The 57,506-nt window shown below is 72.5% G+C and carries 45 protein-coding genes and 2 pseudogenes; 12 read left to right on the top strand and 35 right to left on the bottom strand.

The window, feature by feature from the left end; genetic code table 11:
- Positions 1-22: 22 nt before the first annotated feature.
- The 5 genes from IF28_RS0128355 to IF28_RS36585 all read right to left on the bottom strand — a co-directional run bounded on the left by IF28_RS0128355 (position 23) and on the right by IF28_RS36585 (position 6,662).
- Positions 23-397: an MmcQ/YjbR family DNA-binding protein gene (locus IF28_RS0128355; RefSeq protein WP_030225887.1), complete on the bottom strand. Its 375-nt coding sequence runs from the start codon at positions 395-397 to the stop codon at positions 23-25.
- Between the two features lie 54 nt (positions 398-451).
- Positions 452-601, bottom strand: a complete 150-nt coding sequence (locus IF28_RS39530; protein ID WP_199809048.1) for a hypothetical protein — start codon at positions 599-601, stop codon at positions 452-454.
- 354 nt (positions 602-955) lie between these two features.
- Entirely contained in the window at positions 956-3,079 is a 2,124-nt protein-coding gene (locus tag IF28_RS0128345; RefSeq protein WP_030225886.1) for a cellulose binding domain-containing protein, read from the bottom strand.
- 331 nt (positions 3,080-3,410) lie between these two features.
- Positions 3,411-4,892 (bottom strand): DHA2 family efflux MFS transporter permease subunit, encoded by a 1,482-nt coding sequence (locus IF28_RS0128340; RefSeq protein ID WP_030225884.1) that lies wholly within the window; start codon positions 4,890-4,892, stop codon positions 3,411-3,413.
- 672 nt (positions 4,893-5,564) lie between these two features.
- Positions 5,565-6,662 carry a hypothetical protein gene (locus IF28_RS36585; protein WP_030225882.1) on the bottom strand — a complete coding sequence of 366 codons (1,098 nt, stop codon included), beginning with the start codon at positions 6,660-6,662 and terminating at the stop codon, positions 5,565-5,567.
- A 146-nt stretch (positions 6,663-6,808) separates the two neighbouring features.
- Here IF28_RS36585 and IF28_RS0128330 point away from each other — a divergent pair, with 146 nt between their 5' ends.
- Positions 6,809-8,644, top strand: a complete 1,836-nt coding sequence (locus IF28_RS0128330) for a caspase family protein (RefSeq protein ID WP_030225879.1) — start codon at positions 6,809-6,811, stop codon at positions 8,642-8,644.
- An 18-nt stretch (positions 8,645-8,662) separates the two neighbouring features.
- Here the strand turns inward: IF28_RS0128330 and IF28_RS0128325 are convergent, their stop codons facing one another.
- The 13 genes and pseudogenes from IF28_RS0128325 to IF28_RS39285 all read right to left on the bottom strand — a co-directional run bounded on the left by IF28_RS0128325 (position 8,663) and on the right by IF28_RS39285 (position 24,778).
- Positions 8,663-11,533, bottom strand: coding sequence for a CHAT domain-containing protein (locus IF28_RS0128325; protein ID WP_234325360.1), 2,871 nt, complete (start codon positions 11,531-11,533; stop codon positions 8,663-8,665).
- A gap of 1 nt (position 11,534) precedes the next feature.
- Positions 11,535-12,209, bottom strand: coding sequence for an RES family NAD+ phosphorylase (locus IF28_RS0128320; protein ID WP_030225872.1), 675 nt, complete (start codon positions 12,207-12,209; stop codon positions 11,535-11,537).
- Positions 12,210-12,212: 3 nt separating this feature from the next.
- The gene (locus IF28_RS0128315) at positions 12,213-12,872 is read right to left on the bottom strand and encodes a hypothetical protein (RefSeq protein ID WP_234325359.1); all 660 of its coding nucleotides are present in this window, start codon (positions 12,870-12,872) and stop codon (positions 12,213-12,215) included.
- Complete coding sequence (locus IF28_RS0128310; RefSeq protein WP_234325358.1) at positions 12,854-13,987, bottom strand: hypothetical protein; 1,134 nt, start codon at positions 13,985-13,987, stop codon at positions 12,854-12,856. The genes IF28_RS0128315 and IF28_RS0128310 overlap by 19 nt, the downstream gene beginning before the upstream one ends.
- 323 nt (positions 13,988-14,310) lie before the next feature.
- Positions 14,311-14,952 carry a peptidoglycan-binding protein gene (locus tag IF28_RS40405; RefSeq protein ID WP_030225862.1) on the bottom strand — a complete coding sequence of 214 codons (642 nt, stop codon included), beginning with the start codon at positions 14,950-14,952 and terminating at the stop codon, positions 14,311-14,313.
- Between the two features lie 567 nt (positions 14,953-15,519).
- Entirely contained in the window at positions 15,520-16,389 is an 870-nt protein-coding gene (locus IF28_RS39525) for a peptidoglycan-binding protein (protein ID WP_030225859.1), read from the bottom strand.
- Positions 16,390-16,810: 421 nt separating this feature from the next.
- Complete coding sequence (locus tag IF28_RS0128290; RefSeq protein ID WP_030225856.1) at positions 16,811-19,351, bottom strand: sensor histidine kinase; 2,541 nt, start codon at positions 19,349-19,351, stop codon at positions 16,811-16,813.
- A 12-nt stretch (positions 19,352-19,363) separates the two neighbouring features.
- A pseudogene (locus tag IF28_RS36580) lies at positions 19,364-19,971 on the bottom strand (winged helix-turn-helix domain-containing protein); the annotation flags it as partial.
- A 57-nt stretch (positions 19,972-20,028) separates the two neighbouring features.
- Positions 20,029-20,697 carry a potassium-transporting ATPase subunit C gene (locus tag IF28_RS0128280; RefSeq protein ID WP_030225853.1) on the bottom strand — a complete coding sequence of 223 codons (669 nt, stop codon included), beginning with the start codon at positions 20,695-20,697 and terminating at the stop codon, positions 20,029-20,031.
- A gap of 5 nt (positions 20,698-20,702) precedes the next feature.
- Entirely contained in the window at positions 20,703-22,817 is a 2,115-nt protein-coding gene (kdpB, locus tag IF28_RS0128275; RefSeq protein WP_030225850.1) for a potassium-transporting ATPase subunit KdpB, read from the bottom strand.
- Positions 22,814-24,478, bottom strand: coding sequence for a potassium-transporting ATPase subunit KdpA (gene kdpA, locus IF28_RS0128270; protein WP_030225846.1), 1,665 nt, complete (start codon positions 24,476-24,478; stop codon positions 22,814-22,816). Before kdpA ends, kdpB begins: the two co-directional genes overlap by 4 nt.
- Positions 24,479-24,485: 7 nt before the next feature.
- Complete coding sequence (gene kdpF / locus IF28_RS37300) at positions 24,486-24,575, bottom strand: K(+)-transporting ATPase subunit F (protein WP_009326374.1); 90 nt, start codon at positions 24,573-24,575, stop codon at positions 24,486-24,488.
- Positions 24,572-24,778, bottom strand: a complete 207-nt coding sequence (locus tag IF28_RS39285; protein WP_158713721.1) for a hypothetical protein — start codon at positions 24,776-24,778, stop codon at positions 24,572-24,574. The genes kdpF and IF28_RS39285 overlap by 4 nt, the downstream gene beginning before the upstream one ends.
- A gap of 256 nt (positions 24,779-25,034) precedes the next feature.
- On the opposite strand from IF28_RS39285, the gene IF28_RS0128255 reads away from it, so the two are divergent.
- Positions 25,035-26,414 (top strand): MFS transporter, encoded by a 1,380-nt coding sequence (locus IF28_RS0128255; RefSeq protein WP_030225845.1) that lies wholly within the window; start codon positions 25,035-25,037, stop codon positions 26,412-26,414.
- A 45-nt stretch (positions 26,415-26,459) separates the two neighbouring features.
- Here the strand turns inward: IF28_RS0128255 and IF28_RS0128250 are convergent, their stop codons facing one another.
- From IF28_RS0128250 to IF28_RS0128225, 6 genes are all read right to left on the bottom strand, one after another.
- A complete protein-coding gene (locus tag IF28_RS0128250; protein WP_030225844.1) occupies positions 26,460-28,430 on the bottom strand; it encodes a helix-turn-helix domain-containing protein in 1,971 nt (656 codons plus the stop codon).
- Between the two features lie 88 nt (positions 28,431-28,518).
- Positions 28,519-29,319, bottom strand: coding sequence for a 3-hydroxybutyrate dehydrogenase (locus tag IF28_RS0128245; RefSeq protein WP_030225843.1), 801 nt, complete (start codon positions 29,317-29,319; stop codon positions 28,519-28,521).
- Between the two features lie 54 nt (positions 29,320-29,373).
- Entirely contained in the window at positions 29,374-29,853 is a 480-nt protein-coding gene (locus IF28_RS0128240) for an NUDIX hydrolase (RefSeq protein ID WP_030225842.1), read from the bottom strand.
- 64 nt (positions 29,854-29,917) lie between these two features.
- Positions 29,918-31,531: an apolipoprotein N-acyltransferase gene (gene lnt, locus IF28_RS0128235; RefSeq protein ID WP_030225841.1), complete on the bottom strand. Its 1,614-nt coding sequence runs from the start codon at positions 31,529-31,531 to the stop codon at positions 29,918-29,920.
- 141 nt (positions 31,532-31,672) lie between these two features.
- Positions 31,673-32,215, bottom strand: a complete 543-nt coding sequence (locus IF28_RS0128230) for a hypothetical protein (RefSeq protein ID WP_030225840.1) — start codon at positions 32,213-32,215, stop codon at positions 31,673-31,675.
- 50 nt (positions 32,216-32,265) lie between these two features.
- Positions 32,266-33,060, bottom strand: a complete 795-nt coding sequence (locus IF28_RS0128225; RefSeq protein ID WP_030225839.1) for a glutamate racemase — start codon at positions 33,058-33,060, stop codon at positions 32,266-32,268.
- Positions 33,061-33,076: 16 nt separating this feature from the next.
- On the opposite strand from IF28_RS0128225, the gene IF28_RS0128220 reads away from it, so the two are divergent.
- On the top strand, positions 33,077-34,294 hold the full coding sequence (locus tag IF28_RS0128220) for a glycosyltransferase (RefSeq protein WP_051713913.1): 1,218 nt from the start codon (positions 33,077-33,079) through the stop codon (positions 34,292-34,294).
- A gap of 15 nt (positions 34,295-34,309) precedes the next feature.
- Here the strand turns inward: IF28_RS0128220 and IF28_RS0128215 are convergent, their stop codons facing one another.
- Positions 34,310-35,569: a TerD family protein gene (locus IF28_RS0128215; protein ID WP_030225835.1), complete on the bottom strand. Its 1,260-nt coding sequence runs from the start codon at positions 35,567-35,569 to the stop codon at positions 34,310-34,312.
- 297 nt (positions 35,570-35,866) lie between these two features.
- On the opposite strand from IF28_RS0128215, the gene IF28_RS0128210 reads away from it, so the two are divergent.
- From IF28_RS0128210 to IF28_RS0128200, 3 genes are all read left to right on the top strand, one after another.
- Positions 35,867-36,295, top strand: a complete 429-nt coding sequence (locus tag IF28_RS0128210) for a DUF6643 family protein (RefSeq protein ID WP_030225834.1) — start codon at positions 35,867-35,869, stop codon at positions 36,293-36,295.
- A gap of 322 nt (positions 36,296-36,617) precedes the next feature.
- Positions 36,618-37,226, top strand: a complete 609-nt coding sequence (locus tag IF28_RS0128205; protein WP_030225833.1) for a hypothetical protein — start codon at positions 36,618-36,620, stop codon at positions 37,224-37,226.
- 153 nt (positions 37,227-37,379) lie between these two features.
- Positions 37,380-39,815, top strand: a complete 2,436-nt coding sequence (locus tag IF28_RS0128200; RefSeq protein ID WP_030225828.1) for a right-handed parallel beta-helix repeat-containing protein — start codon at positions 37,380-37,382, stop codon at positions 39,813-39,815.
- Here IF28_RS0128200 and IF28_RS0128195 read toward each other — a convergent pair.
- Positions 39,785-42,043 carry a hypothetical protein gene (locus tag IF28_RS0128195; protein ID WP_234325373.1) on the bottom strand — a complete coding sequence of 753 codons (2,259 nt, stop codon included), beginning with the start codon at positions 42,041-42,043 and terminating at the stop codon, positions 39,785-39,787. The genes IF28_RS0128200 and IF28_RS0128195 overlap by 31 nt on opposite strands.
- A 409-nt stretch (positions 42,044-42,452) precedes the next feature.
- Between IF28_RS0128195 and IF28_RS0128190 the strand changes: the two genes are divergently transcribed.
- The gene (locus IF28_RS0128190; RefSeq protein ID WP_030225824.1) at positions 42,453-43,274 is read left to right on the top strand and encodes a DeoR/GlpR family DNA-binding transcription regulator; all 822 of its coding nucleotides are present in this window, start codon (positions 42,453-42,455) and stop codon (positions 43,272-43,274) included.
- A 143-nt stretch (positions 43,275-43,417) separates the two neighbouring features.
- On the opposite strand, the gene IF28_RS0128185 is transcribed toward IF28_RS0128190, so the two are convergent.
- Positions 43,418-44,542 (bottom strand): PLP-dependent cysteine synthase family protein, encoded by a 1,125-nt coding sequence (locus IF28_RS0128185; protein ID WP_030225821.1) that lies wholly within the window; start codon positions 44,540-44,542, stop codon positions 43,418-43,420.
- A gap of 316 nt (positions 44,543-44,858) precedes the next feature.
- Here IF28_RS0128185 and IF28_RS0128180 point away from each other — a divergent pair, with 316 nt between their 5' ends.
- Together IF28_RS0128180 and IF28_RS0128175 are read left to right on the top strand one after the other, a co-directional pair.
- Complete coding sequence (locus IF28_RS0128180; RefSeq protein WP_030225819.1) at positions 44,859-45,182, top strand: hypothetical protein; 324 nt, start codon at positions 44,859-44,861, stop codon at positions 45,180-45,182.
- 183 nt (positions 45,183-45,365) lie between these two features.
- Positions 45,366-45,911: an ATP-binding protein gene (locus IF28_RS0128175; RefSeq protein ID WP_199809047.1), complete on the top strand. Its 546-nt coding sequence runs from the start codon at positions 45,366-45,368 to the stop codon at positions 45,909-45,911.
- 279 nt (positions 45,912-46,190) lie between these two features.
- Here the strand turns inward: IF28_RS0128175 and IF28_RS0128170 are convergent, their stop codons facing one another.
- From IF28_RS0128170 to IF28_RS0128150, 5 genes are all read right to left on the bottom strand, one after another.
- Positions 46,191-46,475, bottom strand: coding sequence for an SHOCT domain-containing protein (locus IF28_RS0128170; protein ID WP_030225816.1), 285 nt, complete (start codon positions 46,473-46,475; stop codon positions 46,191-46,193).
- 246 nt (positions 46,476-46,721) lie between these two features.
- Complete coding sequence (locus IF28_RS0128165; RefSeq protein ID WP_030225814.1) at positions 46,722-47,141, bottom strand: PPOX class F420-dependent oxidoreductase; 420 nt, start codon at positions 47,139-47,141, stop codon at positions 46,722-46,724.
- Positions 47,142-47,173: 32 nt separating this feature from the next.
- Positions 47,174-48,136, bottom strand: a complete 963-nt coding sequence (locus IF28_RS0128160) for an NAD(P)-dependent oxidoreductase (protein ID WP_324616059.1) — start codon at positions 48,134-48,136, stop codon at positions 47,174-47,176.
- Positions 48,120-49,358 (bottom strand): ROK family protein, encoded by a 1,239-nt coding sequence (locus tag IF28_RS0128155; protein WP_030225808.1) that lies wholly within the window; start codon positions 49,356-49,358, stop codon positions 48,120-48,122. The genes IF28_RS0128160 and IF28_RS0128155 overlap by 17 nt, the downstream gene beginning before the upstream one ends.
- A 37-nt stretch (positions 49,359-49,395) precedes the next feature.
- Positions 49,396-50,046 (bottom strand): alpha-ketoglutarate-dependent dioxygenase AlkB family protein, encoded by a 651-nt coding sequence (locus tag IF28_RS0128150; RefSeq protein WP_030225806.1) that lies wholly within the window; start codon positions 50,044-50,046, stop codon positions 49,396-49,398.
- Positions 50,047-50,114: 68 nt separating this feature from the next.
- Here IF28_RS0128150 and IF28_RS0128145 point away from each other — a divergent pair, with 68 nt between their 5' ends.
- Positions 50,115-51,248, top strand: a complete 1,134-nt coding sequence (locus IF28_RS0128145) for a methyltransferase (protein WP_030225805.1) — start codon at positions 50,115-50,117, stop codon at positions 51,246-51,248.
- Between the two features lie 210 nt (positions 51,249-51,458).
- Positions 51,459-53,294: a glycoside hydrolase family 15 protein gene (locus tag IF28_RS0128140; protein ID WP_030225804.1), complete on the top strand. Its 1,836-nt coding sequence runs from the start codon at positions 51,459-51,461 to the stop codon at positions 53,292-53,294.
- 3 nt (positions 53,295-53,297) lie between these two features.
- Here the strand turns inward: IF28_RS0128140 and IF28_RS0128135 are convergent, their stop codons facing one another.
- Positions 53,298-54,281, bottom strand: a complete 984-nt coding sequence (locus IF28_RS0128135; protein ID WP_030225802.1) for a hypothetical protein — start codon at positions 54,279-54,281, stop codon at positions 53,298-53,300.
- A 273-nt stretch (positions 54,282-54,554) separates the two neighbouring features.
- Between IF28_RS0128135 and IF28_RS0128130 the strand changes: the two genes are divergently transcribed.
- Complete coding sequence (locus IF28_RS0128130; protein WP_037894177.1) at positions 54,555-55,208, top strand: phosphatase PAP2 family protein; 654 nt, start codon at positions 54,555-54,557, stop codon at positions 55,206-55,208.
- A 377-nt stretch (positions 55,209-55,585) separates the two neighbouring features.
- Here the strand turns inward: IF28_RS0128130 and IF28_RS0128125 are convergent.
- Positions 55,586-55,870, bottom strand: a pseudogene (locus IF28_RS0128125) (cupin); the annotation flags it as partial.
- Positions 55,871-57,499, bottom strand: a complete 1,629-nt coding sequence (locus IF28_RS0128120) for an IS200/IS605 family element transposase accessory protein TnpB (protein WP_030225796.1) — start codon at positions 57,497-57,499, stop codon at positions 55,871-55,873.
- Positions 57,500-57,506: the final 7 nt, after the last annotated feature.

Genomic DNA, 57,506 nt, shown 5'->3' with positions numbered 1-57,506 from the left:
GGGGGCTCGTCCCGGGCCGCCGTCAGGCCGGTGCCGTCCGGCCGGCGGGCGGCAGCCCCAGCCGGGGGTGCGCCTCGATGAGCCGGGCCGGGGCCGCCTGGCGCCAGGAGTCGGCGAGGATGTCGCGCAGTTCGCCCTCGTCCTCCAGGGCGGCGAGCCGGACCCTGACCCAGGCGAACTGTGCCTCGTGGCCGGCGATCCAGAACTTCTCCGGTTCGGCGAGGGCCAGTTCGTCGCGCTCCTCCTTGGGGCAGCGCACGGCGATGGAGGTCTCGTCCTCGGGCAGGGTGGCGAACATCTTCCCCGCGACCCGGAACGTGGGCATGCTCCAGGCGACCTTCTCCGTGCTGTCCGGCAGGGACAGGGCGATCCGTCGTACGTCTTCTGCATCCGGCATGACAGGCACGCTAGCGGCCGCCACTGACACTCGTCCGCCGGCGGCCGCTTCCGGTCATCTGCCCACTCTGGCGAGGTTGTACAGCCGTCTCAGGTGCTTGGCGACGGGGCAGTGCGCGCCGTCCGCGACGCATTGGCGGCAGGTACGCAGATGGTGCTCGTAGTCCTGGCGTGCCTGCTCGAGACGGTCGGGTGACGGCTGCATTCGGGTTCCTGACGGTCGGCCGGGGCACGCCGGATCACGGGCGCCCGCGGGGGATGGATCACCCCAGGTGGTTGCCTGAGGCGCACACGTCAATCGTGATCTTGTTACTCGCAGTACGGCAAACCGAGACAACGGGTTGGCACGTGGGTGTTTTCACAGCCGGGCGCCGCGGCGTTCCCCGCGCGGCAGCCACGCCGGGCAGCCGTCGACGACACCGAGCGGGAAGTGCCCGCGACCGCCCTGATCGCGTCTGCGGTCCCTCGGGGCGGGTCCCGGCGCGGTGTGGCGCTGCTCGCCATGCAGAGGGGGGGCGGCCGGTCGTACCGGCCGCCCCCCTTCCTCGACTGCGCGGTGTCAGCCGCCCGAGCAGACCGCGCCGTTGAGGCGGAAGACCGTCGGGTCCGGGTTGGGTCCGTCGTTGGCGCCGACGAAGCCGAACGAGGCCGTGGAGCCGCCGTCCGGGGCCAGCGGGCCGGCACCGTCGGGCGCGGTCACGCGGACATGCTTGCCGGTCTGGTGGAATCCGGCGTTCCAGCCGGAGGACACCGACTGACCCCCGGTCGGCCAGTCCCAGTCCATGGTCCAGCCGGTGACGGGGGTGTCCGAGAGGTTCCGGACGGTGACCGTGGCCACGAAGCCGTTGCCCCAGCTCGTGTCGCGGTGGTACGTCACCGCGCAGCGGGCGTCCGGCGGGGTGCCGGTGGTGAAGGTCAGCGGGGTGGACGGCGCGGAGAGCCGGCCCGCGGAGTCGGCCGCCAGCACGTTGACGGTGTGGGTGCTGCCCGGGGGCAGGTTGCGCAGGGTCACGGAGGTGCCGGTGCTCTCGCCCACAACGTAGGTGTGGGCACCGTCGCGCTCGTGGACCAGATAGCGGGCGGCGCCCGCCGCGCCCGGCCAGGAGAGGCGGGCGGTGGTGTCGGTCACCGCTTCCAGCACCGGAGTGCCCGGGGCCTCGGCGCCGGATGCGCCGGGGCCGGTGCCGGGCTCGGGGGTGAGGGTGACGGTGAGCATCCCGTACGGCGGCACGGTGACCCGGGAGGCCGACACCGTACCGTCGGTGACATCGGTGATGTCGCTGTCGCCGCGCGCGTACCGGCCGGCCTCGGGTGCCGCGGCGGACGGGGTGAAGCCGTCGTAGGCGAGGTCGACGGTGCGGGCGGCGTCCGGGTCCTTGTTGATGAGCAGGACGCTCAGCCGGCCGTCGCGACGGTGCACGGCGTGTGCGGAGACGTCCTGCGCGGAGGACTCGGCGGCGACCAGCGTGTCCCCCGCGGTGCCCAGTTCACCGGTCATCTTCATGCCGTAGTACGGGTGGAACGGAGTGTTGGGCGCCGGCTCGCAGACGTCGCCGGTACAGACGCCGCTGGAGAGCATCCCCATGTCGCCGTAGTCGGTCTCGCCGTCGACGGTGGTGATCTGTCCCGCGCCGTTGTGGGTGTTCCACCAGTCGACGGTGAAGGCTCCGTTCTCCAGGGCGGTCATGAAGGCGTCGGCGGCGAACAGCCCGTTGGGGCGGGCGGTCAGCATGGCGCCGCCGGTGTTGGTGTTGATCTCGGTGAGCGCGATGCCGATGCGCGGCGAGTCGGCACCGGCGTACCGGTCCAACTGGTCGCGTACCTCCCGCAGTTCGCCGGGGAGGCGGGTCAGCCTGGCCATGGCGTCCTCGGCGGTGGTGTAGGCGCCGCCCGCGTACCAGTGGACGCTCACGAAGTCGATGACGTCGGTGACTTCGGAGAGCACGGTGTGGTTCCAGTCGCCCGGATCGCCTTCGCCCACGATGCCGTCCGGCCACTCGCCCGGCGTGGTGAGGACCGCTCCGATCTTCACGGCCGGGTCGACGGCCTTCATCGCCTCGGCGTAGGCGCGGACCTGACGGGCGTACTCCCGGGGGCTCTTGTCCGCGTGCTCGTCGTGCTCCCAGCCGCTGCCGTAGTGGCCGTTGCCGTAGATCTCGTTGCCGATCTCCCAGTACTCGGCGTCGTAGTCCTTGGTGACGTTGGCGTACCGGACCCAGCCGGCCGCCTCCTCGGGCGTGCCGGAACCGTAGTTGGCGATCAGGATCGGCTGGGCGCCGGTGGCGCGGACGGTGCCCATGAAGGCGTCGAAGCCGGTACCGGGGGCGACGTAGCCGCCGGGCGCGGTGTGGGTCTCCCAGTGGTAGATGTCCGCGTAGGAACCGCCCGGGTAGCGCATCGCCCCGACGTCGGCCGCCTTCATCAGGTCGGCGACCACGGGATCGTTCATGTGGGAGTCCCAGACGGCCGTGTTGACGCCGCGTGCCGTGTCGGACATACGGCCCAGCGACGCCCGCGTGTTGACCCGGACCTCGGCGTCGGCCGCGGGGACGTCGGGCTCGGCGGCCGACGCGGCACCGGCGGCGTTCAGCGGGAACAGCAGGGTGAGCGCCGCGGCCAGGGCGGCGGCGGTGCGGACGGTGGCACCGCCTGCCTGGCGGCCGGATCTCTGCGGTAAGGACATGGGGGGTCCTCCCTCGGGGTCCGGCGGCACGGGCGGGGCGGCGGATGCCGGGGCCGTGCGGCCGGACAGGCGGAGTGCCGGCGCGACGGCGGGACGTTCCGCGCCTGTGGCACAGGGACGGTGCGTGGTTGCGGTGCGATCGTGCACGGCGGCGCGGCCGGTGTCGCCGATGGGAGCGCTCCCATGATGGGAGTGATGTGACGTGCTGTCAACAGAGGGGACCGGCGTCCGTGGCCGGTTCGCCCGGTACACGGATCGGCCGGTGCCGCGTGCCGCCGAGGTCATCGCCTCGACGGCACGCGGCACCGGCCGGCGTCCGCGCTTCCCGGACTCAGTGTCCGGCCAGCACGGTGGGGTCCGTGGCCTTGACCTTCTTGCGGGGCAGCAGCGCCGCCGGGACGAGACACACGGCGACCAGGATGGTCGCGACCAGGAACACCGAGGCGAACGCGTCACCCATCTCGGAGCGCACCTCGACGGGCGAGGTCGCGGTGATGTCCTTGAGGCCGTTGGTGAGGAGCACCGAGAACAGGGCGGTGCCGATCGAGGCCGCCACCTGCTGGACGATGTTCATCAGGGTCGATCCGCGGGCGACCGTGTGGTCCTTCAGGGTGGCCAGCGCCGACGCCATGATCGGCATCATCGTGGCACCCATGCCGAGGCCCATCACGAAGAGCGCGGCGACGATGTAGGTGTAGGACGTGTCCGCGCTGAGCTGCGTGAACATCCCCATGCCGACGGTGATCACCACGATGCCGGTCAGCACGATCTTGCCGGGACCGATGCGGTCGGCGAGTATTCCGGCGATCGGCATGGTGATCATCGCGCCGATGCCCTGCGGGGCGAGAAGCACTCCGGAGTCGAGCGCCGACTCCCCGCGCACCTGCTGGAAGTAGAGCGGGAACAGCAGGCTGGCGCCGAAGAACGCCATCGCGAACAGCGACATCGCGATCACCGCGATGCTCAGGTCCCGGTTGAGGAACAGCCGCAGGTCGATCAGCGGATGGATGTTGTGCCGCCGCAGCGCCCACGGGACGAACGCGGCGAGGAGGACCAGGCCGATCGCCGCGGGTATCAGGACCTTGCCCGCCCAGACGGTTCCGGCCTCCGGGATGGAGGAGACGCCGTACAGGAAGGTCGCCAGGCCCGGCGACAGCATCAGCATGCCCGGCCAGTCGAAGGTCTCGGACGGCTCCACGCGGTCCTTGGGCAGCACGATCGCTGCGTAGACCAGGGCGATCAGACCGATCGGCAGGTTGATCAGGAAGATCCAGTGCCAGGAGGCGACGTCGATCAGCCAGCCGCCCAGGATGGGGCCGAAGATCGGGCCGAGCAGCATGGGGATACCGAGTACGGCCATGACCCTGCCGACCCGCTCGGGGCCGGCCGCGCGCGTCAGGATCGTCATGCCGAGCGGCATCAGCATGCCGCCGCCCAGGCCCTGGAGCACTCGGAACGCGACCAGCATCTCGAGGGAGTCGGCGGCCGCGCACAGCGCGGAACCGAGCGCGAACAGAACGATCGCCAGCAGATAGAGCCGTTTGGTCCCGAACCTGTCGGCGGCCCAGCCGGTGAGCGGGATGACGCTCGCCAACGCCAGCGTGTAGCCGGTCATCGTCCAGGCCACCTGGGCCGAGGTCGCGTCGAATTCCTTCTGGAACGTCTGCAGCCCGACCGAGACGACCGTGATGTCGAGGATCGACATGATCCCGCCGAGCACGATCACCCCGGCGACGAGGAGGACCTTGCTGTCCAGCTTGTCCCGAGGTTTGTCCTCGGGAGGGCTGTGCTCAATCCGTTGCGACGCGGTCATTACTCAACCTTTCGAAAAAAGATGAAAATTCTGCCCTGGGCGAGAGCGTCAGTATGGCGGACGCCGTGGCGTCCCCCGGCGTGGGCCTCGCCGCTGCGCACGGTCGCAGCTCAGTGCGCCCAACAGCCGCCCCTCCTCGCGCTGTTCGCCCCCGGGCCGGCGACGGCTTCAGCGCAGCACGATGCCTGCGCGGGTCCCCAGTCGCCGCACCATGGTGCCTCACCACATGGGTGCGTCACCTACATATTTTTCGCGGCGGGGGCTGCGGGCGGTCCGGTCGTCGCCGGGTGACCGGGTGGCAGTGGGGTTCATGCGGCCGCAGCCGCGGGCCGGGGCCGCGTTCGGCGACCCGGCGCGGGCGGGTGGCCTGCGGGCCGGGGCCCGGCCGGCGCATCGGCCCCGTGGCACCCGGGGTACCGGAGGAGACGTTCTCCGGCATGCACGTACGGCCCGGCCCGGCGCGGGCGGGCCGTCGCCGCGGGATGTACCGTCACGCGGCGAGCGGGTGGGCGGGCCCCGCCACAGACGCCCTGACGCCCGCCCCACCGGTGAATACGCCCCGACACACGCGACGGCCACCCGCCACAGGCACCCATCACGCGCCGAGCGGGTGGGCGGCCCCCGCCACAGACGCCCTGACGCGCACCGAACCGGTGGGCGGGCCGCCGCCGGTCAGGGGCGCAGGACCACGCCGTACCGGGTGCGCAGCCGGTGGATCTCCCACCAGGCCACCGCCGTTACCGTGGCCGGGCCGCCGAGCACGGCGCACAGCTGGATCACCGGCGGTCCGGGCGGAGGCCCGCCCGCGATCAGGCCGATGACCGCGAACTCCCAGACGAGCACGCCGGTGAGCAGCGCGGGCAGGGCGGCGTGCACCTCCGCGGTGTTGAAGGCGCTGCGGACGGCGGGTCCGGTGGCGAACAGCACGAACAGCAGCACCCAGACCATCGGGACGAACGCCGCGAAGGAGAGCAGGGGCACCAGGAAGATCCGCGTCGCGCCGACGGACGTCCCGTCCGTGAGCGCGAAGGCCGCCCAGCCGCCCAGCCCGGCGAGCACCGGTACCAGGCCGAACGCCCCGAAGTACCACAGCGCCGACCGCCCGGCGGCGCGCAGCCGCTGCCGCATGACCGTGCGCGCGTGCGGCGGCGCCCAGCGCAGCAGCACCGCCACCACCACGGGCGCGCTGAGCAGCAGCAGCCACGGCGTGATCACCAGCCGCAGCCAGTACTGCTCCTGGGCCTGGGTCATGTCCTCCGGCTTGCCGTAGGCGATCAGGATGAGGAGGGACATGACGGCGGCGGTCCAGGCGCGCGCCCTCTGCACCCGCGCCACCTCCGGGTCCTCGAGACGGCGGTGGCCGCGCGCGGGGAAGAGCCGCCGCGCCCGGCTGCGGGCCGAACGGGCCAGCGCGTACCACCCGAGCAGGGGCAGGGTCAGCCCCCACAGACACGGCAACAGCAGCAGGGCCCACACACAGCCGTGGACGCGCTGCCGCCCGCCGCGCAGCACCTCGCCGAGGGACGGCCACTCGTCGTCGCGCATCCGCCGCCACAGGGAGGTGTGCGGCGGACGCGGGCCGTACGGGCCGTACGGATCGGGCTGCGGCGGGACGTACGGAACCCTGGGCGGTGTCCCCGGCGGTGCGACGTACGGGTTCCCGCTCGGCGCAGGCGGTGTCGTGTACGGGTTGCCGCTCGACGGCGGCTGGTAGGGGTTGCCGTACGGTGCCCCCGGCGGCTGGTACGGGTTGTGTCCCCCGAAACTCACGCTGCTGTCCTTTCCCGAGTTGTCGATGTTGCTCCGGCCAAGTCAACTGCTCGGCGGCCGCATGGACATGGGAATAAGCCAAGAAGCCCCGCATCCGCCCCGGATCCGCCCGGCGCGTGCCCGGCGGCCCCTGAAAGGATCACCGTATGCGGACCTTGAACGCCCTGTTCGTGGGCATCGACGACTACCCCGGGGCACCGCTGCGGGGGTGCGTGAACGACGTGCGGGAGGCGGAGGCATGGCTGCGGCGGCAGGGCCATGTCGCCTCCGACATCCGGCGGTTGCACGACGGCGACGCCACCCTGGCCGCCGTGCGGGCCGGCATCGAGCAGCATCTCGGCCGCAGCGGGCCGGGCGACACCGCGCTCCTGTGGTTCAGCGGTCACGGCACCGAGGAGCCCACCGACGCGCCGTGGGAGGGCACCGGCCGGTCGCAGGCGCTGGTGTGCCACGACAGTCTCGGCGACGGCGGCCCGCCGCTGTGGGACACCGAACTCGGCGCTCTGCTGGACGGTGTCGCCGCGCGCGGGGCACATGTGGTGGCCGTGCTCGACTGCTGCCACTCGGGCGGCGCCACCCGGACCGGCGCGACCGTGCGTGCCGTGCCCTGGCGCCCCTGGTGGCCGCGTACGGCGTCCGGGGGACGGGACGGCGGGAGCCAGGGGCCGCCGCCGCGCCAACACACCCTGCTCGCCGCCTGCCGGCCGCAGGAGCGCGCCCACGAGAACGTCCTCGACGGGCGGACGCGCGGCTACTTCAGTCATGCGCTGCTGGAGGCGCTCGGCAAGCTGGGCCCCTCGGCCACGTACGGCGGACTGCACGCGCTCGCCGGGGAACGCGTGCGCCGGCTCACCTCCCTGCAGCACCCCGAGCTGCGCGGCGGCGAGGACCGGCTCTTCCTGTCCGGCGACCGGGTGCCGGGTTCCCCCTTCCTGCTGCGGCACACGGCGGCGGGCTGGGAGGTCGACTGCGGTGCGGCGCACGGCCTGCGCGCGGCGGGTGCGGAGTTCACGCTGCTCGACGGCGACGGCACCCCGAGGACGGTGGTGGTGCGGGAGGTCCGGACGGAGTCGGCTCTGGTGGACCCGGTGGACTGGCGTCCACAACCCGGCGACCGGGACGCGGTGTTCGGGGTGACGCCTTCGGCGCTGGCCTTCCCGCCGGCGGCCGTGACGCTCACGGGCGACCCCGGCGTCGTACGCCTGATCGAGGCGGCCGTCGCCGGCGCGCCCATGCTGTCGACGGCCGCGACCGCCACCGAAGGCGTGCCGCTGCGGGTGGACGCGGGCCCGGGCCTGGCGCGGGTGTCGGGAGGGGCCGGCCGGGAGCTGCCGCCGCTGCCGGTGCGCTCTCCCGCCGACGCGGACCGCGTCATCGACTGCCTGACGCATCTCGCGCGCTGGCAGCAGCTGCGCGACCTCGTCAATCCCGACCCCTGGCTGTCGTCCCTCGTGCGGATCACGGTGGAGTCCACGGGGGTCGGCACCGTGCGGCACACCGCCGACGGGGAGATCATCTGCTCCTACACCGCCGATCACCGGCCGCCGCAGGTGATGGTGGGCGTCCACAACGACTCCGACCGGCCCCTGTGGTGCGTCCTGCTAGATCTGACCGACAGCCACGCCTCCTCCGTGGGCCTGTACGACGGCGACTTCGTCGGCGCGGGACACACGGGCCGGGCCCGGCGCGGACAGCCGGTGTGGCTGTATCTCCCGCCGGGGCGTGCGGTGGTGCCGGGGGCGTTCACCCGGGACTGGCTGAAGGTGATCGTGGCGGAGACCGAGCTCAACACCGCGCCGTTCGTCCTGGGTCCGTGGTCCCCCGGCGTCTCCCCGGCCGCGCGGACCGGCGGCGCCCCGGGGGCCACCGCCGGTCTGCTGCGGCTGACCGCGCCGCCGGGCGGCCGGGACGCGGGCGGCCCTCCGCAGGGCCCGGGTCGCTGGGGCACGGCCCAGGTCCGCCTACGGACCGAGGTGCCCTGAGCCGGCCCCGGGCTCGGCTCACCGACCGAGGTGGGTGAACCCCGCCCAGGCCGTCAGATCGTCGCCCCGGACCCGTCCGACGCGCGCCGCGAGGTGGGCGGGCATGCCGGGCGGGGGCGTGCGCGTGTCGTCGAGCATCCACAGCTGGGCGCTGCGCAGCGCCTGCCCGGGCGGCAGCCCGTCCCGCCGCATGAAGTGGTGGGTCATGTACATCAGCAGCGAGGTGGCCTCGTCGGGCACCGGCCACAACGAGCCGATGACCGAACGCGCGCCGGCGACCAGGAACGCCGTGGACAGGCTGTACGCCTCGTCGTAGCCGTGCCCGGACACATTGGTCCGGCAGGCGGCGAGGACCACCAGGTTCAGGTGGCGGTAGCGCGCGGTCCCCTCGGTGAGCACCTCGGCGGCCAGATCGCCGCCGGACAGGGCGAGATGGGCGCTGTGCCGTTCGCCGTGTCGTACCACGCCGTGGCAGGCGAGGTGGAGCAGACCGCCGTGCTGCCGGCCCAGCCAGTCGGTGACGGCGGCGGGGGTGGCGGTTCCGGGCCCGAGCAGTTCGCCGTCGGGGTGGAAGGTGCGGTGGATCGCCTCGGCCTCCTCTCCCGCGTGGTGGAGGTCGCGGGTGGGGTTGCCGACGACGAGTACCTGCCCGGCCGGAACGGCGGGCCGCGCGGCCACCTCGCACAGCAGCCGGGCGGAGGGCACATAGGAGATGTCGGCGAGCTCACAGGCCCTGCGTCCTCGGGGCAGTCGTGCCGCGTGCCACGGCACGGCCCCCAGTTCGCCCATGGGGACCAGGACGACGGACGGGGCACGGCCGTAGCCGCGGGGGAGAACACGGAGCAGTTCCTCCATCACCGTCTCGCCCGCCCAGTCGCACAGGCGCTGCAGCGCGGCGCGGCTGTCGTCCGTACGGGCCGCGGGGCCGGACGGGGTGTCCGGCAGGGGCGGTCCGCCGGCGTCGCGGCCGGGGGTGCCGGCGGCCCGGTAGGCGGCCAACGGGCCCGCGGACACGGAGAGCCGGGGCAGGTCGACGACGCGGGTGGCGCCGTCGGCGGTGATGACGAGGGCTCTGCCGGGCTCGGGCCGCCGTCCGAAGAAGAGCCGGTCCTTCAGGCCGGGCTGCTCCTCGGCGGCGGGCAGCAGGTAGACGAGTGCCGTGGAGCCCAGGGCGCGCAGGGCGCCGGCGATCTCCTCGGTCGACGGGGCGTCCAGCAGCCGCCGGCGCAGCGGGGAGGCGGCGAGCGCCCGCAGTACCCGGCGGCGCAGCCGGCTGCCGGGTCCGCCGGGCGGTGGCAGGGCGTCGGTCAGGTCGCCCTCCGGTCCGGGGGCCGGCACGGTGCCCGCCCGGCGCCACTCGTCGGCGAGGTCGTCCTGTCCGAGGGCGTTCAGCATGCCGGGCACGGTGGCGGCCACGGTCGCCGCGTGCAGGGCGAGTCCGCGTCCGGCGTCCAGGGCGCGGACGGCGTCCTCCTGGGCTCCGTCGGCCAGGCACCAGCGGGCCACCGAGACGGCCTCCTCACCCGCGCGCCGGGCGGTCTCGGCGGCGTGCGCCGTACCGGACTGCAGCAGAACCGTCCAGGCCGCCGCCTTGAGGGACTCCAGGCCGATGCGCCGGGCCTCGTCGTGGTGGGGCCGCTTCACCGACGGGTCGTACAGGTGGGCGGCGTCTCCGCTGAACCGGTGGGCGTCGGCGAGGACCGACCCCGTGTACCCCCAGCTCGGGTGCTCCGGCCCTGCTGCCAGCCGCCAGGCGTGCCGGAGCCAGGCGATGCCCTGGTCCAGGTGGCGGAACCGGTCCCGGTGCGGGGCGACGGACCAGACGGCGAGGCTGCAGTGGCTCGTGCCGAGGGTGAAGGCGGAGCGGATCCAGCGCACGTCGTCGGGGTCGTCGAGCAGGTCGAGGGCTTCCTCCAGCATGTGCTGTGCGTCCAGGGCGCCTTGATAGTCCCTGGCCATCATGGCCTGGCCGACGCGGGTGCCGCCCAGGGCGGTGAGCCGTTCGATCCGCGCGTCGCGCGGCAGGTCCGCGATCTGCCGCCGTACCTCCTCGGGGGAGGCGGGGGCGGGATGTGTGTCCGCGCCGGGCATGCGTCCGGTGCGGCGGGCGCGGAGGAGCTCGAGTGCCGTTGTGGCATTGGCGAGATGGGCCTCGAGGCCCAGGCGGTCCATGTGGCCGGGCGGGAACCGTTCCAGGACCGCCTCGAGCACGCGGATCTGTTCGGTCAGCGCGTCCTCGTCCTCGCGGCGCATGGCCTGGTGGGTACGGAACATGGCGAGCTGGCCCGCCCCGGCGAGGCGTTGTTCGTCGGTGAAGAGGGACGAGTCGGAGAACCGGGCCAGGTCCTCGACGGCCGAGTCGAAGTCGTCCTCCCCTCCGGTGAGCTGGGCGAGATGGACGCGCAGTCCGGCGTGGTGGTACTCGAGGACCTCGCGCTGAAGGCTGCCGGGAGGGAGCAGGGCACGCGCCTGCTCCAACCGGACGATCTCGGACTCCAGTTGGGCCGGGTCGTCCATCTGCTGCAGCCCGGACGAGGCGCTCACGGTGGCGATCGTGCCCTGCCAGGTGTCCCCGGCGGGGCCGAACTCCGTCGCCTCGCAGCGCAGTTCCTCCTCCCTCAGCGGGTCGGAGATGGTCTGGTCGAACCGCAGCATCGGCAGTACGGCGAGGACGTGGCCGGCCCGCAGCCCCGACATCACGGTGCTTCGGGGCAGTTCGCGCCAGTCCGCGTACAGCCGGTCGAAGGCCTCGCCGCCCGTCGTGCAGCCCAGGCGGTCGAGGACGAGCGTGGTCAGCCGGCTCAGGTCCCGGGCGTCGACCATGCCCCCGCCGGCCGCCTCCTTCAGCTCGTACATCAGCGCCTGCAGGTCGTAGGGCGGGTACGGCACCTCAGAACTCCCTTCCGGGCATGTGCGGCGCGGTCCGCGCCAGGTACGGCGTCAGTACGCCGTTGAGCCAGCGCTCGCCCTCCTCCGTGCCGAAGTCGACGGGCGGGGCACCGGCCGGTTCCAGCGCCGGTGCCCCGCCCCGGTCGTCGAAGAGGACGGCGACCCGGTCGGCGGGGTCCCGTTTGGAGGGCCAGACGAAGCCCTGCGCCCAGGACTTGGTGTGGGTGCGGATCCAGTGGCCCCAGTCGCGGGTCTGCGGATAGTCGGCGCCCTCGGCGTGGACGAGCCAGGGGTCCTGTGCGAGCGCGGCCAGATCGGACGCGGACATCAGGGAGACGACCTCCGTGTCCTCGGCCAGCCGCAGGAAGGACAGGCTGCGCCGCTCGAACGCCGTCCGGGGCAGCAGCCGCGGGCCGCCGTCACCGGGGAAGGCCAGCGAGCGCAGCAGCACCTCGCACACGGCGGCGCCGGGGCTGAAACCGGCGTACAGATAGCCGTAGCGGTCGTACGGGGTGCCGTCGAAGCGGCCGCCGAAGTAGAAGGCGTGCGAGGGGCGGGAGTTGTACGCGACCGGATCCCGGTGGGTGGTGTGCACCCGGTACAGGGGCGTGCCGGCGGGCAGCATGGCGCGGGCCGGCTCGCCGGGAAGCGCGTCGGGGGGCGGGTACTTGGGCATCGGCTACTCCCCCGTGTCCGTGCCCACCAGGGCGTGTGCGGCGCCGCGCAGTTCGGCGTCGCGGCCCTGCCCCAGGAGGGTGGCCGGGGAGCCCTGCCACCATGTGCCGGGGGACAGCCACCAGTCCGCCGCGCCCCACGGGTCGAGGTCGGCTCGCAGCACGGAGTTGACGTCGAGGACGGCCTGCCAGGGCATGGTGCCGGCCTCGAACTGGAACAGCGGGACGCGTCTGCGCCCGTCGTCGCCGGAGAGCACGATCAGCAGCGGGTCGCCGCCCTCGTGCCACGGCGCCGCCGGTTCGGACAGCAGGCGCTCGCGTACCGGGCCGTAGACCGGGCCGACCATCGGGTTGCCGTCGAGGACGATCATGCACAGGTCCTGCACGCCGTACCCCTGGTGCAGCACCGTCGAGGGCAGTCCCGTGAAGCGGGCCTGGGCGCCGTTCTCCCGCAGTGCGGCGGCGGCGTCGGGCGGCAGGGCGTCGAGGAGGGTCCGTGCCGCGCGGTCGGCGGCCGCGTCCCGGTCCTCGACGGCCGTACGAAGTTCGGCGAGCCGCTGTCCGAGCACCCGTGTCGCGGCGGGGCCGAGCAGGGTCCGGTAGCTGTTCCATTGCGCCGCGCACGCGGCGAGCACCTTGAAGGGGTTCACACGCACCTGTGCCATGTCTCCTTGTTCTCGGGTAAGCCGTCGCCCGCGCGGTGCGGCCGGCGCGCCACGCCGAGCACGTCGGTGATCAGGTCGGCGAGGGACGGCCTGCGGACGACCAGGTGGACGTCCCGCTCCCGGGCGGTGCCGGACGCGAGCGCCGCCCACAGCGCGCTCACGCTGGTCTGCGGCGGCAGGCCGCCTCGGCCCGCGCCGAGGAGCGGGAAGCAGACGGACCGCAACGGCGGTGCGAAGCCCTCCCGTTCCTCGTCCATCAGGGCGAGCGCGCGGGCGGCTGCGGCGGTGACGTCCTGCGGGGTGACGTCGTAGTCGTTCGTGCCGGGCCGGGGGACGGTGACGGCCGCGTGGTAGATGCGGCGGACTCCCTGTGCCGCGAGGGCGCCCGGTCCGGTCGGCGCCACCGTCCCGGGCAGCACGGGACGGCCGCGCAGACCGTTGCCGGCACGCCAATCGAGCAGCTCGTCGTGGACCGGGTCGGCGACCACGTCGCCGGCGGCGTCGCGTACGGCACCCGCGCGGCGCAGCGCGGCGGGCACGGACGCCTTGTACATCTCGGGCAGGCTCAGGTGGGTGTTGAGCGGCGAGACGATCACGTCGACGTCCCGGAGGAGTTCGACGGGGTGCACGTGCAGGGTCAGCGACACCGGGCCGATGCGCAGCGCACGGTGCTGCAAGTGTGGTGCGAGCAGGGGAACATGCGAGAGGTCGGCGCCGCGTGCGCGTGTCCCGGCGAGCCAGCAGATCTGCTCGGCGATCTGCCCGAGAACCATCTCCTCGTGGCTCTTCCGGAAGCGTTCCACGCTGACGCTGTAGACCTTGGCGGAGAGTCTGCGGCGGTCCGCCGCCGGCCGGTCCCGCATCCCGGGGGCCAGCCCGAGCGTGAGTGAGGCCGCTTCCTGCAGGTCTCCCCCGCCCAGCCGGGACACCGCTGTGCGCAGGAGGTTCTCGACCTCGACGGGCCAGGCGTCGGTGACGGCGGCTGAGCGCGCGGCGGCCGCCCGGCGCAGCAGAGGCAGCGAGAGGTCGCGGATCCGGACCAGTCCTTCCGCCCGGATCATCTTCACCTCCCGGAGAACCGAGACGACATCGAAGAAGGCGGCACCGGGCGACATGCGTCCATGATTCCGGGCAGCCGATGTGAGCCGCAAGTGACGTCGTGTGCGGCGTCGTTCACGCTACTGGACGCCGGCTCCGGCGGGCGGGCGCCGACCGGTCGTCATCGGGTCGGACCGAGGTCGCCGTCGCGCCGGCTCCCTGTGCCGACCGGCCTGCTCTGCGGCGTGCGCGGACGCATCCGTCACGAGGGGACGGCGGTTGGAGGGCACAGTCAGGTGGACGAGAGGTCGGCCGGCCCCCGGCGAACCTGATGCGACGCGTCGTCCGCGTCGGTCGCTCCGCCGAGGGCCGGCAGCGCCGCCACATCGCCGTGTCCCGGCTACCACTTGGGGGGCACGTCGGATCCGAAGCCGCCATGGGCCGGGCGCTTCTCGAAGTGGAGGTGAGGGCCGCTGGCGTGCCCGGTGGAGCCGACTTCGCCCATCTTCTGGCCGGCCCTCACGGAACCCCCTTCCACCGTTTTCCTGGAGAGGTGACAGTAGTAGAAGTCGAATCCTCCGGCGCGCAGCACGAGGAACTCGCCGAAGCTGCCGTCCCTCCCGCTGCGGGCTATGGAACCGCTGAGCACCGCGACACATTCCGCTCCCTTGGGAGCGGCGTAGTCGGCGCCGGTGTGACGGCCCAGGATCCACTGAGGCCCCTTCTTGTTGTGGGGGGTCGTGACGCCGCGTCCCGGTACAGGAGAGGCGACGCGGCCACCGGGAGTCGTGGCCGCCGGGACGTGGAGTTCGTCCCAGGAGACCCTGCCGGGAATGCCGTCGGCGTCGGCACCTTCGAACCTGAGCTTGCGCTGCCATGCGGCGAACGACTGTTGGTCGACGTCGGTCCACTCGGGACCGGGACCCGTCCGGTACTTTCCGCATCCTTCCGCCACCAGGCGTTTACCCATGGCGGTGATCACGGGACTGCGTTGTCCCTTGTGGAAGAACGCGACTCCTGGAAATGGAACTTGCGTGGGCATGGCCTCTCCTTCCTTTCTGCGAGGGGCTGGACAGGCATCCGGATCCGGCTCTTGAACACGCGAGATGTCGCCGTACCGGCGCCGGATGCAATCGATCGCTGCCTGCGTTCACGTCGCCCCGATGCACGGCGTTCGGCGTGAAGGACGAATCGCGAGAGACGAGAGTCGACGGGTTCTGAGCCGATCCCGTCCGCTCGCCGAAGAACGCCGGGGCCCCGCGGGGATACTCATCGCCATTGCCGTCAGCGCGGCTCGAGTGGCCTTGACGTCATCGTCGCGCTTGCCGCACCGCACGCCGGATACCGCGGCCATCATGCCTCCCTCTGGCTTCCGGAGGCTCGTACGGGTGCGCGCCTGCTGATCGCGCCGCGGGAGGGCACTTGCCCACAAGCCCGCACACCTTCCCCGAGGTGGCGGCACGCCGCCCGCCTTCATGCTCCCCTACTTCCACCATGCGCCCCGCGAGAGCCGCCCGCAAACGCGGCAACACCCGTTCGTACAGGGGCGTCGACGGATGTCACGCCCCTGTGCCGTCGCCGTCACGGGCTCCGTGCCGGACGGGAAACCTCAGACACGGGGGACGCTCAGCCTGTCCCAGCTGAACCGGCCGGGGATGCCGTCGGCAGCGCTGCCCTCGAGATCCAGTTTCTGCTGCCAGGCGGTGTAGGACCTCACATCGCCCGGTCCCCACACGTCGATGCCGGTGCTGGAGGTGTAGCGGTCGCAGTCCACGGCGACGAGCCGGCGGTGCATCGCCGCGATGACCGGCGACTTGCGTCCCGCGTGGAAGAACGACGCGCCGGGGAACGGCTCGAACCGCGGCCCGGCGGGGGGTGGACCGGGCGGCTGTGACACGAACGGCGGCCATGAACCGGGGTCGACATGGTCGTTCTCCGGGACCTGGGCGTGGGCGTACCACCCGCCCCGCGACCTCCATACGTCGGTCGGACACGTGTTGCGGGACAGGGAAGTCGGACGGCCCATGGGCCAGACGTCCGGTACGTCCCAGGAGTTGATCCATGCGTGGAGGTCGCCCCAGCCGGCGCAAGGAGTGTCGACCAGCCTCGCGAACACCGTGCCGTCGACGCGGCAGTGCGGGAAGAACAGGGCCTCGACCTGGATGACGACCTTGCCGTCCCGGTTGGGACGGACACCACCGGTCGCGTCGAACACGCCTTTGCTGCGGGAGGTGGCGGGGAAGAACTGGGTGAACGCCCCGGTGAAGGGGTCCCAGAGGATGTGCGGGGCCGAGCCTTTCCCGCTGCCGGTGAAGAAGCTCACGAGATCGGCGAAGGGGAGCAGGTTCACGGGAGCCTCGGCGGTGGCCTTCCTGTCCGCCGTGATGTGCGCGATCGCCTTCGCGGGAACCTCGGGGTCACACGGGGCACGGTCTCCGAGGTCCGCCTTGGTGGCGAGGGGCATCCATGAAGCAGGCATGGTGAGTTCCTTCCCTCTTCGGGCCCGCACCTGACCGTGAGGTGCCGCTGGGAGGGGGCGTACAGGCGGACGGTGGGCGAACGGGCAGCCGCACAACGAGTTTTTCCCTGCTTCCCACGATGCGTCCGATACGGGTCCGCGGCAAACGGGAAGGCCGCGGGAGGCGGTTCCCCTTGGGGGACCTCGACGCCGACGAGGAGAGGTACCTCGACTTCGCGGACAGCCGGCCCTCAGGGGGCGGTCTCCGCGTGAGCGGCGCCGGCCGATGGGCGTCTCCGCAACGTGCTGTGCCCCTCGTTCAGCCGCTTCCTCACCCGGGCCGCCTTCTGCCCTGTCCCGGCGGCTCCGCTGTCCCCGCCGGAATCCACGAACCGGTTGCCGTATGGCGCCGTAACAACGTGCCGTTGGAAGCCCGGGCGCTTCAGGTCGTCGCCGCCGACAGGTCCGGCTGTTCCGCGCGCCGCTCGGGTGCCGTCCGTACGGCAAGCACCATGGTCAGGCCGCCACCAGGGGTGTCCTCTGCCTCGAGGGTGCCACCGATGGCCTCGGCGAAACCGCGGGCGACTGCCAGGCCGAGACCGACGCCGTTGCCGCGTGGGGCGTCGCCGTAGCGCTGGAAAGGCTCGAAGATACGGCTCTTGGCCTCATCCGGGACTCCTGGACCTCGGTCGACGACGCGTACTTCGACCCGGTGAGCGAGCGCGCTCGCGGACACCAGGACCTTTTCGCCCGGAGGGCTGTACTTGACGGCGTTCTCGACGATGTTGGCGACGGCCCGCTCCAGCAGCCCTCGGTCGACGTGGACCATGGGCAGCGTCTCGGGAATGTCCAAGTCCACGCTTTCCTCGGGAACCCCGCCGAGCGCCATGGGCACGACCTCGTCGAGGTCGGTCTCGCGGATGATGGCGGTGACGGTGTCGGTCTGGAGGCGGGACATGTCGAGCAGGTTGCCGACGAGCTGGTCGAGGCGGTCGGCGCCGTCCTCGATGGCCTCCAGCAGCTCCGCCCGGTCTTCCTCGGACCACGCGACGTCGTCGGCGCGGAGGGATGTGACCGCGGCCTTGATGCCGGCGAGCGGGGTGCGCAGGTCGTGGCTGACGGCGGCGAGCAGAGCGGTGCGGATGCGGTTGCCCTCGGCGAATTCCTTGGCCTGGTCCGCCTCCTGTTGGAGACGTCGGCGATCCACGACCACCGCCGCCTGGGCGGCGAAGGCGGCCAGCACCCGGCGGTCCTCGGCCGGCAGGACCCGGCCGGACAAGGCCAGCGCCATGTGGTCACCGGCAGGGACGTCGACATCGGCCTCGTCAGGAACGGCGCAGGGCCGTGGGCCGACACTGCCGGCACAGGTCCAGGGCGCGACATCGCTCTCGCGCTCCAGCAGCGCCACCGACTCCATTCCGAAGGTCTCGCGGACCCGTTCCAGAAGGGCGTCGAGGCTCGTCTCACCGCGCAGCACATTTCCGGCGAGGAAGGAGAGGATCTCCGACTCGGCCCGCAGTCGAGCCGCCTGGTGGGTGCGTCGGGCCGCGAGATCCACCACCGAGGCCACCGACACGGCGACCCCGACGAAGACGGCGATGCCGACGATGTTCTTCGGGTCGGCGATGGTGAGGGTGTGGACGGGCGTGGTGAAGTACCAGTTGAGCAGCAGCGAGCCCACCACCGCGGAGGCCAGCGCCGGGGGGAGCCCGCCCAACAGGGCCGCCGCCACCGTGAGCGACAGAAACAGCAGCATGTCGTTGGCCAGACCGAGGTCCGGAACGACGCTCGTCAGCAGCCAGGTGAACAGGACGGGGCCCAGCACACCCACAAGCCAGCCCGCGACGACCCGGGACCGCCCGAGGCGTGCCCCGCGCGCCACCGGCAGTCCGCGGCCCCTGCCGGCCTCGTTGTGCGTGATGAGGTGGACATCGAGGTCGGGACCGGACTCGCGGGCCACGGTGGCGCCGACGCCCGGGCCGAAGACGTACTGCCAGTTTCTGCGGCGGGAGACACCCAGGACGATCTGCGTGGCGTTCGCCCCCCGGGCGAAGTCGAGCAAGGCAGCCGGTATGTCGTCGCCGACTACGTGGTGAAAGGTGCCGCCCAGGTCCTCGACGAGCGTGCGCTGGAAGGCGAGTTCCTTGGGCGAGGCGGCAGTCAGGCCGTCACTGCGGGATATGTAGACGGCCATGACCTCACCGCCGGCGCCCTTCTCCGCCAGCCTCGCCGCGCGCCGGATCAGGGTGCGTCCCTCCGGGCCGCCGGTCAGGCCGACCACGATCCGCTCCCGCGAGCCCCATATCTCCGACACCCGGTGCGCGCTGCGGTACTCGGTCAGGTAGGCGTCGACCCGGTCGGCCACCCACAGCAGCGCCAGTTCGCGCAGTGCGGTGAGGTTGCCGGGGCGGAAGTAGTTGGACAGGGCCGCGTCCACCTTGTCCGGCTTGTAGATGTTGCCGTGCGCCATCCGGCGGCGCAGCGCCTCTGGTGACATGTCGACCAGCTCGATCTGGTCGGCGCGCCGTACGACCTCGTCGGGGACGGTTTCGCGCTGCCGCACCCCCGTGATGGACTCGACCACGTCGCCCAGCGACTCCAGGTGCTGGATATTGACGGTGGAGACCACGTCGATGCCCTCGGCGAGCAGCTCCTGCACGTCCTGCCAGCGCTTGGTGTTGCGGGAGCCGGGCACGTTGGTGTGAGCCAGCTCGTCGACCAGGGCGACGGCTGGAGCCCGGCGCAGGACGGCGTCCACGTCCATCTCGGTGAAGACCGCGCCCCGGTACTCGATCTCCGTGCGCGGCACCTGCTCCAGGCCGTGCAGCATCACCTCGGTGCGCAGCCGATCGTGGTGCTCGACGAAGGCGACGACACAGTCGGTGCCGCGCTCGATACGGCGGTGCCCTTCCGACAGCATCGCGTACGTCTTGCCGACGCCAGGTGCCGCACCAAGGTAGATCCGGAGCTTGCCGCGTGCCATGTCGTCCCTCGGTCAGGCTTCGAAGCGGTAGCCCATGCCGGGCTCGGTGATCGGATAGCGGGGACGGGAGGGGTTCTTCTCCAGTTTCCGCCGCAGCTGGGCCATGTACACACGCAGGTAGTTGGTCTGCTGCTCCGGGAGATGCCCCGGACCTCATGAAGGAGATGCTTCTGGGTGACGAGCCGGCCCGGACGGGTCACCAGGATCTCCAGCAGGTGTCACTCGGTAGGGGTGAGCCGCACGTCCTGCCCGCCCCGGGTGAGCTTCTCAACCAGCAGGTCGATGGTGAAGTCGTCCGTCTCGATCAGAGTCGGCTCCGGGGGGAGTGGAAGGTCTTCGGTGCGGCGCACGGCGGCGCGTATCCGGGCCGGCAGTTCGTCCATGCTGGACGGCTTGGTGATGTAGTCGTCGGCGCCGGCGTCGATCGCGGCCACCTTCTCGCCGGACGCCTGCCGGGCGGACAGGACCAGGATCGGCACCCGGGTCCAGCCCCGCAGGTCCTCGATGACGTCGGCGCCGTCCATGTCGGACAGGCAGAGGTCCAGCAGCACCGCATCGGGCCGGCGCGCGGCGGCGAGCCGCAGGGCCGTGGCTCCGTCGGGTGCGGCGTCCACGCCGTAGTGCGGAACCGGGCACCGCTGCCGGCCGCCGGCTCCGGCCGAGAACACGTGACGCCATCAGTTCTTCGCCGCGAGTTCCTTGAGAGCGATGTTGAGTTCGAGCACGTTCACCCGGGGCTCGCCGATGAAGCCGAGGGTGCGGCCCTCGGTGTGTGCGTCGACCAGCTTGCGGACCTCGGTGACGGGCAGGCCGTTCTTCTCGGCGACCCGGTGGACCTGGATCTCCGCGTACGCGGGCGAGATGTCCGGGTCGAGGCCCGAGCCGGACGACGTCACCGCGTCAGCGGGCACGTCCCCCGGCTTGACCTTGTGGTCGGCAGTCGAGTTGTCCTCGACGACGGCGGACCTGGCGTCCTTCATCCACTGGATGAGCTCGCCGTTGTCGCCGGACCGGTTGGTCGCGCCGGACAGGATGATCTCGTACTGGGTGTTGACGCTGTTGGTGCCGAGGCCGTTCTGCGGACGGCCCTGGAACCACTTCAGGTCGGCGGCCGGGGTCTCCTCGCCCTCCTTGAGCGGCAGGTTGTAAGACTGGCCGATCAGTGTGGAGCCGGCGACCCGGCCCTCGGACGTGATCTCCGAGCCGTTCGCTTTGCCGCTGAACAGCCCCTGGGCGATGCCCGTGACGATGAGCGGATGGACGACGCCCGTCACCAGGGTCAGCACGAGGAGGGCACGCAGGCCCGCTCCGAGCAACCGGGCGGTGTTGGTCACTGAGTTGTTCATGGTGATCAGCCGATTCCGGGGATGAGGGAGAGGAGGAGGTCGATGAGCTTGATGCCGATGAAGGGCGCGACCAGACCACCGAGGCCGTAGATCCCGAGGTTTCGCCGGAGCATCCTGTCGGCGCTGACCGGTCGGTAACGCACACCTTTCAGGGACAACGGCACCAGCGCGATGATGATCAGCGCGTTGAAGATCACTGCGGAGAGGATCGCGGAGTCCGGCGAGGACAGGTTCATGATGTTGAGCTTGTCCAGGCTCGGGTAGACGGCCGCGAACAGTGCCGGGATGATCGCGAAGTACTTCGCGACGTCGTTGGCGATGGAGAACGTGGTCAGCGCGCCTCTGGTGATCAGCAACTGCTTGCCGATCTCGACGATCTCGATGAGCTTGGTCGGGTTGGAGTCGAGGTCGACCATGTTGCCGGCCTCCTTGGCGGCCGACGTACCGGTGTTCATCGCCACGCCGACGTCCGCCTGCGCCAGCGCGGGCGCGTCGTTGGTGCCGTCGCCGGTCATCGCGACCAGCTTGCCGCCCGCCTGCTCCCGTTTTATGAGGGCCATTTTGTCTTCGGGAGTGGCTTCGGCGAGGAAGTCGTCGACGCCCGCCTCGTCGGCGATCGCCTTCGCGGTCAGCGGGTTGTCACCTGTGATCATGATCGTCTTGATGCCCATGCGGCGCAGTTCCTGGAACCGCTCGCGCATGCCGTCCTTGACGACATCCTTGAGGTGGATGACACCCAGGACCCGTGCGCCGTCGGTGTCCTCGACCGCGACCAGCAGCGGGGTGCCGCCGGCCTCCGAGATGCGATTGGCGACGGTGCCGGCGTCCCCGGGAACCTGACCGCCGCGCTCCTCAACCCAGGCGATGACCGAGCCGGCCGCGCCCTTGCGGACCTTGCGCCCGTCGACGTCCACACCCGACATACGGGTCTGGGCGGTGAAGGCGATCCACTCGGCGCCCACCAGCTCGCCCTGCTGCCGCTCGCGCAACCCGTACTTCTCCTTCGCCAGTACGACGATCGAGCGGCCCTCGGGCGTCTCGTCGGCCAGCGACGACAGCTGGGCGACGTCGGCGACCTCGGCCTCCGTCGTCCCGCGCACCGGCACGAATGCGGCGGCCCGGCGGTTGCCGAGCGTGATGGTGCCGGTCTTGTCCAGCAGCAGTGTGGAGACGTCACCGGCGGCCTCGACCGCCCGCCCGGACATCGCCAGGACATTGCTCTGCACGAGTCTGTCCATGCCCGCGATGCCGATGGCGGAGAGCAGCGCGCCAATGGTGGTGGGGATCAGGCAGACCAGCAGGGCGACCAGCACGACCATGCCGAGTTCGGAGCCGGCGTAGTCCGCGAACGGCGGCAGGGTCGCCACCGCCAGCAGGAAGGCGATCGTCAGCGAGGCGAGCAGGATGTTCAGCGCGATCTCGTTCGGCGTCTTCTGCCGGGCCGCGCCCTCGACCAAATTGATCATCCGGTCGATGAAGGTCTCACCCGGCTTCGTCGTGATCCTGATGACGATCCGGTCGGAGAGAACCCTCGTACCGCCGGTGACTGCCGAGCGGTCGCCACCGGACTCCCGGATGACTGGAGCCGACTCCCCCGTGATCGCCGACTCGTCGATCGAGGCCACACCCTCGACGACGTCGCCGTCACCCGGAATGACGTCACCGGCCTCGCAGACGACGAGGTCGCCGACCTCGAGCTCGGTGCCGGGGATCACGGTCCCGTCGGCCTTGCGCGCCGCGGAGTCGGTCTTGGCCTTGCGCAGCGTGTCCGCCTGCGCCTTGCCGCGGCCCTCGGCGACCGCCTCGGCGAGGTTCGCGAAGAGCACGGTCAGCCAGAGCCAGGCGCTGATCGTCCAGCCGAGCCAGTCGCCCGGGTCCTTGAAGGAGAAGACCGTCGTCAGCACGGAGCCGACGAGGACCACGAACATCACCGGCGACTTGACCATCACCCGCAGGTCCAGCTTACGGAACGCGTCCGGCAGCGACTTCACCAGCTGCGCGGGGTCGAAGAGGCCGGCGCCGACGCGACCCTCGGGGGCCTTGTGTCCGGTGGGTGCGTCCTGGCGGGGCGCAAGGGTGGGAGTGGACATGGGGTCCTGCTTCTGTGTGCCGGTGCTCATGCCGCCAGCCCCTCGGCCAGCGGGCCCAGCGCGAGGGCCGGGAAGTAGGTCAGACCGGTGATGATGAGAATCGCGCCCACCAACAGGCCGGTAAACAGCGGCTTCTCGGTGCGCAGGGTGCCCGCGGTGACCGGAACCGGCCTCTGCTCCGCCAGCGATCCCGCGAGCGCCAGCACGAACGCCATCGGCACGAACCGGCCCAGCAGCATCACGATGCCGAGCGTGGTGTTGAACCACTGGGTGTCCGCGTTGAGACCGGCGAAGGCCGAGCCGTTGTTGTTCGAGGCGGATGCGTAGGCGTACAGGACCTCGGAGAACCCGTGCGCACCACTGTTGGTCATGGAGTTCGCCGGGGTCGGCAACGCCATCGCAACGGCGGTGAAGACCAGCACGAGCGCCGGGGTGACCAGGATGTACAGAGCCGCCAGCTTGATCTCGCGGGTGCCGATCTTCTTGCCCAGGTACTCGGGCGTGCGGCCGACCATCAGACCGGCGACGAACACCGCGATGACCGCCATGATCAGCATGCCGTAGAGACCGGAGCCCACGCCGCCGGGCGCGATCTCGCCCAGCATCATGCCGAGCATGGTGATGCCTCCGCCCAGGCCGGTGAAGGAGGAGTGGAAGGAGTCCACCGCGCCGGTGGACGTGAGCGTGGTCGACACCGCGAAGATCGACGAGCCTCCGATGCCGAACCGGACCTCCTTGCCCTCCATCGCCCCGTTCGCGAGCTCGTAGGCCGGGCCGTGGTGGGAGAACTCGGTCCACATCATCAGCGCGACGAAACCCAGCCAGATGGTGGCCATGGTGGCGAGGATCGCATAGCCCTGCTTGACCGAGCCGACCATCAGGCCGAAGGTCCGGGTGACCGAGAACGGGATCAACAGGATCAGGAAGATCTCGAAGAGGTTGGAGAACGGGGTGGGGTTCTCGAACGGGTGGGCGGAGTTGGCGTTGAAGTAGCCGCCACCGTTGGTGCCCAGCTCCTTGATGGCCTCCTGCGAGGCCACCGCGCCCCCGTTCCACTCCTGCGTGCCGCCCGTGAACTGGCCGACCTCGTGGATGCCGGAGAAGTTCTGGATCACCCCGCACGCCACCAGGACGACCGCGCCGACGGCCGCCAGCGGCACCAGGACGCGCACCACACCGCGCACCAAATCGGCCCAGAAGTTGCCCAGCTCACCAGTGCGGGAGCGCGCGAACCCGCGCACGAGCGCCACCGCGACGGCCATGCCCACGGCCGCGGAGACGAAGTTCTGCACCGCCAGACCGGCGGTCTGCACGACGTGGCCCATGGCCTGCTCGCCGTAGTACGACTGCCAGTTGGTGTTGGTCACGAACGACACGGCGGTGTTGAACGCCTGGTCCGGGTCGATCGAGGCGAATCCCAGCGAGCCGGGCAGGACGCCCTGGAGCCGCTGGAGGGCATAGAGGAAGAGGACGCCGGCCAGGGAGAAGGCGAGAACGCCGCGCAGGTACGCGGGCCAGCGCATCCCGGTGTCGGGGTCGGCACCGATGCCCTCGTAGATCCACTTCTCGACCCGAAGGTGCCGCTTCGAGGAGTAGACCCTGGCCATGTAGGTGCCAAGAGGGATGTGGACGAGTGCCAGCGCGCCTATCAGTGCGAGCAGTTGGAGCAGGCCGGCGGTTACGGGACCCATGCTGTTCTCAGAACCTCTCCGGGAAGATCAGGGCGAGGACGAGATAGCCCAGCAGGGCGACGGCCACGACCAGGCCGACGACGTTCTCGGCGGTCACAGCTTCGTCACCCCCTTGGCGACAAGGGCCACCAGCGCAAAACCCACGAGCGTGGTGACGACGAAGGCCAGATCGGCCATCGCGAACTCCTGTAATGAGGTTCGGTTGAAACGGACGAGAAAAGAAAAGCCCCTCTGCGACCGGATCGAGGCGTCCGTTGACGGCTCCCTTACGACAGGACCGCGCGTTTTGACGGAACTCATACGCTCTTTGCCCCTACCCGCGAGTAGGGACTGGGGGCGAGTGAGCCGCTTCACAGCAGCAGGAACTGGAGCCGACGGCTCGCTGCGTTTCGGCCACCATCGATCCCCTGAACCGCCTTTCCATGAGCCGGCATGGTGGCCGCACGCATAGCGAACCCTCGAACTATGTTGTCTCGCCACATGTGCGCCTGACCTGCGGATTCCTACGGTGTGGCGACACGCAAACGTCCCCGTCACACCCCAGGAAGTGGTGCCGATGTCGTCGCCCGCAACCGCTCCACCAGCTCCGAACAACCTCAAGCGCATCGTCGCCGCGTCCCTCATCGGCACCACCATCGAGTGGTACGACTTCTTCCTCTACGGTTCCGCCGCCGCGCTCGTCTTCAACAAGCTGTTCTTCCCGGACTCCGATCCGCTCGTCGGCACGCTGCTGTCGTTCCTGACGTACGCCGTCGGGTTCGCCGCGCGGCCGCTCGGGGCGTTGGTCTTCGGGCACTACGGGGACCGGCTCGGGCGCAAGAAACTGCTGGTGCTGAGTCTGCTGATGATGGGCGGGGCGACGTTCGCGATCGGGCTGCTGCCCACGCACGCGACCGTCGGAAGTGCCGCGCCCGTGCTGCTCACCGTGCTGCGGCTGGTTCAGGGGTTCGCGCTCGGCGGTGAGTGGGGCGGGGCCGTGCTGCTGGTGTCCGAGCACGGTGACGCCCGGCGGCGCGGGTTCTGGGCCTCGTGGCCGCAGACCGGCGCGCCCGCGGGGCAGTTGCTGGCGACCGGTGTGCTGTCGCTGCTGACCGCCGTGCTGTCGGAGTCGGCGTTCGGGGCGTGGGGCTGGCGGGTCCCGTTCCTGCTGTCCGGGGTACTGGTGATCGTCGGTCTGTGGATTCGTCTCTCCGTCGACGAGTCGCCGGTGTTCAAGCAGGCGCTGGAGCGGGCCGAGGCCCGCGAGGCGGACGCCGGCCCGGAGCGGATGCCGGTCGTGGCGGTGCTGCGGCACCACTGGCGGGATGTGCTGGTGGCGATGGGCGCCCGGATGGCGGAGAACATCAGCTACTACGTGATCACCGCGTTCATCCTGGTCTACGCGACCACGTCCGCGGGGGTCTCGAAACAGACCGCGCTCAACGCGGTGCTCATCGCCTCGGCGGTCCACTTCGCCGTCATCCCGGCCTGGGGCGCGCTGTCGGACCGGCTCGGACGGCGTCCGGTGTATCTGATCGGCGCGATCGGGGTGGGGCTGTGGATGTTCCCGTTCTTCGCGCTGATCGACACCGGTGGTTTCGGCAGCCTGCTGCTGGCGGTGACCGTGGGTCTGGTGCTGCACGGGGCGATGTACGCGCCGCAGGCCGCCTTCTTCTCCGAGATGTTCGCGACCCGGATGCGCTACTCCGGTGCCTCCATCGGCGCCCAGTTCGCCTCGGTCGCGGCGGGCGCTCCGGCGCCGCTGATCGCCACCGCGCTGCTGGCGGACCACGGCAGCTCCACCCCGATCGCGCTGTACGTCATCGCGGCGAGTCTGCTGACGGTCGTCGCCGTGGCGGTGGCGAAGGAGACCAGGCACCGGGATCTGGCGGACGTGGCTCCGTCCGCCGACGGGGAGCGGTCCGTCGGGAGGACCCCGGCCGCGCGGACCTTCTGATCGGGTACGGCCATACGGCCCCCGTACGCTCCGCGCGTACGGGGGTCAGGGCTGTGCGGACAGTCGGTGCAGGCGCAGGGCGAGCTGGATCTCCAGGGCGCGGGCGGGGCTCTGCCAGTCGTCGCCGAGGAGACGGCCGACCCGCTCCAGTCGCTGGGCGACCGTGTTGACGTGGACGTGGAGTTCGTCCTTGGTGCGGGCCGGGCTCATGCCGCAGGCGAAGTAGGCGTCGAGAGTGCGCAGCAGTTCGGTGCCGCGTCGTCGGTCGTACGCCACGACCTGGCCGATGGTGCGGGTCACGAAGCCGGTGATGTCCCGTTCGCCGGCCAGCAGCAGCCCGAGGAATCCGAAGTCCTCGGCGGCGGAGCCGTCGCCGGGGCGGCCGAGAAGGCGCAGGGCGTCGAGGCAGCGGCGGGCCTCCGCGTAGGCCGAGGCCACGGTGTCGGGGCGGGCGGTGAGGTGTTCGACGGGGGCGGACGCGCCGACGGTGACCGGTTCGTGGACGGCCCCGCCCAGGTCGCGGGCGGTGCGGCGGGCCAGGCCGGTGGCGCTGTCGCCGACGGTGAGGGGGAGCAGGAGGACGGTGCCGCCGTCGCGGGCGGCGGCGAGGCCCTGCCGGGTGGCCGCGAGGTGGGAGGCGGCGGCCCACAGCCGTCTGCGGGCGTCGGCCTCCTGGTCGGCGTCGGCGGTGCCGCCCTCCAGGCGGGCGGCGAGCACGGCGTGGGTGGCGTCGAGGTCGGCGCCCAGCCGGGCCGCGCGTTCGCGCAGCAGGCGGGGGTCGCGGTCGCGTGCGTCGAGCAGGTCGTCGAGCAGTTCGCCGCGGACCCGCTGTTCGGCCTCGGCTGCGGAGCGGCGGGCGAGCAGCAGCAGTGAGGTGACCATGGCCGCGCGTTCCAGTGTGCGCTGGTCGACGGGGTCGAGCCCGGGGTGGCCGCGCAGGACGAGCGCGCCGAGGAGTTCGTCGCCGGCGGTCACGGCGGCGATCCAGTCGTCCCGGTGCCGTACCGCGTGGCCTTCCGCGCGTGAGGACTCGAGGGCGCCGGCGGGTGCCTCGGCGGCCTCGGTGAACCGCACCGTGCCGTCGAGGACCTGGGAGACGGCGGCGGCCACGTCGTGCACCCCGCCGCCGCGCAGGACCAGTTCGGCCAGCCGGTCGTGGACGTCGGAGGCGCGCTCGATGACGGCGCTGCGGTCCTTGATGATCTCGTTGGCGTGTTCCAGTCCGGCGAGGGCCGAACGGGTCTCGGCGAGCAGATTCGCGGTGTCGATGGCGGCCGCGGCGAGGGCGGCGAAGGAACCGAGCAGGGCGATCTGCCCGCGCTCGAAGACCCTGGCCCGCCGGTCCGCGGCGAACAGGACGCCGATGACGTGGTGTCCGAGCATCAGCGGCACGCCGAGGATGGCGACGAGTCCCTCGTCCCGCACACCGGTGTCGATGGTGCGGGTGTGCTGGAAGCGTTCGTCGCGGAAGTAGTCCTCGGTGACGTACGGGCGGGCCGTCTGGGCGACCAGGCCGCCGAGCCCCTCCCCCATGCCGAGGCGCAGCTGCTGGAAGCGGGCGGCGACCGAGCCCTCGGTGACCCGCATGTGGGTGTCGCCCCTGGCCGGGTCGTTGAGGCTGAGGTAGGCGACGTCGGTGCCGAGCAGGGAGCGGGCGCGCTGGACGATCGCCTGGAGCACGGCGTCCAGGTCGCGCAGTCCCGCGAGGTCGTGGGCGGTCTCGAAGAGGGCGGACAGCTCGGCCTCCCGGCGGCGGCGTCCCTCCAGCTCCGCGCTTACGCGCAGGGCGAGCACCGCGGCCTGCTGGAGCGCGGTGATCCGCTCGGCGGGCAGTCCCTCGGCGCGGGCGAGCAGCACCGGCTGCTCGTACGCCTCGACGGAGGCGCCGCGGGCCAGCAGCTCCAGGAACGGCGTCTCGGCGCTGCCGGTGGCGGGGCCGGGGTCGGGGTGTGCCCGGCCCGGCGCTCCGGCAGCGGGGGCGGAACGCTCGGCGGACTGCACGTGATCGCGGGACATGCTCACAGGATTCCCCATACCGCGGCCGCGCCGTCAGGCCTGTGGACAACCTTCGCCGGACGGCGGCCGGCCGCTGACGTCCGACGGCTCAGTGCGCGGTCCAGCCGCCGTCCAGCACCAGTGAGGTGCCGGTGACGAAGGACGACTGCGGGCCGCACAGGTAGGCCACCGCCTCGGCGACCTCCTCCGGTTCGATGAGCCGTCGTACGGCGCTGTCCCGCAGCATCACCTCGGTCAGCACACGGTCCTCGGGGATGCCGTGGGCCAGCGCCTGGTCGGTGATCTGCTGCTCGACCAGTGGGGTGCGCACATAGGCGGGGTTCACACAGTTGGAGGTGACGCCATGGGGCGCGCCTTCGAGGGCGGTGGTTTTGGACAGTCCCTCGAGGCCGTGTTTGGCGGCCACATAGGCGGACTTATAGGCAGAGGCGCGCAGTCCATGGACCGAGGAGACGTTGATGATGCGGCCCCAGCCCTGGCCGTACATATGGGGCAGGGCGCCCCGGATGAGCCGGAAGGGGGCCTCCAGCATCACGGTGAGAACCGTGTGGAAGACGTCGGGCGGGAACTCCTCGATGGGGCGGACCAACTGGAGGCCGGCGTTGTTGACCAGCACGTCGGTGCCTGCGGCGGCGCGTTCGGCGGCGTCGAGGTCGGTGAGGTCGAGGACGTGCGGTTCGACGGCGCCCTCGAGGTCCCGGGCCGCCCCGGCGAGCGTCTCCAGTCCCGCGGCGTCCCGGTCGACGGCTCTGACCTCGGCCCCGGCGGCCGCCAGCCGCAGCGCGCAGGCGCGGCCGATGCCGCCGGCGGCGCCGGTGACGAGGGCGGTACGGCCACCGAGGTCGAGCGGGGTGGCGTGGAGGGCCGGAAGGGCACGGGGCACGGTCATGTCCCGACCCTAGGCAGCACCCCTGCGGCACCCCATGTGGTCGAGCCCTACAGTTCAGCCGATACCAGTGGGGTCGAACCATGTGGGTGCGTCGGACATGGCCTGCTTGATCCGAAAGCGCGCGAACTCGTTCAGTTTCGGCAGCGCGTCCACGGCGAACCAGCCGACGTCCAGGGACTCGTCGTCGTTGACCCGTGCCTCGCCGCCGAGGGCACGGCAGCGGAAGGTGATGTCCATGTACTGGCAGACGTCGCCGTTCTCGTACGTCACCGGGTCGAGCGCCTGCACCAGGACGACCCGCTCGACGGCGCAGCGTACGGCGGTCTCCTCCTCGACCTCCCGCACGGCGCAGGCCGCGGGCTGCTCCCCGGGTTCGGGGATGCCGCCGAGCACCGACCACTTGCGGGTGTCGGTCCGGCGGTTCAGCAGGACTCTGCCGTCGTCGTCGAAGACGAGGGCGGTGACTCCGGGGAGCCAGAGCAACTGGTGACCGGCGGAGGCGCGCAGGGTGCGGATGAAGTCTGGAGTAGCCATGCGCCGACCCTAACGGGCCGGTCAGGGCCCTCCCCCGCACTTCGGGGGGCGTGCGGCGGGCGTACTACCGCACGTCACCGGCGCGTCGCCCGCGCACTCCGGCGGCGACGGCCCAGCCCAGCCCGCCGGCGGCGACCAGGACGAGGGCGATCTCCGGGAGGATGCCGAGACGGGTGGCCGGCGTCTCGGAGGTGCGCAGCGGCACCTCCGCCACCAGCGAGTCGGCGACGAACATGCCGGTCCTCTGTGTGATCTTCCCGTCGGGCATGATGACCGCGCTGACCCCGCTGGTCACCGGTACCGTGACGGCGCGGCTGTGCTCCACGGCCCGTACACGGGACATGGCGAGCTGCTGGTAGGTCATCTCGCTGCGGCCGAAGGTGGCGTTGTTGCTGGGGACCGAGATCAGCTGGGCGCCTGCGGTGACCGTGTCGCGCACCGCCCAGTCGAAGGCGGCCTCGTAGCAGGTGACGAGGCCGACGCCGGCGCCGTTCATGTCGAAGACGCCCGGCTCGGTGCCGCGGCTGAAGTCCTGGCGGACCATCGACGTCCATTCCTCGTTGATCGCCCCCACGAGCGAGCGCAGCGGGAGGTACTCGCCGAAGGGCTGGATCTGCCGTTTGTCGTAGGTGTCGACGGGTCCCTTCTCCGGGTCCCACAGGATCTGCTCGTTGAGCAGTCTGCCGTCCCGGTCGACCACGCCGCCGACCGAGATGGGCGCGCCGACGGCCTTGGCGGCGCGGTCGATGACGTCGCGCGCGTCGGCGTTGGCGAAGGGGTCGATGTCGGAGGAGTTCTCCGGCCACAGCACGATGTCGGGCCGCTCGGCCCTGCCGGCCGCGACGTCGGCGGCCAGGCGCTCGGTCTCGCGTGCGTGGTAGTCGAGGACGGCGCGCCGCTGGGAGTTGAAGTCCAGGCCGAGCCGGGGCACGTTGCCCTGGATGACGGCGACGGTCGTGGTGCCGGCCTCGGGCTCGTCGCTGACCAGCGACCGGGCGGCGAAGGCGCCCAGCAGCGGTACGACGACGCTCAGCGCGCCGATGGCGGCGGCGGCCCGTCGCAGGGTTTTGGTGCGCCGGGCGTCGAGGGCCAGGCGGACGATCTCGTAGAGCCCGAAACCGCACAGGACGACGGCGAAGCCGAGGACGGGGGTGCCGCCGAGGGCGGCCAGCGGCAGGAAGACGCCGTCGGCCTGACCGAAGGCGATCTTGCCCCAGGGGAAGCCGTGGAACGGCGCACGCGCGCGTACCGCCTCGCCGGCGATCCACAGGGCCGCCGCCCACACCGGCCATCCGGGGAGTGCGGACACCGCGGCGACACCGGCGCCGACCAGTGCGACGAAGACCGCCTCGATCACCACGAGGGCGATCCACGGGCCGGGGCCGACCTCCACGCCGGTCCACACCAGCAGCGGCAGCAGGAAGCCGAGGCCGAAGAGGTAGCCGAGGCCGAGGGCCGCCTTCCAGCTCCGGCCGCGCAGCAGCCAGCCGAAGACGGCGAAGGCGGGCACGGCCAGCCACCACAGGGTGCGCGGCGGGAAGCTGACATAGAGGAGCAGGCCCGAGAGCGCGGCTGCGGCGGCCGGGACGAGGCGCACGAGCCGTCCGCCCCGCGCGGGGGGCGTGGTCTGCGGCGGCATCGGGTCCGACTCGTCGACGGAAGTTGCGGTGACGGTCACTCCGGGAGTCTACGGCGGGCGACGTGGCGGCCGACAGCACGGTCGAGGGGGCGGTGGACGCCTGGCCCCGTCGTCACACGTCCCCGCACCGTGCACCCACCCCTGCGCGGGGTGGGTTCCACGGGTCGTGGAGCGGGGGGATCAGGGTGCGGGGTCCGGGGCGTGGGGGCGGAGGCGGTCCCGGATGACCCTGACCGCCGCTTCCGCGTCGTCCACCGTCACCGTGAAGGTGTGGCCGTCCCACAGGCGCAGGATGATGCCCTCGCCCCGGCGTACGACGACCGCCGTGCCCTTCTCGGGCCGCCAGCGGTACCCCCAGCCGCCCCAGTGACGGGGCGTGACGTGCGGGGCGAACTCCGCGCCCGCGACATGGGCGAGCGGGATACGTCGGCGGGGCACGCCGATGTGGCCGCAGCGCACCTCCAGATGGTCCTCGTCGACCCGCAGCGCCACGTGCACGAACGCGAGGGTGCCGAAGAGGACGAGGAGTCCGGCGGCGATGCATCCGACGACGGCCATGGCCAGCGGCGCGATGCCCGACTTCCACTGGGAGTCGATGGCCAGTGCGATGCCGAGCGCCAGACAGGCCGCGCCGATCAGCGCGAGCAGCCACTGGAGGCGGTTGGTCGCTCGACCGGTCCAGACCTCGTACGGGGCGTGCTCGCCGTGCCGCTGGTCCCTCATGGCTTTGAGGTTACTCAGAATCCGCTCGGCGGGTACCGCGCAGCACGGCGTTACTGAGCCGTCCGGGCGGCGGCGGCCCTCCCCAGCAGTCTGCCCTCCGCGTAGGTGAGGGCGGCCGTGGGCAGCGCGCCCTCGCGTCCGCTGAGCAGCACCGTCAGGGTGCCGCTCGCGGCCGCTTCGGGGGCGGGCTGTTCGCCGAGCCGGCGCAGCGCCTGGGCGGCGACGGCTCCGGCGGAGCCGTGCAGGACGAGCGGCGGCCGGCCGGGGCGCTGTACGGCGGCCCGGATGCGCTCGGCGACCAGTTCGTAGTGGGTGCAGCCCAGGACGACGGTCGTGACGTCGTCGGGGGTGAGTTCGGCCGCCGCCGCGACAGCGGCGGCGATCGCCGTCTCGTCGGCCCGCTCCACCGCCTCGGCGAGCCCCCAGCAGGGCACCTCCGCGACGGTGACGCCGTCGGCGAAGTTCTCGATCAGGTCCCGCTGGTAGGGGCTGCCGGTGGTGGCCGGGGTGGCCCAGATGGCCAGCGGTCCGCCGCCGGCCGCGGCCGGCTTGATCGCCGGGACGGTGCCGACGACCGGCAGCACGGGTTCGAGGCGGGCGCGCAGGGCGGTGAGCGCGTGCACCGTGGCGGTGTTGCAGCCGACGATCAGCGCGTCGGGCCGGTGTGCGGCCGCGGCCTCGGCGACGAGGAGGGCGCGCTCGGTGAGGTCCTCCGGTGTCCTGGGCCCCCAGGGCATGCCGTCGGGGTCGAGGGAGAGGACGAGATCGGCGTCGGGGCGCAGACGCCGTACCGCTGCGGTGGCCGCCAGCAGACCGATTCCGGAGTCCATGAGCGCGATCTTCACCCGGCCACGATAGTCGATGGGCGGCCCCGGGCCCCTTGCGTGGGGCAGACTGCGGCAGGTGAGCGCCATTGTGTGGAGTGCCGCCGGATCACTCGCCGCCTGGGGGTGGCTGCTGCTCTGCCAGGGCTTCTTCTGGCGTACGGATGTGCGGCTGCCACCGTCCCGCGACCCGCGGGAGTGGCCCTCGGTGGGAGTGGTGGTCCCCGCGCGGGACGAGGCGGCGGTGCTGCCCGAGAGCCTGCCCTCGCTGCTCGCCCAGGAGTATCCGGGCCGGGCCGAGGTCTTCCTGGTCGACGACGGCAGCACGGACGGCACCGGGGAGCTCGCGCGGGCGCTCGCGCGGCGGCACGGCGGGCTGCCGCTCACGGTGGGCTCGCCGGGTGAGCCGCCGGCCGGCTGGACCGGGAAGCTGTGGGCGGTGCGGCACGGTATCGGGCTGGCACGCGCGCGTGGTCCCGAGTATCTGCTGCTGACGGACGCCGACATCGCGCACGCCCCGGACAGTCTGCGCCGGCTGGTGGCCGCGGCCCGTACCGGAGGGTTCGACGTGGTGTCGCAGATGGCCCGGCTGCGGGTGGAGAGCGTCTGGGAGCGGCTGGTCGTCCCGGCGTTCGTCTACTTCTTCGCCCAGCTGTACCCGTTCCGGCGGATCGGGCGGGCGGGAACCAGGACGGCAGCCGCGGCGGGCGGCTGTGTGCTGCTCCGCGCACAGGCAGCGGAACGGGCGCGGATCCCGGACGCCGTCCGGCAGGCCGTGATCGACGACGTGGCACTCGCCCGCGCGGTGAAGGGGAGCGGCGGACGGGTCTGGCTGGGCCTGGCGGACGGGGTGGACAGCGTGCGCCCGTATCCGCGGCTCGCCGATCTGTGGCGCATGGTGTCGCGCAGCGCGTACGCGCAGCTGCGGCACAGTCCGCTGCTGCTGGCCGGTACGGTCGCCGGGCTGGCGCTGGTGTATCTGGTGCCGCCGGTCGCGGTGGCCGTGGGCGCGGTGGCGGGGAGCGGGGCCGCGGTGCTCCTCGGAGCGGCGGCGTGGCTGGTGATGTCGGGGACGTACGTCCCGATGCTCCGCTACTACCGGCAGCCGCTGTGGCTCGCTCCCCTGCTGCCGTTCACCGCGTTCCTGTACCTGCTGATGACGGTGGACTCGGCGGTGCTGCATCACCGGGGGCGTGGTGCGGCCTGGAAGGGCCGCACCTACGCGCGTCCGGACGCCGTGCCCGACGAGGGCTGACCGCGTGCGGGTCCCTCACTTGCGGCCGGGGGTCCAGTTCATGCCCCAGCCGTAGGCGTAGTCGACGGTGCGCTGCGGGCTCACCCCGCGCTCGGGGACCAGGTAGCGGGCCTCGCGCTGGACGACGAGGTCGCCGCCGGTGTTGGTGATGAGGGCGAGTGCGCACACGGTCGAGGGGACGGTGCACTCGTCGAGGGAGAAGTCGATCGGTGCGCCGTGCTGCGGCCGGAGCGTGACGGTGGCGTGCAGGTCGGCGAAGGAGCGGGCGCCCTCGTAGATGGTGACGAACACGAGGATGCGCCGGAACCGGTCCTTGTGGTCGAGGTTGACGGTGAGGTTCTCGCCGCTCGACACGGCACCGGTGCGGTCGTCGCCGTCCAGGTGGATGAACGGAGGCTGGTGCAGTGCCCCGAAGGCGTTGCCGAGGGCCTGGACGACGCCCTTGCGGCCGTCGGTGAGTTCGAACAGGGCGCACAGGTCGAGGTCGAGGTCGGAGTGCATGGCGACCGGACGGCCCAGCTTGCCGGCCCAGCCCGAGAACTGCTTGCGGACCTCCCAGTTGAGGTTCACCTGGAGGGCGCCCGAGGTACCGCCCTGCTTGGTCAGCGAGACGGAGGGGGCCGCCTTGGTGAGTGTCACCTTCGTCAACCGGACCGGTGCGGGGGGCGCGGCCGGCGGGGGCGGCGCGACCGGCATGGTGACCGGCGGAGCCACCGGGGGCGGCGGCGGGGCGGCAGGGGGCGCGGCGGGGCGCTGCGGCTCGTCCACCGTGATGCCGTAGTCGGTGGCGAGGCCCTCCAGTCCGCTGCTGTAGCCCTGGCCCACGGCGCGGAACTTCCAGGCCCCCTGGCGTCGGTAGAACTCGCCGAGGACGAACGCGGTCTCGGTGGTGGCGCCCGTGCTGTCGAAGCGGGCCGCCACGGTGCCGTTCGCCGCGTCCTTGACCTCGATCGACAGATCCGGGACCTGTCCGAACGTGCCGCCGTCGCAGGAGGCGGCGAGGATCACCGTCTCGATACCGGGTTCCACGCGCGTGAGGTCGACCAGCAGCGTGTCGGTGACCCGCCCCCCGGCGTCCCGCTTCCCCTCGTGCCGTACGGCGCCGGAGGCGTGGAGGGGCTGGTTGTAGAAGACGAAGTCGTCGTCGGAGCGGACCTTGCCCGCGGCCAGCAGGAGCGCCGAGGCGTCCGCGTCGGGAATTCCGGGGCCGGAGCGCCGGCCCACTTCCACACGCAGTGCCGCGGCCGGCACCGGTGTGTTCGATCCCTTCGGCATTGACATGTCCGCCCCCATCACGTGTCACCGCGCCGGGCCAGGCCCCGGCAGCATCCGTCGGTCTTCGTCCGCACAACCTATTCCCCCGCGCGGAGAACTCCCATGGGGAGGGCGCGGGAAGCGGTGGCCAACCGCCGGTAACCGGCCCGGAACTCGGCCTTTACACGAAATACGCCTGCCGATGTGCCCGTTTTCCCCAAGTTCGCTCGTATTGGGGATCCCCAGTCACCGACGGCACGGAAAACAACCCTCTTATCGGTCTCCCCAACCAGCACATCGTGGGCTTAACTTATGGCCATGACCTCCCCCCGCTCCACTTATGGCGGCGGCTACTACTCCGCTGCCTTCCCGGACACCCCGATCTACGACTCGCTCGTCGCCGAGCGGGGTACCCCGCAGATCGCCCCGATCCGGGTGCCCGCCGCGTACGAGGCACCGGTCAGTCATCTGCCCGCCCTCCCCTCGGCGTTGCCCGCCCTCCCGGCGGCTCCGTCCCAGCCGTCCTACGGCTACCCGCAGATGCCGCAGCCCGCCCCGCTGCAGCAGGCGCCCGCCGCGTACATCCCGCAGCAGGCGAGCGCGCCGCGCGGCTACCCCGGCCCGCAGCCGCAGCCGCCGCGGCCGGCTCCGCCCGCCGGCTACGAGGCGATGCGCCCCGCGGCTCCGCGGCCGGGTCCCGCTCCCTACCAGGACCCGTACAACAGCCAGCAGTACCGCGGGTACTGAGCCTGCCCGGGGCTGTCGGTGCCCTACGGCACCACGGCCCCGCGGGTGTGCCCACGCACAGCCGATTCGCCGGACGTCATGAGGCTGCTTCCGGCTGCCCCCGGGGAGGGAATCGGTCGCCCGCCCGCAAGGGCGGGGAACGGGGATGCGCCTCGCAGAGCGCCGACTTCCGCGCTTCAGGACGCCGCCGGTCCACGGACCGGCGGCGTCCTGCTGTCCGCGGCGGGCTCGTGCCCGGACCCGGGAACCGGGCCGCCGGTTCACGCGTTGGCCTTTCATGGGAGATCCGTGAGGGGACCCGCGGGGGAAGGGGGTGCGGACCGTGCGAGCGATCAGCGGACTCTGGCGCTGGCGGCACAACCCGTTGCGCCGCGGCACCGACCTGGCCGAGGCCTGGCTGGCGTTCACGACGATGCTGCTCCTCCTCGTCGCCGCCCCGGTCGCCGGGGCCCTCGCCGGAGGCGCCGCCCAGGACGCCCTGCAGCGTTCCGTCCGCGCACAGCACCAGTCGCGGCACCTGGTGACGGCCACCGTGGTGCGCAGGCTCGACGCGTCCCCGCTGGACTCCGATCCGGAGATCACCGTCGGCGCGGAACCGCGTCACCGCGTCCTCGCCCACTGGACCGCGCCGGACGGCACCCGGCGGAGCGGACCGGTGCCGACGCACCTGAGCGACCCCGGCCCCGGCGACCGCGTCCGGATATGGACCGACGGACAGGGGCGCCCGGCCGCCCGCCCCCTGGACGCCGCGACGGCCACCACGCACGCGGTGCTCGCCGGTGTCGGCGCCGCTCTGGTGACCGCGGCGCTCGTCGAGGGCTGCAGACGGCTGATCGTCGGGATCATGGTCCGCCGTCGGTACGCCCGTTGGGACCGGGCGTGGGACAACGCGGGCCCGGACTGGGGCAGGACCGGCACCGGCAGCCAGTAGACGCCGTCCGGACCGGACGGCGGGCGCCCGACGAGGTGACGGCTCTGGTCAACCCGGCGCCCGTGCGCACGCTACGGTGGTCCGGCCGAACCGATCGGCGGCAGCACGCGCGCGAACGAGCCACGTACGACAAGGTGGGGGCACAGCTACGCCATGGCACAGGGCACGGTCCAGGTGACGCACACCGGCACATCGAGGTGGCGCCGCCGCACGGGTGAGTACGCATCGCTCGCCGCCGCCCTGGAGGCCGCGGCCGAGGGCGACGTCCTCACCGTCGCTCCCGGGACGTACCGGGAGAACCTCGTCGTCCAGCGGGCGGTGACCCTGCGCGGCCCCGAGGGCTCGCCCGGCTCGGTGCGCATCGCGCCCCCGGACGGCGTCCCGCTGACCGTGCGTGCCTCGGCGGTGGTGCAGGACCTGCACGTGGAGGGGCAGGACACCACCGCCCCGGCCCTGCTGGTCGAGGAGGGCACGCCCGAACTGCGGGACATACGCGTGGTCACGCGGTCCGCGGCTGGCATCGAGGTGCGCGGCGGCGCCCGGCCCACCGTGCGCCGCTGCACGGTCGACAATCCGGCGGGGGCCGGCATCGCCGTACTGGACGGCGGGGGCGGGGTGTTCGAGGACTGCGAGGTGGTCGCCGCCGGCCAGGCGGGCGTCACCGTGCGCGGCGGCGCCCATCCCCGGCTGGAGCGCTGCCGGGTGCACCACGCCTCCGGATCGGGACTCACCGCGACCGGGGAGAACTCGGCGCTGGAGGCGGTGGGCTGCGAGGTCTACGAGGTGCGGGGCAGCGGGGTGCAGGTGACCTCCCGGGCCACCGCGCACCTCACCGACTGCGATGTGCACCGGACGACCGGGGACGGGGTCACGCTCGACACGGACGCGGTACTGACGCTGGCCGACTGCCGTATCCACGACATCCCGGAGAACGCCGTCGACCTGCGGTCCCGCTCCGTTCTGACCCTGACCCGCACCAGCGTGCGGCAGTTCGGCCGCAACGGTCTGTCGGTGTGGGACCCGGGTACGCGTGTGGACGCCAACCAGTGCGAGATCTTCGACAGCACCGGCGACTACCCGGCGGTGTGGGTGAGCGACGGCGCCACCGCCGTACTGGACTCCTGCCGGGTGCACGACGTGCCGGACGCCCTGTTCGTGCTCGACCGGGGTTCCCGCGCGGACGTCGTCGACAGCGATCTGACGCAGGTGCGCAACACGGCCGTGTCGGTGAGCGACGGTGCCACCGCGCAGCTCGACGACTGCCGCATCCGGGACGCGGCGACGGGCGCCTGGTTCCGCGACCACGGCAGCGGCGGCACCCTCGCCAACTGTTCCCTGGACGGCATACAGACCGGCGTGATCGTCACCAAGGGCGCCGACCCGACCGTCGAGCGCTGCACCGTCGACAACCCCGCCGAAGCCGGCGTCTACGTCTCGGCCGGCGGCCGCGGCACCTTCGTGAACTGCCGGGTCACGGGCAGCGGCGGCTACGGCTTCCATGTGATCGACGGCAGCCGTACGACGCTGCGGAAGTGCCGTACGGAGCGCTGCGCGCGCGGTGGTTACGAGTTCGCCGACGGCGACGCGGCGTCCGGCTCGGGCGGCCCCGTCACGGAGGACTGCACCAGCGACGAGAGCGGCAGTCTGCGGGCGGCGTCGCCGGAGCCGGCCGCGGTGCGGACGGTGAGTCACACCACCGGCCTGCTGAGCACGGTCCCCGCCGCCAGGCCGGCCGAGCCGGCAGCGCCCGCCGCGGCCCCCGAACCGGAGCGGGAGACCCGCACCTCCAAGGCCGTGCTGGGCGAACTCGACGCGCTGGTGGGCCTGGAGAGCGTCAAGCGCGAGGTGCGCGCCCTCACCGACATGATCGAGGTGGGCCGGCGCCGGCAGCGGGCCGGGCTGAAGGCGGCGTCGGTCAAGCGGCATCTGGTGTTCACGGGCTCCCCCGGCACCGGAAAGACCACCGTGGCCCGGCTGTACGGCGAGATCCTCGCCTCGCTCGGCGTGCTGGAGCAGGGGCATCTGGTCGAGGTGTCCCGGGTCGACCTGGTCGGTGAGCACATCGGCTCGACGGCGATCCGCACCCAGGAGGCGTTCGAGAAGGCGCGCGGCGGTGTGCTGTTCATCGACGAGGCGTACGCCCTCTCCCCCGAGGACGCCGGGCGCGACTTCGGCAAGGAGGCCATCGACACGCTGGTGAAGCTGATGGAGGACCAGCGGGACGCGGTGGTGGTGATCGTGGCCGGTTACACGGCCGAGATGGAACGGTTCCTGTCGGTCAACCCCGGTGTGGCGTCCCGTTTCTCGCGGACCATCACGTTCGGCGACTACAACCCCGAGGAGTTGCTGCGGATCGTGCGGCAGCAGGCCGAGGAGCACGAGTACCGGCTGGCACCGGGCGCCGACGAGGCGGTGCTGTCGTACTTCGCCGGCATCCCCAAGGGGCCGGCGTTCGGCAACGGGCGCACCGCGCGGCAGACCTTCGAGGCGATGGTCGAACGGCACGCGAGCCGTGTCGCCCAGCTCGACGAGCCGACCACCGACGATCTGACGCTGCTCTACGCCGGGGATCTGCCCGCACTGCCCTGAGCGTCCCCGGGCTCTCCGGTCCGCCGCGGGGCCGGGAGGTCCGGCCGCAGCCGGGCGAGCAGCCGCCGGCGTTCCTCGGCGAACGCCGGGTCGGCCTGGTAGTCGGAGTGGCCGAGGATCGGCGAGGGCAGCGGATGGGCCTCCGTACGGCCGTAGGCGAGGGGGTCCTGGAGCGCGGGGCGGTCCACGGCCGGGCCGCAGTCGCCGGGCAGCCGCATCGGGCCGCCGATGGGGTCGGTGCGCCGGTGGAGGTTGCGCCAGCAGTCGACCTCCTGGTGCAAGGAGGTGAGCGCGTCCGGTCCGAAGTGGGCCGGGAACCAGCGGCCGTACAGCCGCTCCAGCGGTGAGCCGTAGGTCAGCAGGGCGACGCGTCTGCGGGTGGACGGCGCGAGCTGCCAGGCCGCGGCGGCGGCGAGGACGCTGCCCTGGGAGTGGCCGGAGAGCACCAGGCGTCCGCCGGTGGCCCGGGTCCAGGTGGCGATCCGCCAGGTCAGGTCGGGCACGGCGCGCTCGGCGTAGCAGGGCGGCGCGAAGGGGTGGGCGGCGCGGGGCCAGAAGGTGCCGACGTCCCACAGGATGCCGATGGTGCGCCGCGCGGAGGCGTCCTTGTAGGCGCGGCGGCCCCAGGTGACGAAGAGGACGAAGCCGAGTCCTATCAGCCAGGAGCCCAGCGCCTGCGCGGTCTCGGCGGCGCCGTGGACGACGGCGTACGAGCCGCGTGCCGCCTCGCCGGGTGTCCGGTCGGTGGTGAGGGCGCCGACGAGGGCGCCGGCGCCGAGCAGCAGGGTGGCCGTGGAGGTGACGGCGAGGATGCGCGGTCCGCGGTCGGTGAGCGCGGCCATGGCGCGCACGGAGGCGATACGGCGGGTACGGCCGGGGTCGCCCGCCTCGTCCGGGTACTCGCGCTCCACGGCGGCCCGTTCCACGCGGGCCGTCACCCAGGCGCGGCGGGCGAGCCAGGCGCACAGCGCGAGCAGCAGGAGGAGCAGCGGCGGGATCACGGACGCCTGCCAGGTGAGCAGTACCGGCGGTCCGGGGATCGAGGTCCGGGTGCCGTCCAGCCAGTCGGAGACCCGCTGGGACACGCCGCCGGACATCACGCCGCCCAGCGCGCAGGCGAGCATGGCGACGGCCGGACCGGCCAGGCCCCGGATCGCGGCGCGCCGGTCGGGGTCGGTGCGGTGCAGGGCGTGGGCGACGCCGGCGAGCACGATCACCAGCAGGCCCTGGACGAGGGCGAGGGCGCCGAAGGCGGTGTCGCCCGGCAGCCTGCCCGCCGACTCCCAGCCGGGCCGGTCCCAGCCGGCGTAAAGAAGGGTGAGGAGGAGCAGGACCAGCGCGGCGAGCGGCAGGTACCGCACCAAACGCCGGTCGAGTCCGTCGTCGAGGCGGCGTTCGGCGCGGCCCCGGCGGCACACCACCCACACGACCGCGCACGCGCCCGCGACGAGCGCCGTCTCCAGGGCCGCGCCGAGAGCGGCCAGGACGGCGGGGCCGCCCGGCTCGCGGTCGTGGCGGGTGGCGGCGGAGCCGACGGCGGCGGCGACGGTGAGCAGTCCGGCGGCGGTGTGCGCGGCGCGCAGCCGGGCCACCAGGCGTCGGCCGTACCAGAATCCGGGGCGGCCCAGCGCGGTGGGGCTCCCGTCCTCCTCGGGTTCGGCGTCGTGGGTGAGCGGCTGCTGGGACTCGTACGCGCTCCAGGTGCGCAGGGACAGGAACCACAGCAGACCGGTCAGGGCGGCGGGCACGAGGGCCGCGAGGGCGAGCCGGCGTCCGGGCGCGCTCCACCAGCCGCCGTCGGAGAGGCCGGGTGAGAGGAAACCGAGCCAGGAGTGCCGTTCGGCGCACGCGTGGGTGCCCGCGCACTGCCAGGCGGCCAGGTCGAGGGCGACCTCGCAGGCGGCCGCGACGAACAGCACCGTCAGGCTGAGTCCGGCGAGCCGCACCAGCAGCCCGTACAGCCGGACGGTGCGCCGGCGGCCGTGGGCGGTGGGGCGCATCCAGTGGGCGAGGTTGACCACCATGAAGGGGAGCAGCAGCAGCCACAGCGCGCGGGTGCCGTTGCCGGAGGTGAGGTTGCACCAGACGTAGGCCTCGGGAACGGGCCCCTCGCGTGACGCGGCGGGCCGGTGCTCGGCGTCGGCGTCGGCGTCGGCGTCGGCGGCGCGGCGGAACACGGCGGCGATGTCGTCGCCGGTGACCCGGACCGTGCGCGGGTCGTCGAGCATCTCCTCGGGGGTGGTGCCGCCCACCCCGTGGACCAGGAGTTCCAGGGCGGTCCCGGTCTCCGCGTCCGTCGTGGCGGGGGTGCCGTCACCCTCGGCCGGTCTGTCCCGCCGTGTGCTCTTCACCGGTTCGCGCCTCCCCCGTGACGACCCGTCGGCTCCGTCCGTGCGTGCACAGGATCGCCCGTGCCGGTACGGCTCACACCTCTCGTCACGTAATCTCCCCGATCCGTGTGACAGGCAAGCGGCATGCGGGCAATCGGTGACATGTGCGCGACGAGCCACCCGTGACGCCGCCCGGGGCACGGCATGCGAGGATGGGCGTCCGCGTACCGATGACGGGCGGGAACCCGCTCGTCGCAGAGGGTGCGGGACATGTCGGGCGGTTTGCGGCGAAAGGACCGGAGCGTACGTGAGCGAGAATCAGAACCTGCTCGCGGAGCAGCGGCGCACCCTGATCCTCGACGAGGTCCGGCGCCGGGGCGGGGTGCGGGTCAACGAGCTGACGCGCAAGCTCGGTGTCTCGGACATGACGGTCCGCCGTGACCTCGACGCGCTGGCCCGGCAGGGCGTGCTGGAGAAGGTGCACGGCGGCGCGGTCCCGGTGGTGGAGGCGAGCACGCACGAGCCGGGGTTCGAGGCCAAGTCGGGCCTGGAGCCGACCGCCAAGGAGGACATCGCGCGGGCGGCGGCCGAACTGGTCTCCCCCGGCGCGGCGATCGCGCTCTCGGGCGGTACGACGACCTTCGCGCTGGCGCACCGGCTGGTGGACGTCCCCGACCTCACGGTGGTCACCAACTCGGTGCGGGTGGCCGATGTGTTCCACGCGGCGCAGCGCACCTCGGGGGCCCGGCAGGGCGCGGCCACGGTCGTGCTGACGGGCGGGGTGCGCACGCCCTCGGACTCACTGGTGGGGCCGGTGGCCGACCAGGCGATCGCGGCGCTCCACTTCGACCTGCTCTTCCTCGGCGTTCACGGGATATCGGTGGAGGCGGGGCTGTCCACGCCGAACCTCGCGGAGGCGGAGACCAACCGGCGTCTCGTGCAGTCGGCACGGCGGGTGGTGGTGGTCGCCGATCACACCAAGTGGGGCACGGTGGGCCTGAGTTCGTTCGCGTCGCTCGAGCAGGTCGACACGCTGGTGACGGACTCCGGGCTGCCTCCGGAGGCACGCGCGGAGGTGTCCGAACAGCTGCGGCGGCTGGTGGTGGCGGGCGAGCCCGCGGAACTCTGACGGTCGCGTGCCCGCCGGCGGACAAGTCCGGTGCAGGCCAAGGAGGTCACGTCCATGACCCGCCGACCGCATCCCGGTGCCCGCTGACCGGGTTCGCCGGGACGACTCCCTCGGCACGGGCGCCTTCCGTGAGCGGCAGGGCTTCAGCGGGGCCAGACTCCGGTGCGGAGCAGTGACTCGATCGCCGCCGTGTACGGCGCGATGTCGAGGCCCTGGTCGGACAGCCACGCGTCCGAGTAGTACTTGTCCAGGTACCGGTCCCCCGGGTCGCAGAGCAGCGTCACCACGCTTCCCCGCCGCCCGTCGGCCACCATCTCCGCGACGATCTTGAGCGCGCTCCACAGCCCGGTACCGGTGGAGCCGCCCGCCCTGCGGCCGATGACCCCCTCCAGGGCCCGCACCGCGGCGACACTGGCCGCGTCCGGCACCTTCATCATCCGGTCGATCGCGCCGGGCACGAAGCTCGGCTCCATACGGGGCCGTCCGATGCCCTCGATCCGTGAGCCGCGGTCGCAGGCGACGTCCGGGTCACCGGTCGTCCAGCCCTCGAAGAAGCAGGAGTTCTCCGGGTCGGCGACACAGATGCGGGTGTCGTACTGCATGTAGTGGACGTAGCGCGCGAGGGTGGCCGAGGTACCGCCGGTGCCGGCCGTGGCCACGATCCACGCGGGCTCCGGGAACCGCTCCAACTCCAGCTGACGGAAGATCGATTCGGCGATGTTGTTGTTGCCCCGCCAGTCCGTGGCCCGCTCGGCGTAGGTGAACTGGTCCATGTAGTGGCCGCCGGTCTCCGCCGCGAGGGCGACGGACGCCTCGTACATCGTGCGGGGGTCGTCCACGAAGTGGCACCGGCCGCCGTGGAACTCGATCAGGCGGCACTTCTCGGCGCTCGTCGTGCGTGGCATGACGGCGATGAAGGGGACGCCGATCAGCTTCGCGAAGTAGGCCTCGGACACGGCCGTGGAACCGCTGGACGCCTCGATCACCGGGCGGCCGGGACGGATCCAGCCATTGCACAGCCCGTAGAGGAAGAGCGAACGGGCCAGCCGGTGCTTGAGGCTGCCGGTCGGGTGGGTCGACTCGTCCTTGAGATAGAGGTCGATGCCCCATCGCTCGGGCAGCGGAAAGCGCAGGAGATGCGTGTCGGCCGAGCGGTTGGCATCGGCCTGCACCCTGCGCACGGCCTCTTTCAGCCAGCCGCGGTAGGCGGCGTCGCTGTGGTCGACGTCGAGGGTCACACCGGTCAGGGTCTGTCGGGGGGTGCTCACGGCAGGGCTCCTTACGCTGAGCGCCGACGGCGTCCCGCGCGGCCGGTACACCGATCATATGCATCCTCCGAACCGCCCCTCACCTGCATAAACACTCCTTTGAGCCACTCAAAGGCACCCTGGGGCGCCCGAGGGAGCGGCAGGGGGCGCATTGGCGCGAGTGCACCCGCGGCCCGGGGAACGAAGGCTCGCGCACTGGTGCTCGGCGGCGGGTGCGGGCAGACTGCACCGGCGTGAGCAGGCCCCCGTACGGGGGCACACTGAAGCTGGGCAGAAAGCAGGTCCGCACAGTTACGTGCGCAAGGGGGCGGGTGGCATGACGGATCCGGAGTTCACGGCCACGGGCGTGCGGATCGGCAAGCGGCTGCGTTCGCTCACCCGGGCCGGCCAGGTCCGGATCCGCGACGGCCGACTGCAACTGCTCACCAGCTACGGCAGTGAGATCGACAGCGCGCCGGTGCAGGCGGTACGGGCGTCGAAGCCCTGGTTCGCCGCCGAGGACCGGGCGTTGGCGGACCTCAACGGCAACCGGTACCTGCTGACCCTGGGCGACCACGACCCCGCGCCCGGCGAGCCCGGCCCGCCCGCCGCACGCCGTTTCATCGAGGCCGTGCGCCGGGCTTCGGGACGCGGCGTCTGAGATGTCCGTGACTTGCGTCACTCCGCACCGTGCGCCACGCTGGTCTCACGTCACTCTGGGTTTACCGGCGATAACGCTGCGAACCAGCCCGCCGGCCACGACAGCAGGCGGCCGTGTCACGCAGGCCCCCTGCTGGATCCGTCTTCCGTGTTCTTCCGGACCTCACGTCGGGGAGTCGCAGCCGTGATCACTTACCCAAGCAGGCACTGCACGGTGGAGCTCCAAGCTCTGCCGTCGCGGATCGGCCAGGTCCGCAGAATCGTATCTGCGCAGTTGCGCTACTGGCATATGGACCCGTTGATAGACCGGGCGTCGCTCGGTGTGACGGAGTTGCTGTCCAACGTCCACCGGCATGCCCGGCCCGACAAGACGTGCACCGTCGAGATCGAGCTGCTGCTCGAACGGCTCAAGGTGTCGGTGTACGACCACGATCCGCGCTTGCCGGTCGTCGGGGACGCCAGTCCGCTCGCCACCTGCGGTCGCGGGCTGGCGATGGTGGCCGCGATGAGCGAGAGCTGGGGCGCGGTCCCGGACGGCGAGTCCGGCAAGGTCGTGTGGTTCACCCTGCCCACACCGTCCGCGGCCCCCGCACCAGCCTGGGAACGGCGCCCCCGCTTCACTGCCGCCGAATCCGCCGACCCCCGCTTCACGGAGGTCGCGCTCGTCGAGCAGCCGGCCGAGGAACACCGTTCCGAGCCCGCCCCGGCGCACTCCGCCGTACCGGGCTGAGACAGCCGGGGCGCCACGCCGGGGCAGCGGGCCCCACCGCCCGGTCCAGTCCGCCGTGCCCGGCGGAAACGGCCCGGAGACACCGGGCACCAGGCCGAAACACTCGGCCCGGCCCTCCTTGCCCGGCTGAGACGACCCGGTGGCACCGGGAAAACCCGGCCCACCCGGTCGGCGTGATCCGCCGCGTCCGGCCGACGGCCCGGGGCATGAAGCGGCCGGCCGAACCGCCGCTCCGACGGCGGCGGGCCGGTGGCGAGCCCGCTCCCGGTAGCACCGCCGTCAGGCGACACCCTTGCCGTGCCGGCCGAACTGCTCGTCCAGGACGGACAGTCGCCGCCAGTACTCGTCCTCGTCGATCTCGCCGGAGGCGAAGCGGTGGCCGAGCACCGCGATGGGCGAGTGGTCGTCCACCGTGGGCCGTCCGGGGCCGGGGCCGCGGCGTCCGCGCCACACCGTGCGGCGCAGCAGGGCGATGCCGCCGCCGATGACCAGGACCCAGACGACGGGGAAGAACAGGATCCACGGGCCGGGTCCGCCGTCGCCGAAGTGCGCCAGGGTGTACATGATCGTTCAACTCCTCGGATGGTCCGTCTCGTCGCTCCTTGCGCGACACCTCCGAGAGTGGCCCCACGAGGGGCCCCGTGGCGTCGTACGGCCAGCGGCACCGCACGTACCCCGCCGGGAGTACGGGGAAGCGGCCCGGCTGCTTCCCCGGCCCGGCGTTCGAGGACGCCCTGCGACACGCGCGGACGCCCGCCGGGCACCGGCCCCGGAGCGGGACCGGCCGCCCGCCGGCGGTGTGCGCGGTGGTCAGCCGGACTGGGCGTTGTCCTTCATCGCGCCCCAGCCGTGCCAGCGGTCCACCTCGAGCCAGGCGCTGACCCTCGGCCGCTCGCGGTTCGGGTACGCGTTCCCGGTGTAGTGGCGGGAGAGGCGGTCGATGTCGGCGAGTTTCTCGTCGTCGTACAGGTCGGTGACACGGCCGATCAGGGTGACGTGGGTGTACCAGTCGTCGGTGGCGAGGACGGTCACGGTGACGCGCGGGTCGCGGCGGACGTGGTTCAGCCGGACGCGGCCCCCGTCGAAGTTCATCAGCGCGCGGCCGTCCTCCCACAGGTACCAGGTGGGGGTGGACACGGGCGCTCCGTCGGAGCGCAGCGTGGCCATGACGCAGGGGTTGGGCTTGCGCAGCAGGTCGACGGCCTCGGGGGGAAGCGGGGGCTTGGACACTACGGACTCCTTCGTGCTCTCGGGTCTGCCGGTCAGGCGGTGGGGTCGCCGTCGAAGCTGGCGTAGTAGGCGGCGGCCATGTCCTCGTCGCCGTGGCCCTGGCCGGCGGCCCGCTCGAAGCGTTCGGCGCTCGCGGTGGCGACGTCCAGGCGCACGCCGTGCTGTTCTCCGGCCCGCACGATCAGTCTGGCGTCCTTCGCGGCGGTCGTCACGGCGAACTGGGCCGGAGTGAGCCGTCCGTCGAGGATCAGGCCGGCCTTGGCGTGCAGATAGCCCATGTCGAGCGGGCCGCCGGCGATGAGGTCGAAGAAGCCCTCGGGGGCGACACCGAGGGCCTTGGCCAGGGCGAGCGACTCACCGGCGGCGGTGGTCGCGGCGAGCACCCAGCTGTTGGCGACCAGCTTCAGCCGGGTCGCCGCGGCCGCCGCGCCGTCCTCCCCCGTCCATACGGTGCGGGCACCCACCGCGTCGAACACCGGTGTCGCCCTGTTCCGGCCCTCGGCCGGTCCGGCGGCGAGCACGACGAGCTGTCCGGCCTCGGCGGGCTGCCGGGTGCCGAGGACCGGGGCGTCGTAGAAGAGCAGGCCGTGCGCGTCGGCGAAGCCGGCCAGTTCGGCGACGTCCTCGAGGCCGGCGGTGGTGGACTGGGCCCAGACGGTTCCGGGGCGCAGGGCGGGTTCGGCCCGGCGCATCGTGTCCAGGGTGGCCGGGCCGTCGTACAGCATGGTCAGTACGACGTCGGCGGACTCGACGGCCTCGGCGGGGGTGCCGGCGATGTGCGCGCCGTCGCCGGCGAGGGGTTCGGCCTTGTCGCGGGTGCGGTTCCAGGCCCGTACGGTGTGCCCCGCGCGGAGCAGGTTGCGGGCCATCGCCGCACCCATGATGCCGGTGCCGAGGACGCTGACGGTGAGCTGGTCGGTCATGAGGTCGCCTTCTGTCTGTCGGGCTGCCTTCTCGCGCCGGTGCCGGGCTGCCCGCTCACACCAGTGCCCCAAGAGGATCGTCCAGCACCGGCTGCCAGGCCAGTTCCGCCGCGCCGACCAGGCTGTTGTGGTCGAGGGTGCAGGGGAGGATGGGCACGCCGCCGCTGCGGCCCCACAGGCTGCGGTCGGCGACGACGGCGCGCAGCCGGTCGGGGTCGGCCTCCAGCAGGGTGCGGTGCAGTCCGCCGAGGATGATCCGGTCCGGGTTGAGGATGTTCACCAGTCCGGCGAGTCCGAGGCCGAGGCGGTCGATGAGGGACTCGGTGGCGGTACGCACCTCCGGGTCGTCGTACTGGTGACGGATCAGGTCGTCGGCCTGTTTCAGCAGGGACATCTCCGGGCCCGGTGCGCGGCCCGCCGCGGTGAGCAGGGCGAGCGGGTCGGCCTCGACGTCGAGGCAGCCCCGGCTGCCGCAGTGGCAGGGGCGGCCCTCGGGGTTGACGGCGAGGTGGCCGACCTCCAGGGCGAGTCCCGAACTGCCGGAGTGCAGCCGCCCGTCGAGCACCAGCGCGCCGCCCACGCCGCGGTGGCCGGTGGCCACGCACAGCAGGTCGCGGGAGCCACGTCCGGCGCCGTGCCGGTGTTCGGCGAGGGCGGCGAGGTTGACGTCGTTGGCCGCGAAGGCGGTCCCCGTGATGCCGGCCGCGCGCACCTGCTCGGCGAAGATCTCCCGCACCGGGGCGCCCGCGGGCCAGGCGAGGTGCAGAGGGTTGAGGGCGAGTCCCTCCGGTTCGGCCACCGCCGACGGTACGGCGAGCCCGGCGCCCACGCAGCGCCGCCCGGTCTCCTCCAGCAGTCCGGCACCGGCGGCGACGACGGAGCCGAGCACTTTCGCGGGGTCGGCGTCGACGACCTCGGAGCCGGGCGCCGTGGCGACGATACGGCCGCCGAGCCCGACGAGGGCCGCCCGGAAACCGTCGGCGTGCACCTGGGCGGCGAGCGCCACGGGGCCGTCCTCGGCGACGGAGAGGCGGTGCGAGGGGCGCCCCTGGGAGCCGGCGGCCGCGCCGGGCCGCGCGTCCACCCTGATCAGTCCGAGGGCCTCCAGTTCGGCGGCGACCGCGCCGGCCGTCGCACGCGTCACACCGAGCTCGGCGGTGAGCACCGCGCGGGTCGGCGCGCGTCCGGTGTGCACGAGCTCCAGTGCGGGTCCGAGCGCGCCGCGCCCCCGGTCCAGCCGCGTCCTCGAGGTGGTCCCTTCCCCCGCCGGCCGGGGGTCCGCCTTCCCGCTCATGGAGGCGAGTCTCCCATGATCCGTAAACCGGCGCGGGCTACAGACCGCTCACCCGCAGCGTGATGTTCAGCCGTCCGGTCAGCCCCAACTCGGCGGGGGCCGTGCCCGCGTGCACCCGGGGGACGCCGTGGTGGGCGAGCCGGGAGGGCCCGCCGAAGACGAACAGGTCGCCGCTGCGCAGTTCCACGTCCGTCCAGGGCCGGTTGCGGGAGCCGGTGTTGCCGAAGCGGAAGACACAGGTGTCGCCGAGGCTCAGCGACACCACGGGCGCGTCCGCCCGCTCGTCGCTGTCGCGGTGCATGCCCATGCGGGCGTCGGCGTCGTAGAAGTTGACGAGCGCGATGTCGTAGGCGGCCTCCCGCGCGGCGTCCGCGCCGAGCGTGTCGGTCACCGCGCGGCGGGCCAGCGCGCCGAGCCGGCCGGGGAAGGGTTTCACCGGTGAGCCGTCACCGTCGACGACCCTGTCGGCGTAGCCGTACGGATACCAGTGCCGGCCGAGACACACCTGCCGGGCGGTCATGGTGCCGCCGCCGGGTGTGCGGACGGTACGGAGTCCGGCGGGCGGCCGGGCCCACTCCCGGCAGGCGTCCAGGAGTTCCCGCTGCTCCCGCGCGTCCAGCCAGTCCGGCACATGCACCGCGCCGGGCGCGATCTCGCGGCGCTCTCGGGGGAACAGTTCCGCGTCCATGGCTCCCATCCTGCCGGACGCGGCCTGAGCTGCGGCTGGGCTAGCCTGGTCGGACGATGAACGACCGTATGACGACTGCGTGGGGCGCGCCGGTACTGGCCAGGTTCCCCGAGGACCCGAGGGACCGGCTCCGCGCCTGGGACGCCTCCGACGAGTATCTCCTGAGGCATCTCGACGACCGGCAGGTCCCGCTGTCCGGCACGGTCGTGGTCGTCGGTGACCGCTGGGGCGCGCTGGTGACGGCGCTCGCGGCGCACCGGCCGACGCAGATCACCGACTCCTGGCTCGGCCAGGAGGCCACCCGCGCCAACCTGGCCCGCAACGGCGTCGAACCGGGCACCGTACGGCTGCTCACCACGCAGGACACCCCGCCGGACCGGGTGGACGTGCTGCTGGTCCGGGTGCCGAAGAGCCTGGCGCTGCTGGAGGACCAGCTGCTGCGGCTGGCGCCCGCGGTGCACGAGGGCACGGTCGTCGTCGGCACCGGCATGGTGAAGGAGATCCACACCTCGACGCTGGACCTCTTCGAGCGGATCCTCGGCCCGACCAGGACCTCGCTCGCCGAGAGGAAGGCACGGCTGATCCACTGCACGCCCGACCCCGGGCGGGAGCGTCCCGCGAACCCCTGGCCGTACCGCTACGCGCTGCCGGACGGCATCGGTCCGGTGTCGGGGCGTACGGTCGTCAACCACGCCGGTGTCTTCTGCGCCGACCGCCTCGACATCGGCACCCGGTTCTTCCTGCGGCATCTGCCCGCCGGCCCGGACGGCGGCCGGGTGGTGGACCTGGGCTGCGGCAACGGCGTCGTCGGTACGGCGATGGCGCTGGCGGATCCGCGCGCCGAGGTGCTGTTCGTGGACGAGTCGTTCCAGGCGGTCGCGTCGGCGCAGGCCACGTACCGGGAGAACGACGTGCCGGGACACGCGGAGTTCCGGGTCGGAGACGGGCTGGCGGGCATCCCGGCCGGCAGTGTCGACCTGGTGCTCAACAATCCGCCCTTCCACTCCCATCAGGCGACCACCGACGCCACGGCCCGGCGCATGTTCGGCGACGCCCGGCGCACCCTGCGCGAGGGCGGCGAACTGTGGGTGATCGGCAACCGTCACCTGGGGTACCACGTGACGCTGCGGCGGCTGTTCGGCAACAGTGAACTGGTCGCGTCGGACCCGAAGTTCGTGGTCCTGAAGGCCGTGAAGCGGTAGCTCGGGGCTCGCGGGACCCGGGGGCGCGGGTGTCCGGCCGCTCGCCGGACGGGTGGTGTCGGGGCGGATCACCGCCGGTCCGCGTGGGGCGGCGGCCCCGACGGGCAGGAGACCGCGCTCCGCCGGCTGATGCGCGAGCGGCCGAGCCGGACCGGCCCGGGCTGCCTAAGCTGGCAGCAGAGCATGGCGTGCCGGCCCAGGGAGGCTGCGATGGACGGGACGACCAGGGAGCAGAGCGGATCCGGGGCGCGCCGTTACGTGCCGATCGCGGATCACGGGCTGATCGGCGATCTGCGCAGCGTGGCGCTGGTGGGCGTGGACGGCACCATCGACTGGTACTGCTGTCCGTCGTTCGACTCCCCCAGTGTGTTCGGGGCGATCCTGGACACCGAGCGGGGCGGCTGTTTCGAGCTGGCGGCGGCCGTGCCGGCCCGCACCAAACAGTTCTACTTCCCCGACACCAATGTGCTGATCACCCGGTTCTACACCGAGGACGGGGTCGGCGAGGTGCAGGACTTCATGCCGGTCGCCGGGGAGCCGTCCGACGAGGGCCGGCACCGGCTGATCCGGCGGGTGCTGTGCGTACGGGGCGCCCTGCCGTTCCGCACACGGGTGGCACCCCGGTTCGGCTACGGCACCGTGCCCCACACCGTGCACGTCACGGGTGACCTGGCGGTCTTCGAGTGTGCGGATCTGTCCCTCGCGCTCACCGCCACCGTCCCGCTGGAAGCCGACGGTGCCGATGTGCGGGCCGACTTCAAGCTCGCCGAAGGCGAGACGGCCGTGTTCGCGCTGGACCAGGTCGGCGGCGAGCTGACCCCGCGCCGGTGCGCGTGCACGGAGGCGGAGGAGCAGTTCGCCGCGACGGTGCGGTACTGGAGGAACTGGCTGTCGTCCTCGCGCTACCGGGGCCGCTGGCGGGAGATGGTGCACCGCTCCGCCCTCACCCTGAAGCTGCTGACGTACGCGCCGACAGGAGCGATCGTGGCGGCGCCGACGACGAGCCTGCCCGAGTCGTTCGGCGGGGAGCGCAACTGGGACTACCGGTACATGTGGGTGCGCGACGCCGCGTTCTGCGTGTACGCCATGCTGCGGCTCGGTTTCACCGAGGAGGCCAAGGCGTTCATGGGCTTCGTCTCGCGGCACATCAGTCCGGGCGACTGCAAGGGGGCCGGCCCGCTGCAGATCATGTACGGCATCGACGGCCGTACCGATCTCCCGGAGCGTGAGCTCTCGCATCTGGAGGGCCACGAGGGCTCGGCACCGGTCCGTGTCGGCAACGCGGCGGCCGATCAGCTGCAACTGGACGTCTACGGGGCGCTGATCGACTCCATCTACCTCTACGACAAGTGGGCCGAGCCGGTCTCCAGCGAGCAGTGGGACCATGTGACGGCGCTGGTGGACTGGGTGTGCGGGCACTGGGACCAGCCCGACGAGGGCATCTGGGAGACCCGCGGCGGGCGGAAGAACTTCCTGTACTCCCGCCTGATGTGCTGGGTGGCGATCGAGCGGGGCATCCGGATGGCCAACCGGCGGGGCCTGCCCGCCGACCTCCCCCGCTGGCAGGCGAGCCGGGACAGCGTCTACCGGCGGATCATGAGCAGTGGCTGGTCCTCCTCGCGCCGGGCGTTCGTGCAGCACGAGGACGCGGAGGTGCTGGACGCGGCGGTCCTGATGATGCCGATGGCGAAGTTCATCGCGCCGACCGACCCCAAGTGGCTGTCGACGCTGGACTCCCTCACCGAGGAGCTGGTGTCCGATTCGCTGGTCTACCGCTACGACCCGCTGGTGAGCCCCGACGGACTCCACGGCGACGAGGGCACGTTCTCCATCTGCTCGTTCTGGTACGTCGAGGCGCTGACCCGTGCCGGACGGCTCGACGAGGCGTCCCTCGCCTTCGAGAAGATGCTGACGTACGGCAACCATCTGGGGCTGTACGCCGAGCAGATCAGCCACACCGGGGAGCAACAGGGCAACTTCCCGCAGGCGTTCACCCATCTCGCCCTGATCAGCGCCGCGTTCAACCTGGACCGCGCCCTGGGCTGAGGCTCAGTGGCCGTGCCCGTCGGAGTGCTCGGGTGTCCCCGAGCCGTGCCCGTCGGAGTGCTCGGGCGTCCCCGAGCCGCCCTCCGCCGCCGCTCCGGCGTTGACGGTGAACGCGGCGGTACGGACGACCCCGTCGTGCTTGAAGTCCAGGAACAGCCGGTAGCCGCCGCTGCTGGGCGCCGTGGCCGTGAAGGAGACGGCGGGGCCTGCGTCCGTCTTCCCGTCGCCCGGTTCGCCGTTGGGGTGAACGTGCAGATAGGCGAGGTCACCGGCGCGCAGGGCGACCAGATGGCCGTAGGCGCCGAGGTAGGGCTGCAGGTCGGTGACCGGCTTTCCGTCGCGCGAGACGGACAGGCGCAGTTCGCCCGCCTTCCCAGGGCTCAGTGTTCCGTCCAGCTCGACGTCGTAGCCGTCGACCCGGGCCGTGCGGTCGGCGCCCGGCAGTTCCTGCGGCCGGTAGGGGCCGCCGACGGCGAGGTCCGCTCCGAGGGTGAGGCCGCGCGCGCCCTTCGTCTCCGGGGTGAAGTCGGCGAGGACCCGGTAGCCGCCGGCCCGCGGCAGATCCACCGGGGTGGTCCAGGTGCCGTCGGCGGCCCGGCGGGGATGCAGATGCCGGTAGGTGAGCAGGTCACGGGAGACGACGATGAGATGCAGCTCCTTCTCGTGCTCACGGCGGTACTCGGTGACGGCGCGGCCCTGGCCGTCCCGGACCACGAATCGCAGTGCGGCGTGGTGGCCTGCGGTGACGCGCGAGGTCTCCAGTTCGAGCCGGTACCCGCCCTCGGAGATCTGGAGCCCGCCGGCCGCCGCCGGGGTGTCGTGCCCTGTGTGTCCGTCCGCCCCCGACGGGGACGGGGCGTGCCGCTCGTCGTGCGCCGGTGTGGACTCCGCGGCGACGAGATCGAGCCCCTCGCCGACGCCGTAAGCCGTACCGAAGGTGGCGGCGAGGGCGGCTGCGAACGCGCTGATCCTCAGTCCGGTGTTCATGACCGTCTCTCCTCGAAAAGGGGACCCTGCGACTCGCTGTAAGCCGCCTCACGCAGCTCACAATACCCCTGGGGGGTATCGAGTCAACCCTCCGGCCCGCCGTGCAGCGAATACCCCTCCTGGGTATACATGACGGACACCACCCTATACCCCCACCCCGTACCCGGCACGTGGGACCGGACGGACCGGCCGGGGTGGGCGAGACCGCGCGGATGGATCATGCGTACGGTGGGCACTTGGTGATTCGTCCACGACGCCACGCGGGAGAGACAGATGAGAGAGCCGCCCACCACCGATCAGGACATCACCCGTCCGCTCACCCGGCCCGTACCGCCCGCCGACGGGCTGCGCAGGGTCGCCACCGCGGTCCTCGGCGACCTCCGGGCGGTGGACGGTGCCCTGTACGCGGCGGTCGCCGCCACACCGACGCCGACGCTCGACCGGGCGCTGCGCCGGCTGTCCCACACCGCCGACCACTCCAAGATCTCGCTCGCCATCGCCGGGGTCCTCGCGCTGAGCGGGACACGGCCCCGGCGGGCGGCGCTGGCGGGGGTGGGGGCGATCGCGGTGGCGTCGGCCTCGGCGAATCTGCTGGGGAAGCGGCTGGTGCGGCGTGCGCGGCCGGACCGGGAGGCGGCGCGGGTGACTCTGGACCGGCATGTGCCCATGCCGACGTCGGCGTCGTTCCCTTCGGGTCATACGGCGTCGGCGGTCGCGTTCGCCACGGCGGTGGGGACGGTGTTGCCCGCGGCGTCGGTGCCGTTGGGGGCGTTGGCGTGTGCGGTCGGCTACTCGAGGGTGCACACGGGTGTGCACTATCCGGGGGACGTGGCGGCGGGGGCGATTCTCGGCATCGCGAGCGCGGCGACGGCGCTGGCCGTGGGGTCGGCGTATCTGCCCGCGGCGTACGGGGGCAGGCGCCGATAGCGTACGGGTCGCGCATCCCGCGTGAGGGTGGGCACCGTGGCCCGGTGTCGTACGGGGTGCCCCGCATAGCCGCGGGCCGGCGGCGATGCCGTGACCACGCGGCGCCTACGGGTTGCTGCCGCGCCCACCCGTGCCGCCCTGGGGGTACCTCCCAGGCCCTTCAGGCGCGGGGGGCACGACTGCCCGCGGGAACGGAGGGTGCGAGGCGGGGCGGGGGCGGCCCGCCCGCGGTGGCCGGCGTGTCCGTGCCCCGCGCCTCTCCGGGGAACCCGGTCGCGCCAGTCCGGGACGGACATCCCCGTCGCGGCCCCGGCCCACCCGCCACGCCCGGGCGCCACCCGAACCCCGCCGAACCGAAAGCGGCGCCGCAGCCCTGGTCACGGCAGCGTGTACTCGTCGCGGATGCCGCACATACCGAAGCCGCCCCGCCTGCTGGGCCCCGTCCCGTACGCCGTCGCCTCCTCCAGGTGCGTACAGTCCCCGGCGGCCAGTGCCGCCAGCCGCGCCCCCGTACGCTCGGCCGCGGCCAGCGCCCCCGACCGCCACAGCTCCCGCCACACCGGCACCCGCTCCCGCACCAGCCGAGCCGCCGCACGCTGGAACTCCCGGTACGGCCCGGCATCCCCCCGCACCAGCGCCTCACGCAGCACGAGATACCGTTCCTAGTCAGTGAGCAGGAGTGAGTCTTGGACCCATTGCTGCTCGCTGCGGACATCCCGAACGGTGTTGGGTGTCCTGGTCGCCCGCGTTCGCTCCGCGTCCGGCGGCACGGATCGTGTCCGTGGTCCGGGAAGGCGAGGGCGGGGTCCCTCACGCCCGGGAGCCTCCGGTCCGGCCTGGGCGGTCCGATGCCCGTGCACATCGCTCTGGTGTGCACGGGGCGGTGCCGTCCGTCGCCGGAGGGGATGCCCCTGGGCGCGTCGTCCGATCGCGATGCTCGCCGCATCGTGACGGGTGGTCGTGCGGGTGGTGCTGGTCAGGGGCTTCTGCCAGTGCTGGGCGCCCCATTTCGAGGTGTAGGCGGGGTCGACGGCGATGACGGCGATGCCAGTGGCGTCGGCCATGGAGGTCAGGCGGGCGCGGAGTCTGCCGGTGGGCATGCCGGAGACCAGGTGCCGGAATTGCTTCTTGCGGCCGTGCTTCTCGCGGGTCTTCTCGGCGGTGAAGTCGAGGTCCTCGACGGCGATCGCCTTGACGCCGCAGGCCTTGGCCCAGCGCAGCAGCCGGGTCAGGGCGTGGCGGACCTGGGCGTCCCGGTGCGTGGCGGTGCCGGTCAGGTCGTAGAAGAACCGGCGCGGGCTACCAGTGGGGTTGCCGTGGGCGTCGAGGCGCCAGGCGGCATGGTGGTCGGCGTTCATGTCCACACCGATCACCCCGTGCGCGAGCGCCGCCGCCATCGGGATCGTCCGGGACACCGGAGTCTGCCAGGAGGCCGTCACATACCAGCGGCCGCGGGCCACGTCGTAGTCGATGCGGTAGGCGACGGCCCGGTTCGCCTCGATCCGGTCGGCCCACTCCTGCCCCCGGTGCGCAAAGGTGATCCGGCCGGTCAGGACGTACCGGCCGTGCGGGGCGTTGGCCAGTTCTTTTAGTGGGTTGGGCAGCCGGATGCTCGCCTCGCCGTCCGGGCTGATGCGGAGGGTCTCGTTGCCGAACTGCTTCCCGCTCTCCCCGTCCGCCTGCATGAACCAGCGCTGCGCCTCCCAGTGCTCACGCCACTGGGATTCGGTGAGCCGGGCGGCGGGCAGCTGATGCCGGGTACGAGCCAGGCGTTTGCCGCCCCGCACCACATGCACGACCCCGGCCTCCCGGTCGGCGCGCTCCCGCGTCAGCCGGTCCTCCAGCACGTGCAGGCGGCGGGCCTTGGCGTGCCATTCGCGCCTGCTGCGGTAACCGCCCGGGGCCTTCTTTGCTCCCTTGGACCCGACTGGCAGTGACAGCCGGTGGGCAATCATGCGGACTCCCGCCTCCAGCGACCGGATGTGGGCGAACTGGCCACGGCGGGCCAGCGCCCACTGGTCGTGCGTGGCCTTCGTGATCGACCCTGCCCAGCGGGCTGACGAGTGGGGCGTCAACTCCCGCTTGCGCACCGCCCACGCCCCGGCATCATGTTCCAGACCGTCATGGCAGCGCGCCTTCAGATCACGCCCGGCCAGCGCGCCCAGATGCGCACCTACCCGCCGCAGCACCTTCTCGTCAGCACCGGTGAGCTGACCCAGCCGGGTACGGACCGCCACCCCCGACGGGCCGGAAACGACGAACGGCGCCGCAAGCGTCCGCAGCCCGCCCATTGCCTCA

Origin of the sequence: Streptomyces sp. NRRL WC-3626, assembly GCF_000718785.1 — a bacterium.
GTDB lineage: Bacteria > Actinomycetota > Actinomycetes > Streptomycetales > Streptomycetaceae > Streptomyces > Streptomyces edwardsiae.
The sequence above is the reverse complement of the archived record's forward strand: the minus strand, read 5'-3'. Positions and strand labels throughout refer to the sequence as shown.

Bases quoted from the DNA above. Each gene is read 5' to 3' on its own strand.
- IF28_RS0128355 (WP_030225887.1), bottom strand. From the start codon at position 397: ATGCCGGATGCAGAAGACGTACGACGGATCGCCCTGTCCCTGCCGGAC.
- IF28_RS0128255 (WP_030225845.1), top strand. From the start codon at position 25,035: ATGTCGTCGCCCGCAACCGCTCCACCAGCTCCGAACAACCTCAAGCGC.
- IF28_RS0128210 (WP_030225834.1), top strand. From the start codon at position 35,867: ATGACCTCCCCCCGCTCCACTTATGGCGGCGGCTACTACTCCGCTGCC.
- IF28_RS0128240 (WP_030225842.1), bottom strand. From the start codon at position 29,853: ATGGCTACTCCAGACTTCATCCGCACCCTGCGCGCCTCCGCCGGTCAC.
- IF28_RS0128245 (WP_030225843.1), bottom strand. From the start codon at position 29,319: ATGACCGTGCCCCGTGCCCTTCCGGCCCTCCACGCCACCCCGCTCGAC.
- IF28_RS0128135 (WP_030225802.1), bottom strand. From the start codon at position 54,281: ATGAACACCGGACTGAGGATCAGCGCGTTCGCAGCCGCCCTCGCCGCC.
- IF28_RS0128200 (WP_030225828.1), top strand. From the start codon at position 37,380: ATGGCACAGGGCACGGTCCAGGTGACGCACACCGGCACATCGAGGTGG.
- IF28_RS0128330 (WP_030225879.1), top strand. From the start codon at position 6,809: ATGCGGACCTTGAACGCCCTGTTCGTGGGCATCGACGACTACCCCGGG.
- IF28_RS39285 (WP_158713721.1), bottom strand. From the start codon at position 24,778: ATGAGTTCCGTCAAAACGCGCGGTCCTGTCGTAAGGGAGCCGTCAACG.
- IF28_RS0128120 (WP_030225796.1), bottom strand. From the start codon at position 57,499: ATGGGCGGGCTGCGGACGCTTGCGGCGCCGTTCGTCGTTTCCGGCCCG.
- IF28_RS0128290 (WP_030225856.1), bottom strand. From the start codon at position 19,351: ATGGCACGCGGCAAGCTCCGGATCTACCTTGGTGCGGCACCTGGCGTC.
- IF28_RS0128250 (WP_030225844.1), bottom strand. From the start codon at position 28,430: ATGTCCCGCGATCACGTGCAGTCCGCCGAGCGTTCCGCCCCCGCTGCC.
- IF28_RS0128345 (WP_030225886.1), bottom strand. From the start codon at position 3,079: ATGTCCTTACCGCAGAGATCCGGCCGCCAGGCAGGCGGTGCCACCGTC.
- IF28_RS0128180 (WP_030225819.1), top strand. From the start codon at position 44,859: ATGACGGATCCGGAGTTCACGGCCACGGGCGTGCGGATCGGCAAGCGG.
- IF28_RS39530 (WP_199809048.1), bottom strand. From the start codon at position 601: ATGCAGCCGTCACCCGACCGTCTCGAGCAGGCACGCCAGGACTACGAG.
- IF28_RS0128280 (WP_030225853.1), bottom strand. From the start codon at position 20,697: ATGAACAACTCAGTGACCAACACCGCCCGGTTGCTCGGAGCGGGCCTG.
- IF28_RS0128340 (WP_030225884.1), bottom strand. From the start codon at position 4,892: ATGACCGCGTCGCAACGGATTGAGCACAGCCCTCCCGAGGACAAACCT.
- IF28_RS39525 (WP_030225859.1), bottom strand. From the start codon at position 16,389: ATGCCTGCTTCATGGATGCCCCTCGCCACCAAGGCGGACCTCGGAGAC.
- IF28_RS0128140 (WP_030225804.1), top strand. From the start codon at position 51,459: ATGGACGGGACGACCAGGGAGCAGAGCGGATCCGGGGCGCGCCGTTAC.
- IF28_RS0128230 (WP_030225840.1), bottom strand. From the start codon at position 32,215: ATGAGGGACCAGCGGCACGGCGAGCACGCCCCGTACGAGGTCTGGACC.
- IF28_RS0128145 (WP_030225805.1), top strand. From the start codon at position 50,115: ATGACGACTGCGTGGGGCGCGCCGGTACTGGCCAGGTTCCCCGAGGAC.
- IF28_RS0128195 (WP_234325373.1), bottom strand. From the start codon at position 42,043: ATGCTCGACGACCCGCGCACGGTCCGGGTCACCGGCGACGACATCGCC.
- IF28_RS0128150 (WP_030225806.1), bottom strand. From the start codon at position 50,046: ATGGACGCGGAACTGTTCCCCCGAGAGCGCCGCGAGATCGCGCCCGGC.
- IF28_RS0128170 (WP_030225816.1), bottom strand. From the start codon at position 46,475: ATGTACACCCTGGCGCACTTCGGCGACGGCGGACCCGGCCCGTGGATC.
- IF28_RS40405 (WP_030225862.1), bottom strand. From the start codon at position 14,952: ATGCCCACGCAAGTTCCATTTCCAGGAGTCGCGTTCTTCCACAAGGGA.
- IF28_RS0128155 (WP_030225808.1), bottom strand. From the start codon at position 49,358: ATGAGCGGGAAGGCGGACCCCCGGCCGGCGGGGGAAGGGACCACCTCG.
- IF28_RS0128315 (WP_234325359.1), bottom strand. From the start codon at position 12,872: ATGGCACAGGTGCGTGTGAACCCCTTCAAGGTGCTCGCCGCGTGCGCG.
- IF28_RS0128215 (WP_030225835.1), bottom strand. From the start codon at position 35,569: ATGCCGAAGGGATCGAACACACCGGTGCCGGCCGCGGCACTGCGTGTG.
- IF28_RS0128220 (WP_051713913.1), top strand. From the start codon at position 33,077: ATGGGCGGCCCCGGGCCCCTTGCGTGGGGCAGACTGCGGCAGGTGAGC.
- IF28_RS0128130 (WP_037894177.1), top strand. From the start codon at position 54,555: ATGAGAGAGCCGCCCACCACCGATCAGGACATCACCCGTCCGCTCACC.
- kdpB (WP_030225850.1), bottom strand. From the start codon at position 22,817: ATGAGCACCGGCACACAGAAGCAGGACCCCATGTCCACTCCCACCCTT.
- IF28_RS0128310 (WP_234325358.1), bottom strand. From the start codon at position 13,987: ATGTCGCCCGGTGCCGCCTTCTTCGATGTCGTCTCGGTTCTCCGGGAG.
- IF28_RS0128320 (WP_030225872.1), bottom strand. From the start codon at position 12,209: ATGCCCAAGTACCCGCCCCCCGACGCGCTTCCCGGCGAGCCGGCCCGC.
- kdpA (WP_030225846.1), bottom strand. From the start codon at position 24,478: ATGGGTCCCGTAACCGCCGGCCTGCTCCAACTGCTCGCACTGATAGGC.